53 protein-coding genes (1 of these 53 running past the window's edge) are annotated in these 57671 nt (G+C 63.2%); 39 read left to right on the forward strand and 14 right to left on the reverse strand.

Translation table 11 applies throughout. From position 1 onward, the window contains the following. The 6 genes from pcaF to AO692_RS19695 form a co-directional block, all read left to right on the forward strand. On the forward strand, window positions 1-1125 hold a 1125-nt coding region (gene pcaF / locus AO692_RS19670; RefSeq protein WP_054311748.1), incomplete at its 5' end, for a 3-oxoadipyl-CoA thiolase. 162 nt (window positions 1126-1287) lie between these two features. Further along, window positions 1288-2931: an ABC transporter substrate-binding protein gene (locus tag AO692_RS19675; RefSeq protein ID WP_054311749.1), complete on the forward strand. Its 1644-nt coding sequence runs from the start codon at window positions 1288-1290 to the stop codon at window positions 2929-2931. A gap of 75 nt (window positions 2932-3006) precedes the next feature. Further along, window positions 3007-4002, forward strand: coding sequence for an ABC transporter permease (locus tag AO692_RS19680; RefSeq protein ID WP_244483429.1), 996 nt, complete (start codon window positions 3007-3009; stop codon window positions 4000-4002). Continuing rightward, window positions 3999-4925 (forward strand): nickel transporter permease, encoded by a 927-nt coding sequence (gene nikC / locus AO692_RS19685; protein WP_054311751.1) that lies wholly within the window; start codon window positions 3999-4001, stop codon window positions 4923-4925. The genes AO692_RS19680 and nikC overlap by 4 nt, the downstream gene beginning before the upstream one ends. Continuing rightward, entirely contained in the window at window positions 4922-5764 is an 843-nt protein-coding gene (locus AO692_RS19690) for an ABC transporter ATP-binding protein (RefSeq protein WP_054311752.1), read from the forward strand. The genes nikC and AO692_RS19690 overlap by 4 nt, the downstream gene beginning before the upstream one ends. Further along, window positions 5761-6510 (forward strand): ABC transporter ATP-binding protein, encoded by a 750-nt coding sequence (locus tag AO692_RS19695; protein WP_054311953.1) that lies wholly within the window; start codon window positions 5761-5763, stop codon window positions 6508-6510. The genes AO692_RS19690 and AO692_RS19695 overlap by 4 nt, the downstream gene beginning before the upstream one ends. A gap of 23 nt (window positions 6511-6533) precedes the next feature. Here AO692_RS19695 and AO692_RS19700 read toward each other — a convergent pair whose 3' ends face one another. Next, complete coding sequence (locus tag AO692_RS19700; protein ID WP_054311753.1) at window positions 6534-8219, reverse strand: hydantoinase B/oxoprolinase family protein; 1686 nt, start codon at window positions 8217-8219, stop codon at window positions 6534-6536. After that, the gene (locus tag AO692_RS19705) at window positions 8216-10303 is read right to left on the reverse strand and encodes a hydantoinase/oxoprolinase family protein (protein WP_054311754.1); all 2088 of its coding nucleotides are present in this window, start codon (window positions 10301-10303) and stop codon (window positions 8216-8218) included. The genes AO692_RS19700 and AO692_RS19705 overlap by 4 nt, the downstream gene beginning before the upstream one ends. A gap of 199 nt (window positions 10304-10502) precedes the next feature. Between AO692_RS19705 and AO692_RS19710 the strand changes: the two genes are divergently transcribed. Beyond that, a complete protein-coding gene (locus AO692_RS19710) occupies window positions 10503-11330 on the forward strand; it encodes a ferredoxin--NADP reductase (RefSeq protein WP_054311755.1) in 828 nt (275 codons plus the stop codon). Window positions 11331-11379: 49 nt separating this feature from the next. Here the strand turns inward: AO692_RS19710 and AO692_RS19715 are convergent, their stop codons facing one another. The 6 genes from AO692_RS19715 to AO692_RS19740 all read right to left on the reverse strand — a co-directional run bounded on the left by AO692_RS19715 (window position 11380) and on the right by AO692_RS19740 (window position 17784). Then, window positions 11380-12378, reverse strand: coding sequence for an ABC transporter ATP-binding protein (locus AO692_RS19715; RefSeq protein WP_054311756.1), 999 nt, complete (start codon window positions 12376-12378; stop codon window positions 11380-11382). A gap of 20 nt (window positions 12379-12398) precedes the next feature. After that, on the reverse strand, window positions 12399-13460 hold the full coding sequence (locus tag AO692_RS19720) for a Gfo/Idh/MocA family oxidoreductase (protein ID WP_054311757.1): 1062 nt from the start codon (window positions 13458-13460) through the stop codon (window positions 12399-12401). Between the two features lie 43 nt (window positions 13461-13503). Then, the gene (locus AO692_RS19725; RefSeq protein ID WP_054311758.1) at window positions 13504-14343 is read right to left on the reverse strand and encodes a carbohydrate ABC transporter permease; all 840 of its coding nucleotides are present in this window, start codon (window positions 14341-14343) and stop codon (window positions 13504-13506) included. 9 nt (window positions 14344-14352) lie between these two features. Continuing rightward, entirely contained in the window at window positions 14353-15276 is a 924-nt protein-coding gene (locus AO692_RS19730; RefSeq protein ID WP_054311759.1) for a sugar ABC transporter permease, read from the reverse strand. Between the two features lie 285 nt (window positions 15277-15561). Beyond that, a complete protein-coding gene (locus AO692_RS19735; RefSeq protein WP_054311760.1) occupies window positions 15562-16821 on the reverse strand; it encodes an ABC transporter substrate-binding protein in 1260 nt (419 codons plus the stop codon). A gap of 24 nt (window positions 16822-16845) precedes the next feature. Beyond that, a complete protein-coding gene (locus AO692_RS19740) occupies window positions 16846-17784 on the reverse strand; it encodes an N-acetylmuramic acid 6-phosphate etherase (RefSeq protein ID WP_054311761.1) in 939 nt (312 codons plus the stop codon). A 199-nt stretch (window positions 17785-17983) separates the two neighbouring features. Between AO692_RS19740 and AO692_RS19745 the strand changes: the two genes are divergently transcribed. From AO692_RS19745 to nagA, 4 genes are read left to right on the forward strand one after another with little or no spacing between them, the layout of a single operon-like run. Continuing rightward, window positions 17984-18865 (forward strand): N-acetylglucosamine kinase, encoded by an 882-nt coding sequence (locus tag AO692_RS19745; RefSeq protein WP_054311762.1) that lies wholly within the window; start codon window positions 17984-17986, stop codon window positions 18863-18865. Continuing rightward, the gene (locus AO692_RS19750; RefSeq protein ID WP_054311763.1) at window positions 18862-19650 is read left to right on the forward strand and encodes a GntR family transcriptional regulator; all 789 of its coding nucleotides are present in this window, start codon (window positions 18862-18864) and stop codon (window positions 19648-19650) included. Before AO692_RS19745 ends, AO692_RS19750 begins: the two co-directional genes overlap by 4 nt. Beyond that, complete coding sequence (locus AO692_RS19755) at window positions 19647-20678, forward strand: SIS domain-containing protein (protein ID WP_054311764.1); 1032 nt, start codon at window positions 19647-19649, stop codon at window positions 20676-20678. Before AO692_RS19750 ends, AO692_RS19755 begins: the two co-directional genes overlap by 4 nt. Continuing rightward, window positions 20675-21832: an N-acetylglucosamine-6-phosphate deacetylase gene (nagA, locus tag AO692_RS19760; RefSeq protein WP_054311765.1), complete on the forward strand. Its 1158-nt coding sequence runs from the start codon at window positions 20675-20677 to the stop codon at window positions 21830-21832. The genes AO692_RS19755 and nagA overlap by 4 nt, the downstream gene beginning before the upstream one ends. Window positions 21833-21850: 18 nt before the next feature. On the opposite strand, the gene rpe is transcribed toward nagA, so the two are convergent. Beyond that, window positions 21851-22528: a ribulose-phosphate 3-epimerase gene (gene rpe, locus AO692_RS19765; protein WP_054311766.1), complete on the reverse strand. Its 678-nt coding sequence runs from the start codon at window positions 22526-22528 to the stop codon at window positions 21851-21853. Between the two features lie 168 nt (window positions 22529-22696). Here rpe and AO692_RS19770 point away from each other — a divergent pair, with 168 nt between their 5' ends. Continuing rightward, window positions 22697-24052: a glutamine synthetase family protein gene (locus AO692_RS19770; RefSeq protein ID WP_054311954.1), complete on the forward strand. Its 1356-nt coding sequence runs from the start codon at window positions 22697-22699 to the stop codon at window positions 24050-24052. A 53-nt stretch (window positions 24053-24105) separates the two neighbouring features. Here AO692_RS19770 and AO692_RS19775 read toward each other — a convergent pair whose 3' ends face one another. Beyond that, a complete protein-coding gene (locus AO692_RS19775) occupies window positions 24106-25056 on the reverse strand; it encodes a LysR family transcriptional regulator (protein WP_054311767.1) in 951 nt (316 codons plus the stop codon). Window positions 25057-25201: 145 nt separating this feature from the next. Here AO692_RS19775 and gstA point away from each other — a divergent pair, with 145 nt between their 5' ends. Both gstA and AO692_RS19785 read left to right on the forward strand, forming a co-directional pair. Beyond that, window positions 25202-25828, forward strand: coding sequence for a glutathione transferase GstA (gene gstA, locus AO692_RS19780; RefSeq protein WP_054311768.1), 627 nt, complete (start codon window positions 25202-25204; stop codon window positions 25826-25828). A 10-nt stretch (window positions 25829-25838) separates the two neighbouring features. Continuing rightward, entirely contained in the window at window positions 25839-26513 is a 675-nt protein-coding gene (locus AO692_RS19785) for a glutathione S-transferase family protein (protein WP_054311769.1), read from the forward strand. A gap of 304 nt (window positions 26514-26817) precedes the next feature. Here AO692_RS19785 and AO692_RS19790 read toward each other — a convergent pair whose 3' ends face one another. Further along, window positions 26818-29166: a heavy metal translocating P-type ATPase gene (locus tag AO692_RS19790; RefSeq protein ID WP_054311955.1), complete on the reverse strand. Its 2349-nt coding sequence runs from the start codon at window positions 29164-29166 to the stop codon at window positions 26818-26820. A gap of 67 nt (window positions 29167-29233) precedes the next feature. Here AO692_RS19790 and AO692_RS19795 point away from each other — a divergent pair, with 67 nt between their 5' ends. Then, window positions 29234-29659 (forward strand): helix-turn-helix domain-containing protein, encoded by a 426-nt coding sequence (locus AO692_RS19795; RefSeq protein ID WP_054311770.1) that lies wholly within the window; start codon window positions 29234-29236, stop codon window positions 29657-29659. Between the two features lie 35 nt (window positions 29660-29694). Here the strand turns inward: AO692_RS19795 and AO692_RS19800 are convergent, their stop codons facing one another. Further along, complete coding sequence (locus tag AO692_RS19800) at window positions 29695-30453, reverse strand: SDR family oxidoreductase (protein WP_054311771.1); 759 nt, start codon at window positions 30451-30453, stop codon at window positions 29695-29697. Between the two features lie 150 nt (window positions 30454-30603). Here AO692_RS19800 and AO692_RS19805 point away from each other — a divergent pair, with 150 nt between their 5' ends. The 17 genes from AO692_RS19805 to AO692_RS19885 all read left to right on the forward strand — a co-directional run bounded on the left by AO692_RS19805 (window position 30604) and on the right by AO692_RS19885 (window position 49094). Further along, complete coding sequence (locus AO692_RS19805) at window positions 30604-32013, forward strand: aldehyde dehydrogenase family protein (RefSeq protein ID WP_054311772.1); 1410 nt, start codon at window positions 30604-30606, stop codon at window positions 32011-32013. 1 nt (window position 32014) lies between these two features. Next, on the forward strand, window positions 32015-32800 hold the full coding sequence (locus AO692_RS19810; RefSeq protein WP_054311773.1) for an N-formylglutamate amidohydrolase: 786 nt from the start codon (window positions 32015-32017) through the stop codon (window positions 32798-32800). Between the two features lie 176 nt (window positions 32801-32976). Beyond that, window positions 32977-33549 (forward strand): XRE family transcriptional regulator, encoded by a 573-nt coding sequence (locus tag AO692_RS19815; RefSeq protein ID WP_244483421.1) that lies wholly within the window; start codon window positions 32977-32979, stop codon window positions 33547-33549. 154 nt (window positions 33550-33703) lie between these two features. Beyond that, window positions 33704-34423, forward strand: a complete 720-nt coding sequence (locus AO692_RS19820) for an ABC transporter ATP-binding protein (RefSeq protein ID WP_054311775.1) — start codon at window positions 33704-33706, stop codon at window positions 34421-34423. Between the two features lie 42 nt (window positions 34424-34465). Next, window positions 34466-35620, forward strand: a complete 1155-nt coding sequence (locus AO692_RS19825) for an ABC transporter substrate-binding protein (RefSeq protein WP_054311776.1) — start codon at window positions 34466-34468, stop codon at window positions 35618-35620. Window positions 35621-35666: 46 nt separating this feature from the next. Beyond that, complete coding sequence (locus AO692_RS19830) at window positions 35667-36371, forward strand: ABC transporter ATP-binding protein (protein ID WP_054311777.1); 705 nt, start codon at window positions 35667-35669, stop codon at window positions 36369-36371. A 3-nt stretch (window positions 36372-36374) separates the two neighbouring features. Next, window positions 36375-37274, forward strand: coding sequence for a branched-chain amino acid ABC transporter permease (locus tag AO692_RS19835; protein WP_054311778.1), 900 nt, complete (start codon window positions 36375-36377; stop codon window positions 37272-37274). Between the two features lies 1 nt (window position 37275). Next, on the forward strand, window positions 37276-38367 hold the full coding sequence (locus AO692_RS19840) for a branched-chain amino acid ABC transporter permease (protein ID WP_244483422.1): 1092 nt from the start codon (window positions 37276-37278) through the stop codon (window positions 38365-38367). A 34-nt stretch (window positions 38368-38401) separates the two neighbouring features. Next, on the forward strand, window positions 38402-39796 hold the full coding sequence (locus AO692_RS19845; protein WP_054311779.1) for a glutamine synthetase family protein: 1395 nt from the start codon (window positions 38402-38404) through the stop codon (window positions 39794-39796). Window positions 39797-40279: 483 nt separating this feature from the next. Next, window positions 40280-41569, forward strand: coding sequence for an NCS2 family permease (locus AO692_RS19850; RefSeq protein ID WP_054311780.1), 1290 nt, complete (start codon window positions 40280-40282; stop codon window positions 41567-41569). A gap of 304 nt (window positions 41570-41873) precedes the next feature. Then, on the forward strand, window positions 41874-42614 hold the full coding sequence (locus AO692_RS19855) for a FadR/GntR family transcriptional regulator (RefSeq protein ID WP_054311781.1): 741 nt from the start codon (window positions 41874-41876) through the stop codon (window positions 42612-42614). Between the two features lie 58 nt (window positions 42615-42672). Beyond that, window positions 42673-43656 carry a D-erythronate dehydrogenase gene (denD, locus tag AO692_RS19860; RefSeq protein WP_054311782.1) on the forward strand — a complete coding sequence of 328 codons (984 nt, stop codon included), beginning with the start codon at window positions 42673-42675 and terminating at the stop codon, window positions 43654-43656. A 2-nt stretch (window positions 43657-43658) separates the two neighbouring features. Then, the gene (locus tag AO692_RS19865) at window positions 43659-44429 is read left to right on the forward strand and encodes an SDR family oxidoreductase (protein WP_054311783.1); all 771 of its coding nucleotides are present in this window, start codon (window positions 43659-43661) and stop codon (window positions 44427-44429) included. A gap of 91 nt (window positions 44430-44520) precedes the next feature. Continuing rightward, window positions 44521-45594, forward strand: a complete 1074-nt coding sequence (ugpC, locus tag AO692_RS19870) for a sn-glycerol-3-phosphate ABC transporter ATP-binding protein UgpC (protein WP_054311784.1) — start codon at window positions 44521-44523, stop codon at window positions 45592-45594. Between the two features lie 86 nt (window positions 45595-45680). Then, window positions 45681-46997 carry an ABC transporter substrate-binding protein gene (locus AO692_RS19875; RefSeq protein ID WP_054311785.1) on the forward strand — a complete coding sequence of 439 codons (1317 nt, stop codon included), beginning with the start codon at window positions 45681-45683 and terminating at the stop codon, window positions 46995-46997. A 170-nt stretch (window positions 46998-47167) separates the two neighbouring features. Then, complete coding sequence (locus AO692_RS19880) at window positions 47168-48094, forward strand: sugar ABC transporter permease (protein ID WP_054311786.1); 927 nt, start codon at window positions 47168-47170, stop codon at window positions 48092-48094. Window positions 48095-48200: 106 nt separating this feature from the next. Next, window positions 48201-49094 carry a carbohydrate ABC transporter permease gene (locus tag AO692_RS19885; RefSeq protein WP_054311787.1) on the forward strand — a complete coding sequence of 298 codons (894 nt, stop codon included), beginning with the start codon at window positions 48201-48203 and terminating at the stop codon, window positions 49092-49094. A gap of 1 nt (window position 49095) precedes the next feature. On the opposite strand, the gene AO692_RS19890 is transcribed toward AO692_RS19885, so the two are convergent. Continuing rightward, window positions 49096-50886, reverse strand: coding sequence for an ATP-binding protein (locus AO692_RS19890; RefSeq protein WP_054311788.1), 1791 nt, complete (start codon window positions 50884-50886; stop codon window positions 49096-49098). A gap of 129 nt (window positions 50887-51015) precedes the next feature. Here AO692_RS19890 and AO692_RS19895 point away from each other — a divergent pair, with 129 nt between their 5' ends. The 7 genes from AO692_RS19895 (at window position 51016) to AO692_RS19925 (ending at window position 57278) form a co-directional block, all read left to right on the forward strand. Next, entirely contained in the window at window positions 51016-51672 is a 657-nt protein-coding gene (locus AO692_RS19895) for a response regulator transcription factor (RefSeq protein ID WP_054311957.1), read from the forward strand. Window positions 51673-51857: 185 nt separating this feature from the next. Continuing rightward, window positions 51858-52475: a LysE family translocator gene (locus AO692_RS19900; RefSeq protein ID WP_054311789.1), complete on the forward strand. Its 618-nt coding sequence runs from the start codon at window positions 51858-51860 to the stop codon at window positions 52473-52475. Between the two features lie 225 nt (window positions 52476-52700). Then, window positions 52701-53903, forward strand: a complete 1203-nt coding sequence (locus AO692_RS19905) for an ABC transporter substrate-binding protein (RefSeq protein WP_054311958.1) — start codon at window positions 52701-52703, stop codon at window positions 53901-53903. Window positions 53904-53922: 19 nt separating this feature from the next. Then, complete coding sequence (locus tag AO692_RS19910) at window positions 53923-54711, forward strand: ABC transporter ATP-binding protein (RefSeq protein WP_054311790.1); 789 nt, start codon at window positions 53923-53925, stop codon at window positions 54709-54711. Next, a complete protein-coding gene (locus AO692_RS19915; protein ID WP_054311791.1) occupies window positions 54704-55414 on the forward strand; it encodes an ABC transporter ATP-binding protein in 711 nt (236 codons plus the stop codon). The genes AO692_RS19910 and AO692_RS19915 overlap by 8 nt, the downstream gene beginning before the upstream one ends. A 3-nt stretch (window positions 55415-55417) precedes the next feature. After that, a complete protein-coding gene (locus AO692_RS19920; protein WP_054311792.1) occupies window positions 55418-56299 on the forward strand; it encodes a branched-chain amino acid ABC transporter permease in 882 nt (293 codons plus the stop codon). Window position 56300: 1 nt separating this feature from the next. Next, complete coding sequence (locus tag AO692_RS19925; protein WP_054311793.1) at window positions 56301-57278, forward strand: branched-chain amino acid ABC transporter permease; 978 nt, start codon at window positions 56301-56303, stop codon at window positions 57276-57278. Window positions 57279-57401: 123 nt separating this feature from the next. Here AO692_RS19925 and AO692_RS19930 read toward each other — a convergent pair whose 3' ends face one another. Continuing rightward, window positions 57402-57671, reverse strand: the 3' end of a protein-coding gene (locus AO692_RS19930) for an ABC transporter substrate-binding protein (RefSeq protein ID WP_054311794.1). It continues 996 nt past the right edge of the window; 270 of the gene's 1266 nt are visible here — the last part of the coding sequence; the start codon falls outside the window, past its right edge — the gene reads right to left on this strand; the stop codon is at window positions 57402-57404.

A 57671-nucleotide genomic window follows, 5' to 3' on the forward strand; every position in this document is an offset into this window, starting at 1 on the left:
CTCGGCGCGGAGCCGATCAGGGCGCTGGTGGCCCGCAATGCCGGTGTCGACTGGGATGCGGTCGACGATGTCTATTATGGCTGCGCCAACCAGGCCGGCGAGGACAACCGCAATGTCGCCCGCATGGCGCTGCTTCTGGCCGGCCTGCCGGTCTCGGTGCCGGGCTCGACGATCAACCGGCTGTGCGGCTCGGGCATGGATGCGGTGGCCATTGCCGCGCGCGCCATCAAGGCCGGCGAAGCCGAACTGATGATTGCCGGCGGTGTGGAATCGATGAGCCGCGCCCCCTTCGTCATGCCCAAGGCCGAGACGGCCTTCTCGCGCCATGCCGAAATCCACGACACCACCATCGGCTGGCGTTTCGTCAATCCGCTGATGAAGAAGCAGTACGGCATCGATTCCATGCCGGAGACCGGCGAGAACGTCGCCGAACAGTTCGGCGTCAGCCGGGCCGACCAGGATGCCTTTGCGGTGCGCAGCCAGGAGAAGGCGGTTGCCGCACAGGCCAATGGCCGGCTGGCCAGGGAGATCGTCCCCGTCACCATCCCGCAGAGGAAGGGCGATGCGATCGTGGTCTCCAAGGACGAGCACCCACGTGCCGGCACCACGGTGGAGACGCTGGCGAAGCTCGGAACGCCGTTCCGCAAGGAGGGCGGCACGGTGACGGCGGGCAACGCGTCGGGCGTCAATGATGGCGCGGCGGCGCTGATCGTGGCGTCGGAAGCTGCTGTCGCCAAATACGGGCTGACCCCGATCGCGCGTGTCCTGGGTGCTGCCACGGCCGGTGTCGAGCCCCGCATCATGGGCATCGGTCCGGTGCCGGCCACCCAAAAGCTCTGCGCCCGGCTCAACCTGACGCCGCAGGACTTCGATGTCGTCGAACTCAACGAGGCGTTCGCCGCGCAAGGCATCGCCGTACTGCGCGAACTTGGCTTTGCCGAGGATGCCGCCCATATCAACCCGAATGGCGGCGCGATCGCGCTCGGTCATCCGCTCGGCATGTCAGGTGCCCGCATCACTGGCACGGCGGCACTGGAACTGAAGGAGCGCAACGCCCGCCTCGCACTCGCCACCATGTGCATCGGCGTCGGCCAGGGCATCGCCATCGCACTCGAAAGAGTGTGAGGAAAGGCGTTTTAACTCAATCGGCTTTTGTCACACAAATGCTCGTTGCCGGGTCGAAGGGCGCCGGATATGGTTGTTCGAGGCTTCAACAAACGGAGCCTATCCGACGCAACGACGTCGCGTCCCGAAGGGGAACATGGGGCGACGAAAACAGGGAAATCGATGATGATGCACAAGATCGCTCTCCGTTCGCGCACCTTTCTGACGGGTGCAGCGCTTGCCGCCCTGGTTTATGCCGGTTCGCCGGCGCTGGCCGACACGCCGCCCGATACGCTGGTCCAGGCCTGGGCGATCGATGACATCATCTCGCTCGATCCAGCCGAGGCTTTCGAGCTGTCGACCGGCGAAATCACCGGCAACACCTATGACATGCTGGTTCGCCTCGACGCCAACGATACCACCAAGGTGGTCGGCGGCATCGCTGAAAGCTGGACCGTCTCGGACGATGCGCTGACCTATACCTTCAAGCTCAAGCCGGACCTGAAATTCGCTTCCGGCAACCCGATCACCGCCGAAGACGTCGCCTGGTCGTTCGAGCGCGCGGTCAAGCTCAACAAGAGCCCAGCCTTCATCATCCAACAGTTCGGACTGACCGGCGACAACGTCGCCGAAAAGGCCAAGGCGGCGGACGCCTCCACCTTCGTGTTCACCGTCGATAAGGCCTATGCACCGAGCTTCGTGCTGAACTGCCTGACCGCTACCGTCGGCGCCATCGTCGACAGCAAGCTGGTCAAGGAACATGTCGCCGCTGCCACGCCGAGCGCCGACTACAAGTTCGACAATGATTTCGGCAATGCCTGGCTGAAGACCAATTATGCCGGTTCGGGTCCGTACAAGACGCGCGAGTGGCGGGCGAACGAAGTCGTGGTGCTGGAACGCAACGACAACTACTACGGCACCAAGGGCAATATGACGCGCGTCATCTATCGCCACGTCAAGGAAAGTGCCGCGCAGCGCCTGCTCCTGGAAAAGGGCGATATCGACATCGCGCGCAACCTGCAGCCGGGCGACTACGAGGCCGTCGGCAAGAATGCCGATCTCGCCACCGTCGCTGCGCCGAAGAGCACGGTCTATTACGTCAGCCTCAATCAGAAGAACCCCAATCTGGCGAAGCCGGAGGTGCGGGAAGCCTTCAAATATCTGATCGACTATGACGCGCTGGGCGATACGCTGCTCAAGGGCATCGGCGTGGTGCACCAGAACTTCCTGCCCAAGGGCATTCTGGGCGCCGTCGATGACAAGCCCTACAAATTCGATGTCGCCAAGGCGAAGGAGCTGCTTGCCAAGGCGGGCCTGGCGGACGGGTTCTCCGTCACCATGGATACGCGCAGCGGCCAGCCGGAATCCGGTGTCGCCGAATCGATCCAGCAGACGGCAGCGCAGGCCGGCATCAAGATCGAACTCGTGCCGGAAGACTTCAAACAGCTTCTGACCCGTTATCGTGCCCGTCAACACGACATCGCCATCCTGCAATGGGGCGTCGACTATTGGGATCCGAACTCCAACTCGGAGACCTTCGCCACCAATCCCAACAACGCCGACGATTCCATGAACAAGACGCTGGCCTGGCGCAATGCCTGGGATGTTCCGGCGGAAATCCAGAAGGAATCGGCTGCGGCATTGCTCGAGCGTGATGCCGCCAAGCGCACACAGATGTACCAGGACATCCAGAAGAAGATCCGCGAACAGGGTCCGTTCAACTTCATCTGGCAGCAGACCGAGGTTGCCGGCCTGCGCAAGAACGTGCAGGGCTTCAAGCTCGGCCCAACCTTCGACACCAATTTCGTGGCACCGGTGGCCAAGTAACGTACCTTGTCTGTCGCCCACACGACCAATGAGCCAGGGCGGAGGAGCAAAAAAGCCTCCGCCCTCGGGTTCGCGCTGCTGCGCTTTGTCTTCATCGCCGCGGTCACCTTCCTTGGGCTGATCGCGGTGACATTCTTCATCGGCCGCGTCATGCCGATCGACCCGGTGCTGGCGATCGTCGGCGACCGTGCGCCCGCCAGCGTGGTGGCAGCCGCGCGCCAGCAATACGGCTTCGACCTGCCCGTCTGGCAACAGTTCCTGCTTTACGTCCAGAAGGCGCTGCAAGGCGATTTCGGTACGTCCGTGCTGTCGACCTACCCGGTCATGCAGGATATCCGCCGCGTGTTCCCGGCGACGCTGGAACTGGCGACGGTCGGCACGCTGATCGGCCTGTTGTTCGGCATTCCGCTCGGCGTGCTGGCAGCGGTCAAGCGCGGCTCTTTCATCGACCAGGCGGTGCGCGTCATCGGCCTGATCGGCTATTCCATGCCGATTTTCTGGCTCGGGCTGCTGGGTCTTCTGGTCTTCTACGCCAGGCTCGGCTGGGTCGAAGGACCCGGGCGCATCGGCATCGCCTATGAATACACCTTCACGCCGGTCACCGGGCTCTATCTGCTCGACGCCATCATCCAGCGCGACTGGGGCGTGTTCCGCGATGTCTTCTCGCACATCATCCTGCCGGCTTCGCTGCTGGGCTATATCTCCATGGCCTATATCAGCCGCATGACGCGATCCTTCATGCTGAACGAACTTGCCCAGGAATATGTCGTGGCCGCACGCGCGAAAGGCCTGTCGGAGGCACGCATCATCTGGGGCCATGCGCTACGCAACGCGGCCGTGCCGCTGGTGACGGTGATCGCGTTGTCCTACGCCACCTTGCTCGAAGGCTCAGTGCTGACCGAGACCGTCTTCTCGTGGCCCGGCATCGGCCTTTATCTCACCAATTCGCTGCAGAATGCCGACATGAATGCGGTGCTCGGCGCCACGGTCGTCATCGGCGCGGTGTTCATTGCCCTGAACCTGTTGTCGGACCTGCTCTACCAACTTCTCGATCCGAGGACGCGGTCATGAGCGTAACCGACACCTCTGCGATGAGCTGGCGCGAATGGCTGCTTTCGGAGCGGCCACAATCGCGCTCTCAGGCGCGGCTCGGCCGTGCCTACATGACCTGGCGCCGTTTCACCGCCAACCAGCTGGCGGTGGTCGGCCTCTTCATCATCCTGGCGCTGGTGTTCGTCGCCATCTTCGCCGGCCTGCTGGCGCCCTATTCTCCGGTGGTCGGCGATCTGCGGGGTTCACGCCTGCTGCCACCCGATTGGGCGCATTGGATGGGAACCGACGACCAGGGCCGCGACATCCTTTCGCGCGTCATCTACGGCTCGCGGCTGACACTCTATGTCATCGTGCTGGTTGCGTTGATCGCCGCACCCATCGGCCTCGTCGTCGGGACTGTCGCGGGCTATGCCGGCGGCTGGACCGATGCGGTACTGATGCGCATCACCGACATCTTCCTCGCCTTCCCGAAGCTGATCCTGGCGCTGGCCTTCGTGGCGGCGCTCGGACCCGGCATCGAGAATGCCATCATCGCCATCGCCATCACCTCCTGGCCGCCTTATGCCCGCATCGCCCGCGCCGAAACGCTGATGGTGCGCAACTCCGATTACATCAAGGCAGTCGAGATCATGGGGGCATCGCCGGGGCGCATCATCCTGCGGCATATCATGCCGATGTGCATCTCGTCGCTGATCGTGCGTGTCACGCTCGATATGGCGGGCATCATCATCATCGCCGCCGGCCTCGGGTTCCTCGGTCTCGGCGCTCAACCACCCTTGCCGGAGTGGGGCGCGATGATAGCGTCGGGCCGCCGTTTCATCCTCGACCAATGGTGGGTGGCGGCCATGCCCGGCATGGCGATCCTGATCGTCAGCCTCGGCTTCAACCTTCTGGGTGACGGCCTGCGCGATGCGCTCGATCCAAGGAGCTCGGGCCAATGAGCGTGGATAAAAATCTGCTTGAGGTAGAGAATCTCAAAGTCCGCTTTCCCACCCGCACCGGTGTCATCGAGGCAGTGAGGGGCGTGTCCTTCTCGCTCGGCCGCGAACGGCTCGGCATCGTCGGTGAATCCGGCTCCGGCAAGTCGCAGACCGGCCGCGCGATCATGGGTCTCACCGATCCCCGCGCCGAGGTGACGGCGGACAGGCTGGAGTTCGACGGTATCGATCTCCGGTCGCTGCCGGCGCGCGAGCGCCGTGCCCTGCGTGGCAAGCGTGTCGCCATGATCCTGCAGGATCCGAAGTACTCGCTCGATCCCGTCATCAGCATCGGCCGCCAGATCGTCGAGACCCTGCGCACCCATGAGAAGGTCTCGAGGGCCGAAGCCCGCGAACGTGCGCTCGATATGCTGGCGGCAGTCCAGATCCGCGATCCGAAGCGTGTCTTCGATCTCTATCCGCATGAAGTGTCGGGCGGCATGGGCCAGCGCGCCATGATCGCCATGATGCTGGTTGCCGGCCCTGAGCTCCTGATCGCCGATGAGCCGACTTCAGCGCTCGACGTGACGGTGCAGCTCGATGTGCTCGCCATCCTCGACCGGCTGGTAGCGGACCGTGGCATGGGCCTGATCTTCATCTCGCACGATCTGAGGCTGGTCTCCTCCTTCTGCGACCGTGTCGTGGTCATGTATGCCGGCAAGGTGGTGGAACAGCTGCCGGCCTCGGAACTGGCCAACGCACAACATCCCTACACGCAAGGCCTGCTCGACTGCATGCCGAAGATCGGCGCCGACCGCCACCCGTTGCCGGTGCTGGCACGCAAGGCGGAGTGGGCGGCATGACGGCGGCACTTGTGGCAGACAGGGTCGAGGTCGTCTTCGACCAGTTCCGGGCACTGAAGGGCGTCAGCGTCGCGGTGCAGCCCGGCGAATCCTTCGGTTTGGTCGGCGAATCCGGTTCCGGCAAGTCGACGCTGCTGCGCGCCATTGCCGGTCTTGCCCCGGTGGCTTCGGGCAGCATCACCGTCAACGGCAAGCCGCTTGGCCGCCGTCGCGACAAGGCCTTCTACCGGCAGGTGCAGATGGTGTTCCAGGACCCCTATGGTTCGCTGCATCCACGCCAGACGGTGGACCGGTTGCTGCAGGAGCCGCTTGCCATCCATGGCATCGGCGACAGCGAGGTCCGCATCCGCCGCGCGCTGGAGGAAGTGGGTCTCGGCTCCGGCTTCCGCTTCCGCTATTCGCACCAGCTCTCCGGCGGCCAGCGCCAGCGTGTGGCGATCGCACGCGCGCTGATCCTGGAGCCTTCGATCCTGCTGCTCGACGAGCCGACCTCGGCGCTCGACGCCTCGGTGCAAGCGGAGGTGCTGAACCTGCTCGAGCAGGTGCGGCGTGACCGCAAGCTCACCTACCTCATGGTCAGCCACGATCTCGCAGTCATCAACCACATGTGCGAGCGTCTGATGGTCATGCAGAACGGCGTGGCGGTCGAACAGCTCGCCGCAGCCGACCTCGTCTCCCACAACGTCGCCCAGGACTACACAAAACGCCTGCTCAAGGCATCCGAAGGCTTCGTCAGGGCGGGGTGACGCCGCTTCTCACCGGCCGCCGGTTATCCGAACAGCCGGCTCGCCTCTTCGGGCGTGTAATACCCCATGACCACATCATGCCGGACGGCCTCGGTCGGGCGTTCGAGCGGGTTGCCATATCCACCACCGCCCGGCGTGCCGACACGCACCCGGTCGCCGGCCTTCAGCGGAATATCCTGCTCCTTGGAAAGGTGCGGCGGGACATGTTCCTTGCCATCGCGGATCACGGTCACGGTGTTGACGGCGCCGTCCTTGCCACCGAGCACACCTTGCGGACCGAAACGGCCGTGATCCATGACAAAAGAGGCACGGGCCTCGCCCCGCAGCAGTTCGACTTCATAGGCAAGGCCGAGACCGCCGCGGTGCCTGCCGGCACCGCCGGAACCTTCACGCAACGCATAGTGCCGGTAAAGCACCGGAAAAGCCTGTTCCATGATCTCGACCGGCGGCGACTTCGAGATGCCGATGGTCGAGCAGCCGTTGGACAGACCGTCGTGCCAGGCATTGCCGCCATAACCGCCGCCGGAGATCTGGTACATCACATAGTCACGGCCACGCGCCGGATCATGGCCGCCGAGCGCGAAATTGCCGCTGGAGCCGGCAGGCGCCGCGGTGACCTTGCCCGGCAACGCCTGCACCATGGCCGCGAACACCGCCTCGGCGATACGCTGCGACACCTCCGCCGCACAGCCCGAGACCGGGCGAGGGTATCTGGCATCCAAAAAGGTCCCCTCAGGGCTTTTCACGACAAGTGGCTCGAAGGCGCCGGCGCTGATCGGCACATCAGGGAAGATGTGGCGCATGGCGAGATAAACGGAAGACAGCGTTGTGGCCAGCACGCTGTTCATCGGCCCGGCGCAGGGCTTTGAAGAGCCCGCGAAGTCGAACGTCAGCGTCTCGTCCTTCTTCTCCACGGCGAGTGCTATGGTGAGCGGCTCATCGATTACGCCGTCGGAATCGACAAAGGCCTTAGAGCGATAGATCCCGTCGGGAATGGCCGCGATGTTGGCGCGCATCTGTTCGGCGGCACGCTCACGCAATTCCCGGATCGCCGCCGAAACGGTCTGGTCGCCATAACGATCGAGGATTTCGCCGAGCCTGTCCTGTCCGACAAGAAGAGCGGCGGCCTGTGCCTTGATGTCGCCGATGCGCTGGTCGGCCACACGGATGTTGGAGCAGATGATGGCGTAGATCTCGGGATCGAGCACGCCCTTCTTGAACAGCTTCACCGGCGGCAGACGCAGGCCCTCCTGCTCGACGGCGGTGGCCGACGCGGAGAAGCCTCCCGGCACGGCGCCGCCGATATCGGGCCAATGGCCGGTGTTGGACAGCCAGCAGAAGACGTTGCCATCGCGATAGACAGGCATGACGAAGCGCACATCCATCAGGTGCGTGCCGCCAAGATAGGGATCGTTGACGATGTAGATGTCGCCCGGCTGCGGCGGCAGGCAGCGCCCTGCCGCTATCATCTCGATCACGGTCCTGGTCGAATGCTGCATGACGCCGACAAAGACGGGCAGGCCCTGCGAGCCTTGCGCGATCAGCGAACCGTCGATAGCGGAGTAGATGCCGTCGGAGCGGTCGTTGGCCTCGGCGATGACCGGTGAAAAAGCGGCGCGCGAAAAGGTCAGATCCATCTCGTCGCACACCTGTTGCAACGCCGCCTGGATGACGGACAGCGTGATGGCATCGAGCGTGATGTGCGTCATCGGCTGCCAACCTCCACGATCAGGTTGCCGTCCGCATCGCTTTTAGCCCTGTCGCCCGGTTCGAGCACGGTGGTGGCGTCCATCTGCTCGATGATCGCAGGACCTTTGATCACAGCATCCAGCGGCAACCCGTCGCGTGCATAGACGGGGGTGTCATGCCAGGTGCCGTCGTACCAGACAGGGCGGATTTCCAGCCACGCTTTCTTCAGCGTGGAAGCGCGGCCAACCGGATCGATCAGTGTCGAAAGGTCGATCTGCGGGCGTACGCCGATGACGGACGTATTCAGATTGACGAGATTGGCGCGGATTTCAGGCAATTCGACCTTGAAACGCGCAAAATAGGCCTTCTCGAACAGGTCTTGCAGGGTGGCCCGGTCGACCTTGGACGACGGCAGCGGCACATTGATCAGGTGGGTCTGGCCGACGAACTGCATGTCGGCGGAATGGCTGATGCGGATCGCCTGCGGCTTCACCGCTTCCTTGGCAATCAGCGCCTCTCCTTCGGCACGATGACGTTCGAGGACATCGTGAACCTGTTGCTCGTCCAGGGTGGCGACCGGTTGATTCAGCGTGTTGACGAAATCGTGCCTGAGGTCGGCGACCACGCAGCCCAGCGCATTGGTGATGCCCGGCCGCGCCGGCACCAGGACACGCGGCAGGCCCAGTTCACGCGCTAGCGCGCTGGCATGCAGCGGGCCGGCACCACCAAAAGCGAACAGGGTGAAATCGCGCGGATCATGACCGCGGCCGACCGAGACCATGCGGATCGCGCCCGCCATCTTCATATTGGCGAGCTTCAGCACGGCGCCAGCGGCCTCGACACCGGAGAGGTTCGTGAACAGCCCGATCCTGTCTTCGAACACCCGGGCAACGCTCTCCACCGTCACCGGATTGTCGACGGCCAGCAGCTTGTTCGGGGAAAGGCGGCCGAGCACCAGATTGGCGTCGGTGATGGTCGGGTCGGTGCCGCCGCGGCCGTAGCAGATCGGACCTGGACTCGCGCCAGCGCTTTCCGGTCCGACGCGGATCAGGCCGGCGGCATCGACACGGGCGATCGACCCGCCACCCGCGCCGACGGTATGCACAGCCACCATCGGTACGTGGATCGGCATGGCGTATTCGAGTTCGATCTCGTTGGAGACCGCGGGCTCGGCATCGCGGATCAGCGCCACGTCAGTGGACGTGCCGCCCATGTCGTAGGTGACGAGGTTTCGATGACCGGATCGGCGGCCGGTATAGGCAGCGGCAATGACGCCAGAGGCCGGACCGGACATCACCGTCTTGGCAGCCTCTCGCGCCACGAAACGCGCCGAGATCATACCGCCATTGCCGTTCATGATCAGGAAGTCGCGTTCGTAGCCTTGAGCGGCCAACTCTTTACGCAGGCGGGCGACATAACGCTCCAGGATCGGTTGCACGGCAGCATTGACGGAAGCCGTCACGCCGCGCTCGAACTCACGCGCTTCCGACAAAAGCGTGTGGCCGGCAGTGATGTGGTCGTTCGGCCAAAGCTCCGCTGCGATCTCGGCTGCGCGGCGCTCATGCGTCGGATTGGCATAGGCGTGCAGGAAATGGACAACGAGGGATTCGCAGCCGGCTGCCAGCAGCGTTTGCACCGCTTGCCGTACAGCGCCTTCATCAAGCGGCACACGCACCGAACCGGATGCTTCCATGCGCTCGGCGACTTCCAGTCGCAGGTTGCGAGGTATGACCGGCACAAAGGTCCCGGTCATGCCATAAGCCTGCGGGCGCGTGCGGCGACCGAGTTCGATCACGTCGCGAAAACCCGCCGTGGTGATCATGCCGGTCCTGGCCAGCCTGCGTTCCAGCACCGCATTGGTCGTCGTCGTCGTGCCGTGAACGATGAGGTCGATGGCGGAAGCTGAGAAGCCGGTTGCTCCGAGTGCCGAAACAACGCCGAAAGCCTGGTTGTCGAGTGTCGTCGGCGTCTTGGCGATGCGGACCTTGCCGCCGTTGCGGCCGTCGATGAGGATCAGGTCGGTGAAGGTACCACCGACGTCGATGCCGGCCACGACGCTATCTGATCGCGCTGGGTTCGACTGCGCCGGAACTTTCTCATCCATTGCCAAAATCCGAAATGTCCCAACTGCGGATAGGGGCCAGTTTGGAAAGGCGTTCCGCGGCTCGATCTTGACGCTAAGTTCATTTGTATACTAATAGATTTCCGACACAAGAGCCTGCCCCCAGCAGAATGCCGAGGCATATCGGGACCCGCCAAACGGGCGTGCAGGACAGCTTAAGCATCAGGAAAAGGTTGGTTCGATGAGCACCGCTTCCGCCCCCAGCACGGACGCCGCCAAGCCGCTGGAATTTCCGATTCCGGCGAATGTCTATGCCGAGAAGGTCGTTTCGGTGAAACACTACACCGACCGCCTTTTCGCCTTCCGCATCACCCGGCCGCAGTCGCTGCGCTTCCGCTCCGGCGAATTCGTGATGATCGGACTGCCGAATGCCGAGAAGCCGGTGTTCCGCGCCTATTCGGTGGCAAGCCCGGCCTGGGACGAAGAGCTGGAGTTCTTCTCGATCAAGGTGCCCGACGGCCCGTTGACCCAGCACCTGCAGAAGATCCAGCCCGGCGACACCATCCTGATGCGCCAGAAGGCGACTGGCACCCTCGTGCTCGACGCGCTGACACCGGGCAAGCGCCTGTTCATGATCTCGACAGGCACCGGCATAGCGCCTTTCGCCAGCCTGCTGCGCGATCCCGACACCTATGAGAAGTTCGAGCACGTCTATCTCACCCACACCTGCCGCGACGTCGCCGAACTGGCCTACGGTCAGGAGCTGGTTGCGTCGCTGGCCGACGATCCGCTGATCGGCGAGTTCACCAACGGCCGTGTCACGCTCTACAATTCGACGACACGTGAAACATCGGAACGCATGGGCCGCATCACTGCGCTCGTGGGCTCCAGCAAGTTCTACACGGACCTCGGCATCGAGGCGCTGAACCCGGAAACCGACCGCATCATGATCTGCGGTTCGATGCATATGCTGAAAGACGTCAAGGAGATGGCGGAAAACCTCGGCTTCATCGAGGGTTCGCTGAGCGCCCCGGCGAGCTTTGTGGTGGAGCGCGCCTTCGTCGGCTGATTACCCGAATGCAGCACGTAAGAAAAATGGCGCCCGATGGCGCCATTTTTCATTTGATCGTCTTGCCATCCGCATCGAAGCGGTAGGTCTTGCCCGCATCCGGCGTCGCGTAAAGCGTCGAGCCCGGCTCGGCATCGTAGACGCCGAAGATGCGCACCGTGATCAGTCCGGCCTTCTCGCAGTCGAGATAGACATTGGTGTCGGCGCCGAGATGCTCGGTGTGCACCACCGTGCCCTTCCAGGTGCCAGCCTTCTTGTCGACCGTCAGATGCTCGGGGCGGACGCCGATCGTCTTGACGCTCTCGCCCAGTCTGGCACCGTCGATGAAATTCATCTTCGGCGACCCGATGAAGCCGGCAACGAATTCATTGGCCGGCGAATGATAGAGCTCCATCGGCGCTCCGATCTGCTCGATGCGGCCGGCGTTCAGCACCACGATCTTGTCGGCCAAGGTCATCGCCTCGACCTGGTCGTGGGTGACATAGATCATCGTCGCCTTGAGGCGGCGGTGGAGCTGCGCGATCTCCAGACGCGTGTTGACGCGCAGCGCGGCATCGAGGTTCGACAGCGGCTCATCGAACAGGAACAGCTTCGGCTCGCGCACCAGAGCGCGGCCGATGGCAACGCGCTGGCGCTGGCCGCCGGACAGTTCCGCCGGGCGGCGCTTGAGATAGGGCTCCAGCGACAGCATGGTGGAAGCGGCGGTGATACGCTTGTCGATCTCGGCGGCCGGCTCACCGGCCTGCTTCAGGCCGAGTGCCATGTTGTCGCGCACGCTGAGGTGTGGATAGAGCGCATAGGTCTGGAACACCATGGCGATGCCGCGCTTGGCCGGCGGCGTTGCCGTGACGTCCTGGCTGTCGATCAGCACGCGACCGGAAGTCGCGTCCTCCAGCCCGGCGATGACGCGCAGCAGGGTCGACTTGCCGCAGCCCGATGGGCCGACGAAGACGACGAATTCGCCATCCTTGACGTCGAGGTCGATGCCCTTCAGCACATCCACCGGACCGAAGGATTTCTTGACATTCTCGATCTTCAGAGAGCCCACGGCTGTTCCTCGCTCGATTGTTAGAGTTTGACGGGCTTGCCGGTGCGCACGCTTTCGTCGGCCGCGAGGCAGACGGCAAGCGAACGCACGGCATCGTCCATATGGCGGGTGAGGTCGATGTCCTCGCGGATGGCCTTCAAGACGAAGGCCTGTTCGAGATCGCAGAGCTCCTGGTGGCCTGGTTCGCCTTCCATGGAAAGCAGTTCGTCGGGTTTCAGGAACTTGCCGTCCGGGCCGGTCGCGGCCTGGTGCAGGCGGATGGTCGAGGTCTTGGTGTGGGTGTCGATGTCGTCCGACTTCACGCCCTCGGCCATGACGATCGACACGCAGCCCTTCGGCGACATCACGTCCTTCACGAAGAAGGCCGTCTCCGAGATCATCGGACCCCAGCCGGCTTCGTACCAGCCGACCGAGCCATCCTCGAACAGCACCTGCAGGTGTCCGTAATTGTACATGGAAGGCGCGACCTCGTCGGACAGGCGCACGCCCATGCCGCGCACCTCGACAGGCGCGGAATCGGTGATCTGCAGCATGACGTCGAGATAGTGCACGCCACAATCGACGATCGGCGACGTCGTCTGCATGAGCTGCTTGTGTGTCTGCCAGGTATGACCCGACGACTGCTGATTGAGGTTCATGCGGAAGACGTAAGGACCGCCCAGATTGCGGGCTTCGGCAATCAGCCGCATCCAGGACGGGTGGTGGCGCAGGATATAGCCGATCACCACCTTCTTGCCGTTGGCCTTGGCCGCATCGACGACCCGCTGAGCGTCAGCAACCGTCGTGGCCAGCGGCTTCTCGACAAAGACGTGACAGCCGGCCTCGAACGCCTTCACCGCATAGTCGGCATGGCTGTCGGAATAGGTGGCGATGCAGGCCAGCTCCGGCTTCTCGTCGCGCAGGGCGTCTTCGAAGGAACGGCGGATCTCATGGCCGGCCAGGCCACCCGGCAGCGGCACGTCCGAGCGGTTGACGAGCGCCGCGATCTCGAAGCCAGGGTTGTTGTAATAAGCCAGCGCATGGCTGCGGCCCATATTGCCCAGGCCGGCAACGACAACGCGTATGGGATTGGTCGAAGTCACTTTACAGTCCTGTTTCTTGTTTGCTTGCTTTCAAGGACGGGGCTCACTTCACCGCGCCCGAAGTGATGCCGCGGATAAGCTGCCGCGAGAAGATCAGGTAGAGAACCAGCACCGGCAGGATCGCGAGCGACAGTGCGGCCAGGATGGCGTTCCAGTTGGTGACGAACTGGCCGAGGAATATCTGGGCACCGAGCGTGACTGTCTTGGTCGCCTCCGATGGTGCCAGGATCAGCGGGAACCACAGATCGTTCCAGATCGGGATCATGGTGAAGACCGCGACGGTGGCCATGGCCGGACGCACCAGCGGCAACACCAGCCGGAAGAAGATGGTGTATTCCGAAAGTCCGTCGATGCGTCCGGCGTTCTTGAGGTCGTCCGACACGCCCTTCATGAATTCCGACAGGATGAAGATGGCGAGCGGCAAGCCTTGCGCGGTGTAGACCAGGATGAGTGCGGTCAAGGTGTTGACCAGCCCTGAAGCCACCATCAGCTGCAGGATGGCGACCGTGCCGAGGCGGATCGGGATCATGATGCCGAGCGCCAGATAGAGCCCCATCAGCGTGTTGCCGCGGAAGCGGTATTCCGACAGCGCGAAGGCTGCCATGGCACCGAACAGCAGCACGAAGAACAGTGACACCACGGTGACGATCAGGCTGTTCTGGAAATAGAGGAAGAAGTCGCCCTGGCCGAACACCGTGGTGTAGCCGATCAGGTCGAAGCTCTTGGGCGTCGGCGGTGCCAGCGGCTGCTGGAAGATCGCCTGGCGCGACTTGAACGAGTTGATGACGACGACGAAGACCGGGAACAACGCAATGATCGTGTAGGTCAGCAGGATCGCGTGCGCGCCGATGCTCCGCGGCAGGGAGGAGGTGGCCTTGCTCATCGTGACACCTCAGAACTGGTAGCGACGCAGGCGCCGCTGCACGAGGAAAAGATAGAAGCAGACGCCGACCAGGATAATCAGGAACATCATGGTGGCGATGGTGGCACCCATGTTGGGATCACCCACCTGCAGCTGGAAGCCGAAGAAGGCGCGATAGAGGAACGTGCCCAGGATATCAGTCGAATAATTCGGCCCGGCCAGGGCGCCCTGCGCGGTGTAGATCAGGTCGAAGGCGTTGAAGTTGCCGACAAAGGTCAGGATCGAGATGATGCCGATGGCAGGCAGGATCAGCGGCAGCTTGATCTTCCAGAATTGAGACCAGCCGGTGATGCCGTCGCATTCGGCGGCCTCGATCACCTCATCGGGAATGGACAGGAGTGCTGCATAGATCAGCATCATCGGGATGCCGACGAACTGCCAGACCGAGATCAGGCTGAGCGCGGTCAGCGCATATTCTTCCTTGCCGAGCCACGGCGTGAAAAAGCTCTTGAGGCCGACCAGCCCCATCAGGTTGGGAGCCACGCCCCAGATCGGCGACAGGATCAGCTTCCAGGCGAAGCCGACGATGACGAAGGACAGGATGGTCGGGATGAAGATCGCCGTGCGGTAGAAAGCGGTGAAACGCAGCTTCGGGCTGGACAGGAGTGCCGCCAGCATGACGCCGATCGGGTTCTGCACCACCATGTGGATGATGAAGAACCAGACGTTGTTCTTCAACGCGTTGCAGAAATTGAAGGACCAGTTGGGATCGGTGAACAGGGTGCGGAAATTGTCGAAACCGACAAAGGTCTGCACCTGTTCGACGGAACGGAACAGCGACAACTGCAGCGTGCCGAACAACGGCAGGATCATGATCGCCGTATAGACAAGCACCGCGGGCGCCAGGAAGACGCCGATGTGCCAAGGGAACGGTCTTTTCGATGCTGCAGCCATGAGCTCGGTCCTTGCCGCCTCCAGAGCGTTTCCGCTTCAAATTTTCGGAATGCCATCCCTCGCGCATCCGCCGCATCTTCCTCGATTTCGAGGAAACGGTGGACATGAAGCCGGCGCCCCTTCTCCAGTCTTCATCGCGCAATTCCAGGAAAAGTGTTTAGCGGTTTTCCGTCCGGAATTGCCTAAACAACAAAGAGCGTAAGGGCGAGGAACCGCGCCGACAATCGGAAATTAGTTAGGGACAGGCCGGGCCGCCGAGAAAGCGGCCCGGTCGTTTTCGCAGTCTTACTTCGCCGGCTTGTACCAGCTGTCGAGACCCTTCTGCAGCTTCTCGGCAGCAACTTCCGGCGTATCGGTGCCGTTGATGACGTTGGCCGATTCAACCCAGGTTTCGTTTTCCAGGTTCGGCGTGCCGCGCGACAGGACCTGATAGGTCGAGCGGATCGTCGGCTTGCACTTCTCGCGCCAGGAAACGAATTCCTGCGCCAGCGGATCTTCCATCTTCACCGCAGTGGAATTCAGGCTGAAGAAGCCCGGCAGCGCGTTGGCGTAGATGGTGGCGAATTCCGGCGAGGCGACCCAGGTCAGGAAGGTCTTGGCCGCATCGGCATTCTTGGAGGCCGCATTCAGGCCGATGCCGATATCGGTATGGTCGGAGATGTAGCAGGTGTCGCCAGCCTTGCCGACCGGCGGCGGGAAGGCACCCATCTTGAACTGGGCCTGCGTGTTGAACAGACCGATTTCCCACGAGCCGGCCGGATAGATGGCAGCGCGGCCGAGCGTGAACAGGTTCTGGCTGTCCGGGTAGGTCTGCGCCTCGAAGCCGTCACCGAGATAAGACTTCCACTTGGCAAGCTCTGCGTAGGGCTCGACCCAGTCCTTGTCGGTCAGCTTCTGCTCGCCCTTGATCAGCGCCAGGCGGCCTTCCTCACCCTTCCAGTAGTTCGGGCCGATGTTCTGGTAGCCCATGGTCGCGGCCTCCCAGAGATCCTTGGTGCCCATCGCCATCGGGATATAGGTGCCGTCGGCCTTGATCTTGTCGAGTGCGGCGAAGAACTCGTCGCGGGTCTCCGGGACCTTGAGGCCGAGCTTTTCGAAGGCTTCCTTGTTGTAGATGAAGCCGTGGATGACCGAGGCCATCGGCACGCAGAAGGTGGCCGAGCCGTCATCCGTGGTCCAGGCCGACTTGGCGACGTCGGAGAAATTCTCCATGCCGGAGAGCTTGGTCAGGTCGGCGAGATTGCCCTTCTTGTAGAGCTCCAGCGACTTGTCGAATGGACGGCAGGTGATCAGGTCGCCCGCCGAACCGGCGGCGAGCTTGGCGCCCAGTGCCGCATCATATTCGGTCGGAGACGATGGTCCGAACACCACCTTGATGCCTGGATTCTTCGCTTCGAAGGCCGGGATCAGCTTGTCCTTCCAGATGGCGAGGTCGTCGTTGCGCCAGCTTTCGACATTGAGCGTAACGTCGGCGGCGGAAGCGACACCGGCAAAGCCGAGTACACTGGAGCCTAAAAGTAGTGCCGTAAGAAATTTCGTCTTCATGCTCAGTCTCCCTATTGACCTTTTTCAGGTTCGGTTTTGACGAGACGGGAGGCTTTGAGCCCCCTGTTCTCCTCTGATGGCGGAAAGGGCCGGCCGCAGCTTCTGGCCGGTCTTCTCCAATATTTCCTCGGCCGCATCGATGCTCCCGGCACCGGCGGCGAGCAGAATGGCCGTCTTCACCGCACCACCGCTCTGCTCGAGCGAGCGGTCGGCGACATCGCGATCAAGCCCGGTGATGGCCGTGACAATGCGGGCGGCGCGATCGCGCAGCTTGGCATTGTCGGCGAAGAGATTGACCATATAACCGTCATGGACGTGGCCGAGATGGATGGCGGCCATGGTCGACAGCATGTTGAGCGCGATCTTCTGGGCGGTACCCGCACCCATGCGCGTCGAGCCGGCGATGACCTCCGGCGGGGTCTTCAACAGAATGGCGACATCGGCCGCGTTGAGCAGCGGCGTGTCGCCGTTGTTGGCGATCGCAATGGTCGCGGCGCCGCGCTGGCGCGCATCGCGCAAGGCGCGGACCGCATAGGGAGTCGAGCCGCTGGCCGACAGAGCAATGACACAGTCGGCGGAGGTAACGCCCGCGCCGGCGATGGCCGCGGCAGCCTCATCCTCGTCATCTTCGGGACCGCCGGCCAGATTGCGGAAAGCCTCTTCGCCGCCGGCGATGAGGATGACGATGCGATCACGCTCGATGCCGAATGTGCCGGGAAGTTCGAGAGCATCGGCGACGGCCATCAGGCCGGAACTGCCGGCGGCGGCATAGACAAGCCTGCCGCCAGCCTTGAGGCATTCGGAGATCAATGCGGATGCAGTGGCAATTGCAGGAATGGCTTCACGCACGGCGCCGGCGGCCTCAATCTGAGCCTCGGCCAGCGACTTCAGTACGGCCTCGGGCGCCTGGATGTCCAAGCCCTCGGCATCTCGATGCTGCGCTTCGGTGCGCTTCTGCGCCATTCCGGTTCCTCCACCTTCTCAGACAATACCAAAAAAATACCACTTGTCCACTGGCATTAGCAATTTCGTAACGACCTCCTTTTCGGATTTGGAAAATCTCTAATTATTTCAACGTGATCATGATTATTGAATCGAACCATAATTTTGTCCTTGGCTATTGGTATTTTATTGGTATTATTCGGCAAGAGGAGATTTCAGCGTGACTTTCGTGCTCGGCATCGACGGCGGCGGCACAAGCTGCAGGGCAGCGCTCGCAACAACGGGCGGTGAAATCCTCGGTCGCGCGAAATCGGGCGCCGCCAATATCCGCAGCGACCTGACAGGCGCGCGCACCAACATCGTAGACGCAGCCCGACAGGCATTTCTCGCGGCAGGCGAAGACCCCGAGCTGATCACGCAGACGCCGGCCATCCTGGGCCTCGCCGGCGCCAATGTCGGCACCTACAAGCAGCAGCTCGAAGCCATTTTACCGTTCAGCCGCGCAAGCGTGGAGACGGATTTCGAGATCGCGCTCGAAGGCGCGGTGGGCTCCGGCGATGGCGCCATCGCGATCCTCGGCACCGGCACCGCCTATATGGTGCGCAAGCAGGGCAAGTCGCGTTCGGTCGGCGCCTGGGGCTTCCAGGTCGGCGATCAGGGCAGCGGCGCGCGCATCGGGCGCGATCTGCTGGAACAGACCCTGCTTGCCTATGACGGCATCCGCGAAGCATCACCGCTTACCCGTGAGATGATGGGCGTCTTCCGCGACAACCCGCAGGATGTGGTCGAATTCACCACCCACGCCAAACCTGGCGATTTCGGCGGCTTCGCGCCGAAAGTGTTCGAGAATGCCGCCAAGGGCGACATCGTCGCGACATGGATCGTCGACAAGTCGGTTGCCGATGTCGAAGCCTCGCTCCGCGTGCTCGACCTCGAAGCAGGCGATCCGCTCTGCCTGCTCGGCGGCCTGGCCCCTCTTTATGCGCCGCGTCTCTCCGAACGTTTTCGGGCATTGCTGAAGACGCCACTCGACGATGCCTTGGGCGGCTCCGTGCGAATGGCGGTACGAAAATTCGCCGGCGCGACTGAGGCAGCACGATGAGCGAAGCGGCGGACGTCATCTTTGCCTCGCTCAAACAAGCCTCGCAAAGCGGTGCGCCGCTTTATCTTCAGCTTCGCCGCAGCATCGAGGATGCCGTCAACCGCGGCCTGATCGGGCCCGGCGACGCCTTGCCTTCGGAACGGGACATCGCCTCGATGGCCGATATCTCGCGCGTTACCGTGCGCAAGGCCGTGCAGGATCTGGTCAAGGGCGGCGTCCTGGTGCAGCGCCATGGTTCCGGCACCTTCGTGGCGCCAAGGATGGAGCGCGTCGAACAATCCTTGTCACGGCTCACCTCCTTTACCGAAGACATGGCACGGCGCGGCAAGACGGTTCGTTCCGCCTGGCTCGACCGCGGGCTTTATGCGCCCTCGCCCGAGGAAATGATGGTGCTGGGCCTTGCCGCAAGCGAAATGGTGGCCCGGGTGGCGCGACTGCGCATCGCCAACGAGACGCCTCTGGCGATCGAACGCGCGTCGCTGTCGGCCAGCGCGCTGCCCGACCCGAGCGTGGTCGGCTCTTCGCTCTACGCGGCTTTGGAAGAAACCGGCAACCGGCCGGTACGCGCGGTACAACGCATCTCCGCCGTCAACCTCAACGAAGCGGATGCCCGGCTGCTCGAAGCGCCGACCGGATCGGCCAGCCTGCGCATAGAGCGCATCTCCTATCTCGCCAGCGGCAAGGTGATCGAATTCACGCGCTCGGTCTATCGCGGCGATGCTTATGATTTTGTCGCCGAGCTGAGGCTTGGCGTGACCAGTGACGACAACGGAGTGCGGCAATGACAACAACAAAATCCCATATGCGCCGCGAGGTCGAAGAAATTCCCGAGGCAACCGCCCGTCTTCTGGATGGATCCGGCAAGGTGCTGGCTGACGCCGGGCGCGGCATCCGCGAGCGCGATCCAAACTTCATCGTCACTGTTGCACGCGGCTCTTCCGACCACGCCGCCACCTTCATGAAATATGCGGTGGAATTGACCGCCGGGCTTGCCGTCGCTTCCGTTGGCCCCTCGGTTGCCTCGATCTATGGCGCGAAGCTGCGGCTGAACGGCGCCGCCTGCCTTGCCATCTCGCAATCGGGCAAGAGCCCCGATATCGTCGCCATGGCGGAAAGCGCTCGTGCTCGCGGTGCGCTGACCATTGCGCTCACCAACACGGCCGACTCGCCGCTGGCGCGTGCCGCCGACTATGCCGTCGATATCCTGGCCGGGCCGGAACTCAGCGTCGCCGCCACCAAGACCTACGTCAATTCCGCAGTGGCCGGCCTCGCGCTGATGGCACACACCACCGGCGACGACGCGCTGATTGCCGCCTTGAAGCAGTTGCCGGAACACTTCAGCAAGGCTGTCACCTGCGATTGGAGCCCGCTCACCGCGGCACTCGACGGGCACAACTCGCTCTTCATCCTCGGCCGTGGCCCGTCCTTCGCCATCGCTTCCGAAGCCGCGCTGAAATTCAAGGAAACCTGCGCGGTGCACGCCGAAGCCTACAGTGGCGCCGAGGTCATGCACGGCCCGATGGCGCTGGTCGGCCCGAAATTCCCGGTGCTGGCGCTGGCCGCCCGCGATGCCTCGGAACCGTCGCTCGCTGCCGCGGCCGACACACTGGCTGCAAAGGGTGCCGCCACCTTCATCACCTCGACGCTGACCAAGAACGCCACGACGCTGCCGCATGTCGCGACCGGGCATCCGTTGACCGATCCGCTGACGCTGATCGTGTCGTTCTATGCCTTCGTGGAGTCCTTCGCCCGTCATCGCGGTCTCGACCCCGATGCCCCGCCGAACCTGCGCAAGGTGACGGAGACGGTATGAGCAAGCATCTCGCACTCATCGGCGCGCGTATCTTCGATGGCGCCGACTGGCATGACGATGCCGCCTTGATCGTCTCTGACGGGCTGGTCGAGGCGATCGCCAGGCGCGGCGCCGTCACGTCAGGAGTCGAAGTCGTCGATCTCGGCGGTGGCATCCTGGCGCCCGGTTTCATCGACCTGCAGGTCAATGGTGGCGGCGGCGTGATGCTGAACGATCATCCCGACCTCGCTTCCATCGAAACGATCTGCCGTGCGCATGCACCCTTCGGCACGACCGCGCTGCTGCCGACGCTGATCACCGACACGCCGGAAATCACCGCCGCGGCAATCGCCGCGGGCGCCGAGGCAGCGCAACGCAAGCTGCCCGGCTTTCTCGGCCTGCATCTGGAAGGCCCGCATCTGTCGCTGGCGCGCAAGGGAGCACACGACCCCAAGCTGATCCGGCCGATGAACGCAGCCGACGAGGCCGCGCTGATCGCAACACGGGCAAAGCTGCCGGTTCTGCAAACCACCGTCGCACCGGAATCGGTCACGGCAACCCAGGTTGCGGCACTGGCAAAAGCAGACATCGTCGTCAGCCTCGGCCATTCCGACACCGATTACGCAACCGCAACCGCCTATGCCGAAGCGGGCGCCTCCATGGCCACGCATCTGTTCAACGCCATGAGCCAGATCGGCAACCGCGAACCCGGCCTGGCAGGAGCTGCGATCGACAGCGGCACGATGTTTGCCGGCCTGATTGCCGACGGCATCCATGTGCATCCGGCAACCATCGAGATCGCACTGAAGTCCAAGCGAGGCCCGGCACGCATCTTCCTGGTCACCGACGCCATGGCGACGATCGGCACCGACATGACCGAGTTCACGCTCAACGGCCGCACCGTCTATCGCAAGGACGGCAGCCTGCGGCTGGAGGACGGCACGCTGGCCGGCGCCGACCTCGATATGATCTCGGCCGTTCGTTTCATGCACCAGGTCGTCGGCATCGATCTGTCCGAAGCTTTGCGCATGGCCTCGCTCTATGCGGCCGAAGCCGTCGGCCAGTCGCATCGGCTCGGGCGGTTCGCCAAGGGGACGGCGGCCGACATCGTCGCCTTGAGCAACGATCTTGCCATGAAGGGCACCTGGATCGGCGGCGAGCGGGTCTTCGGTTAAATTTGACGGCTTAAGATTTTAGACGGCCGCCTTGTCGGCGGCCGTTCGGATCGCGGCGATGTTGCTGCGATAGGCGTCGACCGTGCCGCCCTTGAACACGGCAGCGCCGGCAACCAGCACATTGGCGCCGGCAGCGGTGACCAGCGGCGCGGTTTCTGGTGAAACGCCGCCATCGATCTCGATGTGGATCGGCCGGTCGCCAATCAGCGCCTTGACCCGCTTCACCTTTTCGACGACCGCCGGGATGAAGGCCTGCCCGCCGAAGCCCGGATTGACCGTCATCAAAAGGACGAGGTCGAGGCGGTCGAGCACATACTCGATGACGCTTTCCGGCGTGCCGGGATTGAGCGACACGCCCGCCTTCTTGCCGAGATTGCGGATGGTCTGCAGCGAACGGTCGAGATGCGGACCGGCTTCGGCATGCACAGTGATGCCGTCGCAGCCGGCGTCGGCAAAAGCCGCCAGATAAGGATCGACCGGCGCGATCATCAGATGGCAGTCGAAATAGGCCTTGGTGCGGTTGCGGATCGCCTTGATGACCGGCGCCCCGAAGGTGATGTTGGGCACGAAATGCCCGTCCATGACGTCGAGATGGATCCAGTCGGCGCCGGCCTCGACGATCGCTTCGACCTCATCGCCGAGCCTGGAGAAATCGGATGACAGCACCGAAGGTGCGATAAGGGTTTTTCCGGTCATGGCCGCTCCCGCAACTTGTTTGCCACCGCCTAACCGCAGTAGCGCCGCTTGTCGACAGGAATCGCCGCCTGCCGATCCACAACTTCGGGTCAGCTTGACCGGCGCCGGGCGCAATGCCAGCTTCGCCGGGCAATGCGGCTCTCAACAAGAAAGGTATAGGTGCTCAAATTGAGCGAATCAGAACAGTTAAAGGCGTGGATTGAAAAAAACGGCCCGATCGAAAGCGTTCAGGCAGTGGTCTGCGACCTGAACGGCATCATGCGCGGCAAGCGCATCCCGGTCGAACAGGCATCCAAGGTTCTCGGTGGCGGCATCCGCATGCCGCTTTCCATCGTCGGCGTCGACGTCTGGGGCGAGGACATCATCGGCAGCACGCAGGTTTTCGCCACTGGTGACGGCGACGGCATCTGCGAAGCGACAGGACGCGGACCCCTGCCGGTCAGTTGGACCTCGCGGCCAAGCGCACTCATCCCGCTGCAATTGTCGCTGGAGGATGGCCGCCCCTTTCTGGCCGACCCACGACAGGCGCTGGCGGCGATCGTCGCACAATATCGCGAGCTGGGCCTGCGGCCGGTCGTGGCGACGGAAATGGAATTCTACCTGATCGACCCCGAGCCCGACAGCGCCATGCCTCCGATCTCGCCCTATACAGGGAAGCGGCTCGATTCCGACGCTATTCTTTCCATCGATGAACTGGACGATTTCGGCGAGTTCTTCTCGGACGTCTACAAGGAATGCGCTAGGCAGAACGTGCCGGCCGACGCCGCGATCGCTGAAAACGGCATCGGCCAGTTCGAGATCAACCTCCTGCATACCGATGACCCGCTGAAGGCGGCAGATGACAGTGTCTTCTTCAAGCGCATCGTCAAGGGCGTGGCGCGCAAGCATGGGCTGGCCGCCACCTTCATGGCCAAACCTTACGGTTTGCGTTCGGGCAACGGGATGCATGTGCATTTCTCCCTCCTCAACGAGAAGGGCGAAAACGTCTTCGACGACGGCACCGCCGAGGGCTCGCCAATCCTGAAGAACGCCGTCGCCGGCCTGCTGCGCGGCATGGCGGAAACAACACTGATGTTTGCGCCCCACTACAATTCGTACCGTCGCCTGCGGCCGGACACGCATGCACCGACATCGATCTCCTGGGGCTACGAGAACCGGACGGCGGCGATCCGTATTCCAGGCGGCAATCCGAAGGCACGGCGCATCGAACACCGTGTCGCCGGGGCTGATGCCAATCCCTATCTCGTTCTCACGGCGATCCTCGGTGCGGCCCTCGTCGGCATCCGAAACAGCTGGAAACCGACAGCACCACAGACGGGGCGGGCCTATTCGGCAAAGAAGCAGCGCAAGATCCCGGCGGAATGGGGTCAGGCGGTGGACGCGTTCGAGAACGGCCCGATCGCGGCCGAAATCTTCGCGCCGGTGCTCAGGCAGATGCTGGTCGCCTGCAAAAGGCAGGAGATCGCCGGCTTTGCCGAACAGGTGACGGACTACGAGTTCAGCGCCTATCTCGAAATCGTCTAGACTCCAGCTCTGGAGCGTTTTCGTTTTCACGGAAACGCTCCGTCTCTTTGTTTCTACGCAATTCCGGACACAAGACCGCTGCGCACTTTTGCTGGAATTGCTCTGGGCATCCGGCCTTCGAACAGGTCACGCTCGCGGGCCAGCCCGTCGCCGACCTGATCGAAGAAAGCGCGCACCCGTGCCGTCCGTTTCAGGTCGGCATGGGTGACGATCCAGAACTCACCCTCAAGGTCTGGCAAGGGCTCGGAACGCACGCGCACAAGGCCGGGATCGCTGTCGCCGAGGTAACAAGGCAGGAGCGCAAGGCCGATGCCTGCCTTGGCCGCCACCGACTGGTTGACCAGGCTGTTGGTGCGGTAGACGAAGGCGCTGTCCGGCGCAGCACGATCCAGCCATTCCGCTGCCTGGATGCCGGCGGCACCTTCCTCCCAGCCAATCAGATCCCGGCGATCGCCGATGTCCGCAACCGGGCCATCGAGCGCCTCCAGATAAGCGGGCGCTGCAAAGAAGGTCCAGGCCGCAGCGCAGAGCTTGCGTCCCCACAGGTCACCCTCCTTGGGACGCACCGGACGCAACGCAATGTCGGCTTCGCGCCGCGACAGGCTGAGCACACGATTGTCGATCAGCAGCTCGACCACGATGCCGGGATTCGTCCGGCGAAACGCAGCCAGGTGGCTGGGCAATCGACTGTAGGCCAGGGTTTCCGAGGAGGTGACACGCAACCGCCCCGACAGGCGATGGTCGGAACCGGCAATATCGCGGTCGAGCGCCAGCGTCTCGTCTTCGATGCGTTCGGCGGTCGCCGCCATGCGTTCGCCAGTGGCAGTTGCCTGATAAAGGCCGCCCGGCAAGCGCTCGAAGAGGTGTACGCCGAGACGTTTTTCCATCGCATTCAGCCGGCGAAAGGCCGTCGAGTGATCGACGTTCAGCGCTTTGGCGGCGCCGGTCAGGCTTGCTTCGCGTTGAACCGCCAGAACCAGCCGCAATTCATTCCAGTCATCCATGCCGGATACATAACACACTCGATGCTTGCAGTCATGCAAGTGCGGCAGGCGAAAACCCAACGAGAAATGCGTGAATGCCAGTCCTATTCTTCATGGCGGAAGAGGTCGCCAAACGCCGCGACACCAATCCTCGGAAGGATCCGCCATGAAACTCTACTACGCCACCGGTACCTGCTCGCTGTCGCCGCACATTGTCGCGCTGGAAGCGGGTATTGTCCTCGACCTTGAAAGGGTCAACCTCGCCAAAACGCCGCATCCGACGGAAACGGGCGTGGACTTCACCACCGTCAACCCGAATGGCTATGTGCCCGCACTTGAGCTGGACGATGGCTCGGTGCTGACCGAAGGCGCCGCCATCGTGCAGTATCTTGCCGATCTCCGGCCGGAATCCGGGCTGGTGCCGCGTTCTGGAACCACGGAACGCCATCATCAGCAGTCGTGGCTCAATTTCATCGCCAGCGAACTGCACAAGATGTACAGCCCCTGGCTGTTCCATCCTGAATACGGATCACAGGCTCAGGATGTCGCGCGCAGGAAGATCGCGGAACGGCTGGCCTTCGTCGAAAACCACCTGGCGAAATCAGGGGCCTATCTGACCGGCGAGCAGTTCACCGCCGCCGACGCCTATCTTTTCACCATCGTCGGCGGGTCGGCTTTCACCAAGGTCGACCTTGCAGCCTTCCCCCAGCTGCGCGCCTTTATGGATCGCGTCGCCGCGCGTCCGAAAGTGCGCGAGGCGATGCAGGCCGAAGGCATGAAGATCGCGGCTTGAGGAGGCTCCCATGCGGACGCTCACCCTCGTCAGCCATCATCTGTGCCCCTATGTTCAGCGTGCGGCGATCGCGCTTGCCGAAAAGGGCGTGCCCTTTGAAAAAGTGCTCATCGACCTTGCCGACAAGCCGGAATGGTTTATCGGCCTGTCGCCGCTCGGCAAGGTGCCGCTGCTGATCGTGCGGCAGCCCGATCGGCCACAGACCGTGCTGTTCGAAAGCTCGGTGATCTGCGAATACATCGAAGAGACACGGGCCGGCCCCAAGCTGCATCCGGCCGATCCTCTGATACGCGCCCAGCATCGCGCCTGGATGGAATACGGCTCGACCATCCTCTCCGACATCTGGGGGCTGGAGACGACGCAGGATCCGGCGATCTATGAGCAGAAACGTGCGACAATCGCGGAAAAGTTCGAGAGGCTGGAAGCGGTGCTCGGCAATGGACCCTATTTTGCCGGCAAGGATTTCAGCCTTGTCGACGCGGTCTTTGCGCCGGTGTTCCGCTATTTCGACCTGTTCGACACGATTGCCGAAACCGCCGTTTTCGCCAACACGCCACGCATTCGCGCCTGGCGTGCGGCACTGGCGGAACGGCCGAGCGTGAGACAGGCTGTCGGGACGGACTATCCGGACCGCCTGCATGCGTTCCTGCGGAGGCACGATGCCTATCTGCTGAAGGTGGCCTGATCTCCGATTGGTGAGCACATCTTAGCGGGAATGCTTTTGGCCAACCGTTGGCGCCGCCCCTCATCGCCCTGCCGGGCACTTCTCCCCGTGAACGGGGAGAAGGAGGCTGGCCGCAACGACAGTGCTTCTCCTGCAACGATGGCGATTAGCGAAATCGCCGGCGCGATCGTCCCTCTCCCCGTTGACGGGGAGAGGATGCCGGCAGGCAGGTGAGGGGCAGCGCCAAGGGTCACCATGCAGCTCTGCAGTCCGCAGGCTAACGAAGGAAGGCGCCAAGCAACCGCGCGCGCCTTCATTCCATCGATCAAGCCGTGACCTGTTTCGCCGCGCCAAGCAGGCGCAGCGCGTTGATCGTCACCAGAACGGTGGCACCTGTGTCGGCCAGGATCGCCGGCCACAGGCCCGTAACGCCGATCACCGTGGTGACCAGGAACACCGCCTTCAGGCCAAGCGCGATGGTGATGTTCTGGCCGATGTTGGACATGGTGCGCTTGGAAAGCGCGATCATTCCGGCGATGTCGCCGACACGTCCATGCAGCACCGCCGCATCCGCCGTCTCGAGCGCAACATCGGTGCCGCCACCCATGGCGATGCCGACATCGGCGGCAGCGAGCGCCGGCGCATCGTTGATGCCGTCGCCGACCTTGGCGACCGCATAGCCCTCCCGCTTCAACTCACCGACTATGCGCTGCTTGTCCTCAGGCAGCAGTTCGGCGCGCACCTCGATGCCGAGCTGCTTGCCGATGGCGGCGGCCGTGCGGGCATTGTCGCCGGTCAACATCACTGTCCTGATGCCGCGATCGGCAAGTGCCTGCAGGCCGGCCCGCGTGTCGGGACGCGGCTCGTCGCGCATCGCCAGGGCACCGGCAAGCTTGCCGCCGGCAAGCAGCAGCGAGACGGTCTTGCCCTCGTCATTCAGCGCAGCGATGCGACGCGACTGGTCGGCACTGAGCGGCACGCGTTCCGCCACGGCCTGCGGCGAACCGAGGAATATCTCGGTTCCGTCGACGATGCCCGAAACGCCCTTGCCACCAAGAGCCTTGGCGCCGGAAGCCTGCGGCACAGAGATACCGTCGGCCTCGGCACGCCCGAGGATGGCCTTGGCCAGCGGATGCGACGAACCCGTCTCCAGCGCGGCCGCCAGCCGCAGCACCTCGCCGGCCGGCATGCCGAAGCCGTCGATGTCGGTCACCTTTGGCTTGCCCTCGGTCAACGTGCCCGTCTTGTCGAAGGCGACGGCGGTCATCTTGCCGAGGTTTTCGAGCACCGTGCCGCCCTTCATGAGCAGGCCGCGCCGCGCGCCCGACGAAAGCGAGGCGGCAATCGCTGCCGGTGTCGAGATCACCAGCGCGCACGGACACCCGATCAGCAGGATGGCAAGGCCCTTGTAGATCCACTCATCCCAGGCGCCACCCATCGCCAGCGGCGGGATGACGGCGACGAGGGCCGCGAAGACGACCACGCCGGGCGTATAATATTTCGAGAAGCGGTCGATGAAACGCTCGGTCGGCGCTTTCGATTCCTGCGCCTCCTCGACGAGGCGCACGACGCGGGCAATGGTGTTGTCGGCTGCCGCCGCCGTCACCCGCACGCGCAGCACCGCATCACTGTTGACCGTGCCGGCATAGACCTTGGAATCGGGCTCCTTGCGCACCGGCACGCTTTCGCCGGTCACCGGCGCTTCGTCGACCGCGCTTTCACCCGAGACGACGATGCCATCCGCCGGGATGCGGTCACCCGGACGCACCATGATGATGGCGCCGACGGCGAGCGTTTCGGCCTGCACTTCGCTGATCTTGCCTTCGCGCTCCAGCAGTGCCGTCTTCGGCACCAGCGCGGTCAGCGACTGGATCGAGGCACGCGCCTTGCCGGCGGCGACACCTTCCAGCAGTTCGCCGATCAGGAACAGGAAGACGACTGCCGCGGCTTCTTCCGTGGCGCCGATGATGACCGCGCCGATGGCGGCGATGGTCATCAGCATCTCGATGGAGAACGGCGTGCCGACAAAGGCAGCCGCAATCGCACGACGCGCGATCGGCACGAGACCGACCAGCATGGCGACGGTGAAGATCCAAGTTTCGTAGCCGGGTACCAGCTTGCCGATACCGTAGGCAACAGCCAAGGCGAGACCCGCGGCAATGGTCAGCTTGCCTTTGCCTGACTTCCACCAGGGGCCGGAGCTTGGGCCATGATCATGACCGTGCAGGCCTTCGACGTTGGCATTGGCCACTACCGCTGACTTGGCCGTCCCGTGGGAAGCGTGATCGTGCCCGGAATGGTCATGGTCCGAATGGTCATGACCTGCATGATCATGATCGTGGTGTTCGTGATCATGACCTGAGTGGTCATGCCCGGCGTGATCGCTATGATCATGGCCGCAGCCACATGCATCGTCCTTGTTCGCGGCAACTGGAACGGAGCTGTTCGCCGGCATCAATGACAGCTTGTAACCAAGCCCGGTTACCCGCTTTTCGATGGCCGGCGCGAGTGCCGTATCGCCGTCAAACCTCACAGTCATCGTGCCTCGCGTCACCGAAACTGAGACGTCCTCGACGCCTTTCAGACGCCGCACGGCGGTGTCGATCTTCGAGGCGCAGGAGGCGCAATCCATACCGTCGACGCGGTAGCGCATCTGCTCTGATGCTCGTGCCATGATCATTCCCTTGATTATGTTCGAGCAGACGCTACATCCTCTAGCGACTAGAGGAGCAAGCGGAAAAATGAAGTCCGAATTGACGATCGGTGATGTGGCCCGAGAGAGTGGCGTGAAAGTGCCGACGATCCGCTATTATGAGCAGATCGGCCTGCTGCCCGAGCCGCCGCGAACCGACGGCAACCGTCGTTTCTACGATCAGAAGGGGCTACGCCGGCTCGCCTTCATCCGTCATGCCCGCGAACTTGGCTTCGAAGTGTCCGCCATCCGCACGCTGCTCGCCCTGCAGGACGATCCGACCCAACCCTGCGCGACAGCCGATGGTATCGCCAAGGCCCGGCTCATCGAGGTGGAACAGCGCATCGCCAGCCTGATGGCGCTGAAGGCAGAGCTGGAAGTGATGGTGGAGGAATGCCGGCACGGGCGCCTCGCCGAGTGCCGGGTCATCGAAGTGCTGGCCGATCACGGCAAGTGCATGCACGACCATCATTAAGATGGTGCTGCTGGCTGAAGCCGGCGGCTAGCCGACTACATGCGCATCAGGAGACCGCCATCGACGGCAAGCTCGATGCCGGTGATATAGCTGGCGGCGTCGGACAACAGGAACAAGGCGGCATTGGCCATGTCCTGCGGCGTGCCGATACGGCCGAGCGGTGCGTAGTTGGCGACAGCCTGGCGCTTTTCCGCTGTGTCCCAGCGCGCCTGCAGCGGCGTCAGCGCCATGCCCGGGCAGATGGCATTGGAGCGAATCCGTTCCGCGGCGAGCTGCATGGCGAGCGATTTCGAGAGCGCACATACGCCGGCCTTCGAAGCCTGATAGGCGTCCTGCGGGGCGGGATCGCCGCGATACCACTGGATGGTCGAGAAATGCACCATGGCGCCACCCCGGCCACCCGCACGCATGAAGGGCACCACGGCGCGCGCCGTATGGGCGAACGACTTGAGGTTGATGGCGAAGACCTGGTCCCAGACGTCGAGGTCCATCTCCAGCACCGACTTGTCGCGGCCGAACCACAACACGCCGGCGACATTGGCGAGATAGTCGACGCCGCCGCGCGCCTTCCCGGCATCGCCGACGACCCGTTGGACAAAAGCCTCATCGGTGAGGTCGCCTTGTTCGAAGGTGAGCCTGTCGCCGAAGGAAGATAGCGATGCCGGACGTTCCTTGACGTCGATCGCCGTCACCGCAGCGCCGGATTCGAGCAGGGCCAATGCGATTGCCTCACCCATGCCGCCACCGGCACCCGCGACGACCGCATGCCTGCCGCTGAAATCAAACTCGACCATCATACCCCTCCTCCGTTCAGCGTTTGCTGTTGGAGCGGACAATAGGGGCGCATCCACAATCCATCAAGCTATAATAGAAAAAATTTGCCAAAATGGAAAATCTGGATATCGTGCCGGAAATAACTCCAGCGAGCCGGCGGATATCACACCATGAACCTGCGCACCGACATTCGGTCCTTCCCTGTCACCTCTCCCATCGACGGCTCCATCTATGTGCGTCGTGACTACGCCGACGGTGCAGCCATCGATGCCGCGATGGCCAAGGCCCGTGCCGCGCTGAAACCCTGGCAGGCGACGCCGCTCGCCGAGCGGCTGGCGATCCTGCTGAAATTCGGCGAGGAGATGAAGGCACGTGCAGGCGAGCTCGCCGAGATGGTCGCATGGCAGATCGGGCGTCCGCTGTGGCAGGCCGACGAAACGCCACGCCTGGCCCTGGTCGGCGAGTTGCTGGCCGAAGCCGCCGAGGAGACGCTGGCAGACCTGCCCTATCCTTCGGAGGAGAACATCCGCCGCTATGTGCGCCCGACACCCGGCGGGCTGCATCTTTCGATCTGCGCCTGGAACTACCCGACGGCGATGCTCGGCTATCTGGTGACGGCGCCGCTGGCGGCCGGCAACGTGGTGATTTTCAAGCACTCGCCGCAGACGCCACTGATCGCGGAGGTGGCGGAAGAAGCCTTCCGTGCCGCCGGCGGTCCCGACGGCGTCTTCCAGAGCCTGCATCTCGACCACGCCGATGCCGAAAGGCTGATCGCCTCAGGCGCCTTCAACGCCGTCAATTTCATCGGTTCCGTCGATGGCGGCCGGCGTGTGCACGCAGCCGCGGCCGGCACCTTCACGCAGGTGCATCTCGAACTCGGCGGCAAGGATCCGACCTATGTGCGTGCCGATGCCGATCTCGATGCCACCGTGGCGCAGATCGCCGAAGGCACCTATTCCAACGCCGGCCAATCCTGCTGCTCGGTCGAACGCATCTATGTGGACCGCGGGCTCCACGACCGTTTCGTCGAGGCGCTGGTGGCGGAAACAGCGAAATGGACGATCGGTCACCCGATCGAGGAAAAGCCGATGGTCGGCCCGGCGGTGCGCGCAACGGCTGCCGAGACGATCCGTCGCCTGACGGAGCAAGCCGTTCGCGCCGGCGCCAGACGGCTGATGTCCGACACCGCCGCACAAAAGGCAGCAGGACTTGGCGCGGCCTATGTTGCGCCCGACGTGCTCGTCGGCGTCGATCATTCCATGCCGATCATGCGCGACGAACTGTTTGGGCCGATCGCCTGTGTGCAGGCGGTCGACAGCGACGAACAGGCCATCGCCCTGATGAACGACAGCGACTACGGCCTGAGCGCCAGCATCTGGACACAGGACATCGGCCACGGCACGGCGCTGCTGGACAAGGTCGAAGCCGGCACGGTCTACCTCAACCGCTGTGACCATGCCGACCTCTATCTGCCCTGGGGCGGGATCAAGAACTCGGGCATGGGCCGCACCAATGGCCGCTCGGGCCTGATCGAATCGACAGCGGCGAAGTCCTATCATGTCCGCTCCAGGATCGCCTGAGATGCGCCTGGACCCCGCCGAGACAGCAGCACTCGCGGCCGACGCCGTCGAATGCCTGCTGCCTGAAGCGGCGAGCCCCTATCTGCTGATTGCCGAGCATGCCGGCAACAAGGTACCGGCGCCGTGGCGCAATCTCGGTCTCGCGGAGCCCTATCTTGCAACGCATTTCGCCGTCGATCTCGGCGTCGACGCGCTGACGAGAAGGCTGTCGCAGCGCCTTCAGGCGCCAGCGGTGGTCGCGCATTATTCGCGGCTTTTCCTCGACTACAACCGTCCCGTCGAGGAATGGGACCATATGCGCCCCGACCTCGGTGGCATTCCGGTGCCGGGAAATCTCGACACGAGCGACAACGATCGCAGGCTGCGCCGAGAGGTCGGCTGGGCGCCGCTGGAACAGGCGATTGCGGATGGCGTGTCGGGACGAAAAGCGCTCGTCTCGATCCACTCCTTCACGCCCATCATGGGCGGCGTGCGGCGCAACGTCGATATCGGCATTCTGTGGCGAGAACCGTCGCCCTTCGTCTCCGCAGTTCTGCGGACGACACAAAACCATGGCAAGGCAGCCGGCCTGGTGGTTGGCGACAACGAACCCTATGATTGGCGCCAGGCCGTCGGCTACACGCTGAACCGGCACGGCCTGCAACTGGGCCTGCCCTCAATCTATCTCGAGGTCCGCAACGACCTGCTCACCGAGCCCGATCGTCTCGATCAAGTCAGCCGGATACTCGAGGACAGTCTTTCCGAGGTGGCGAAAACCCTATGGCCGGACCACGCGGTAGCCGTCTAAGGCGTTTCCGCTTTTCGCGGAAACGCTCCAGCTCTTTTGTTTGCGCAATTCCGGACGCAAAACCGCTGCGCACTTTTGCTGGAATTGCTTCAAGCGCTAGACGTCCGCAAGCGGCCTCGCTACAGCTTGCCGAAATGGAAACACGACAGCCAAGGGCGCGGACGATGCAGGGCAATGTGGGATCCAAGATCCGGGATGCGCGCAAGCAGCAGAACATCACGCTGCGCGAGCTCAGCGAGCGGTCCGGCCTTTCGGTTTCGCAGCTGTCGAAGCTGGAGAACGGCAAGGCCCGGCTGACCGTCGACGTCGCGCTCACCATCGCCGGCGTGCTGCACGTGCCGGTGGCATCCTTCCTGTTCAGCCCGAAACCCGGCATGCAGGCCAGGCGCTCGATCACCCGGGCCGGGAGCGGCGTGCTGCACGAAGGCAACGCCATGGTCTTCGAGGTGCTGTGCAGCGATTTCCGTGACAAAACCAACATCTTCTGGCGCGTCACGCTGCATGCGAAATCGTTCGACGAAAATGGCGGCTGGCGCAGCCATTCGGGCGAGGAATTCATCCACGTGCAAAGCGGCAGCCTTGAGTTGCACACCATCCACTATGATCCGGTGGTCCTGCAGCCGGGCGACAGCATATTGTTCGATGGCGAGATGCAACACGCCTACGTGTCGCTGGGTGACGAGCCGGCCATCATGCTGATGTCGAACACCGTTCCGCGTGACAGCGTTCCGAACGCCGCAGCCGGCTGAGCGACAACCATCCGTCGCCTCGTTCCATGGCGTAAAGCAATTACTTTTTCCAAAATGGAAAAAAATGCTTGTTATGGAAAAGCTCCGGGTCTAGCATCCTGAAAACCAGCCGAAGGGAGCAAACAGCCCACGGCCGGAATGGGAGGCGAAACCGATGTTGTCGGTGGAGGCAGTCAGCAAGACATTCGGCGGTGTGCAGGCGTTGCGCCAGGCCTCGCTGTCTTGCGCCACAGGCGAGATCCTCGGCCTGATCGGCCCCAACGGCGCCGGCAAATCCACCCTCGTCAATGCCATTTCCGGCGTGCTGCGGCCGGACACCGGCAGTGTCAAGCTGGCCGATCGCGACCTGACGGGGCGCGGCCCTGAAGAATGTGCCCGCGCCGGCATCGCCCGCACCTTCCAGAACATCCGCCTGTTCAAGGAACTGACGGTCCGCCAGAACGTCGAGGTCGCGCACATCACCTGCCGCGACGTGCGCCCCGACGCTGCCGACCGCATCGATATCGACAGGTTGCTCGCGCACTATGAGCTCGATGTGGCAGCCGATGTGCCGGCCGGTACGCTTTCCTATGGCAGCCAGCGTCGGCTGGAGATCGCTCGCGCACTCGCGCTCGGCCCCTCGCTGCTGCTGCTCGACGAACCGGCCGCCGGCCTCAACGAAACCGAATCCGAGACACTGGCCGAGGCGATCGAAGCCATCCGCCGCGATTTCGGCTGCGCCATCATCGTCATCGACCACGACCTGCGCTTCATCAACCGCCTCTGCGGCCGGCTCTGCGTCATGGACCAGGGCAAGGTCATCGCCTCGGGCGACACGGAGGAGGTCTGGCGCGATCCGCGCGTCATCGAGGTCTATGTCGGCCAGACTTCGTGATGGTGTCGGCATCCGCACAACAAGAACAAGGGAGGGTTCGAAATGGATAAACTGACTTTGGGAGCCGCCGTTCTGACGGCCGGGCTGCTGCAGGCAGCGCACGTGGGAGCGAGCGAGCTCAAGATCGGCCTGGCCGTCGCCATGACGGGCACATATGCGCCCTACAGCGAAGCGGAAGGCGCGCGCTGCATGGCCGACAAGCTAAACAAGGCCGCGGGCGCGAACGATCCGAAGATCGAACTGATGATCGAGGACAACCGCTCCGATCCGCAGCTCTCCGTTTCACTCGGCCAGAAGTTCCTCGACGCCGGCGCTCAGGTCATCACCGGCGTTCCTTTCCCGGATGCTTTGATCCCGACTGCCCAGATCGCCGAGCCCTATGGTGCGACCGTCTTCTCCGCACCCAACACGCAGCTCGAGATGCAGCAGGCCGGTCTCGACAACTTCATTGCCGGCGCCGTGCCGGATCCGATCAATGCCGCTGCGACCGCCAATGCCTTGTACGGCAAGGGCGCGCGGACGGTGGCGCTGCTGGTTTCGCCCGATGCCGGCTCCTATTCGGAGAAACTGCCCGGATGGTTCGGCGAGGTATTCGAGCATCTCGGCGGCAAGGTGGTCTCCAAGCTCAACTATTCCTGGGGCACCACCGACTGGTCACCGCAGATCGCCTCGATCAAGGCGCTGCCGCAGAAGCCGGACGCGATCCATATCTGCGGTGTGTTGCCGGACGTCGGCATCCTCATCAGGCAGTTGCGTGCCAACGGCTATGATGGCTGGGTCGCGGGTTGCGATGCCTTCGATGACAAGTCGCTGGAGGGAACCGTCGGCGATGTGGCGGCACTCGAGAAGGTGATGTTCACCACGCACGGCGCCACCGGCATCGACGGGCCGATCGACCACTTCCTCGCCCAGTGCAAGGCCGACGGCTACAAGGTGAACGGCATCTTCGATGCGCTCGGTGCCGATATGGTGCAGGTGAGCTACGAGGCCGCCAAGAAGGCCGGCACGACGGAGGCGGCAGCGCTGCGCGAAGCGATCCGTGCGCCCGGCGGCTATCCCGGCACCACGGCACCGACCATCTCCTTCGCCGAGAAGAAAGGCTATCCGGTCAAGGCCGTTCCGGTCATGGGTTTCGCCAATGGCAAACGCGTGCTGATCACCGATACGCCGCCGACCGACGTTCCGGCCCTGAAGTAACGGACCGCTTCGCCATGATGTCCCACGCGCAAACCCGGATGCCATCGTGCTGAAGGCCGAGAACCTGTCCGTCCGCTACGGAGCGGTCGTGGCCGTGCGCGACTTGTCGCTCGAGATCGGGCGGGGCGAACTCGTCGCCCTGCTCGGTCCGAACGGCGCCGGCAAGAGCTCGACCATCAACGCGCTGACCGGCCTGGTCACGCCAGTGGCGGGACGGATCGCCTTCGACGGCAAGGACATCTCGCGCACACGCACCGAGGATCGCATCCGGGGCGGCCTCACCTCGACACCGGAAGGCAGGCATATCTTCGCCAATCTGACCGTGGGCGAAAACCTGCGGCTCGGCGCGGCGACGCGCCGCGATCCAAAAGGCGTGCGCGAAGACATCGATCGGTTCCTGGCGCTGTTTCCTGTCCTGGGCGAACGCTACACCCAGGCGGCCGGCACGCTTTCCGGCGGCGAACAGCAGATGCTGGCCATCTCGCGTTCCTTGATGTCGCGGCCGAAACTGCTGCTGCTCGACGAGCCCTCGCTTGGGCTGGCACCTCGCATCGTCGCGCAGATCTTCGATTTCATCGGACAGCTGAAGAAAGAAGGGCTGACCCTGCTGGTGGTCGAGCAGAATGCCAAGCAGGCATTGCGCTTCGCCGACCGCGTCTATGTCGTGAGTTCGGGCGCGCTGCGCTATGACGGCCCGCCGGCACAGCTTGCCGACGAGCATGGCCTCCTCAACCTCTATCTCGGCGGGTAGGCCATGGATTACGCCCTGCAGCAATTGCTCAACGCGCTGGCCTTCGGTGCCGAATATTCGCTGGTGGCACTCGGCCTCGCCGTCGTCTTCTCGATCATGGGACTGGTCAATTTCGCTCATGGCGAGATCATCGGCGTGTCGGCCTACAGCGTCTTCCTGGCGGCGGCGCTCGGCCTGACCTCACCGATCGTCGCGGTATTGTTGGCGGTGGCCGCAGCCGCACTTGCCGCCGTGACATTCGAACGCGTCGCCTTCCGCCCCGTGCGCTACGCGCCGACCACGACGGGCCTGCTGACGGCCTTCGGCGTTTCGATCGTAGTGCAGAACCTGTTCATGCTGCTGATCTCGCCGAAGCCGCAATCGGTCTCGATCCTCAACGGCCTCAACCAGATGTGGTTCTTCGGACCGTTCGCGGTGTCGTCGCTGCAAGTCATGGAGCTGGTGGTTTCGGGTCTCACCATCCTTGCGCTGGTGCTCTTCCTCAACCGGTCCACGCTCGGCCTCGCCATCCGCGCCGCGTCACGCGACTTCGCCACGGTCCGGCTGATGGGTATCCGCGCCAATCGGGTGATCGCGACGGCGTTCGCCATTTCGGGCGCGCTCGCCGGCATTGCCGCCGTGTTCATCCTGGCCCGTCGCGGCTCGGTGTCGCCGGATCTCGGTTTCGGTCTCGTGCTCAAGGCCTTCGTGGCCTGTGTCATCGGCGGCTTCGGCTCGCTGGCCGGGGCGGCCGCCGGCGGCATGCTGCTCGGTTTCATCGAGGTCGGCCTGCTGGTGGCGCTGCCGCAGGAATACGGAGGCTTCAAGGATGCGCTCACCTACGTGATCATCGTCGCGCTTCTCGTCTACCGGCCGGAAGGCCTGCTCGGCCAGCGGGTCGAACTGGGCGACAAGGAGATCTGACGTGAGCGACAGCGCAGAGACCATCGCCGCCCGTCCGTCCAGTACCGCAACGCGGGCCGGCAATGGTCAATTCCGCCGCTCGCTGGTCGGCGGGCCGGTCACCGCGCTGCCGGCCGTCGTGATCGGCCTCGCCATCCTCGCCTTCGCGCCGGCCTACTACACGCATCTGGCGCTGGCGGCCTTCGTCAACCTGATCATCGTGGTCGGCCTCCAGGTGTTCATGGGCAACAGCAACATTGCCAATCTCGGCCACAGCGCCTTTGTCGGCATCGGCGCCTATGGCGTAGCGGTGCTGTCGACGCCACTCGCGATGAAGAAGCTGTCCATCCCCAACGCGCCGTTCGGGCTCGCCTTCGTCGAGCTGAACCCCTTCATCGCGGCTGTCTTGGCGCTGCTGGTCGTTGCCGTCCTCGCGGCGATCAGCGGCAAGATCATCAGCCGGCTTTCGGGCGTCGCCGCCACGATCGTCAGCCTGGCGCTGCTCATCATCGTGCATTCGGTGTTCCTGAACTGGACGGACCTGTTCAAGGGCAACCAGGCCTTCTTCGGCATCCCCAAGGTGATCAACCTGCCGGCGATGCTGGTAGCCTCAGTGGCGGTGATCGTCATCGCCCGCCTTTTCAAGGACAGCCGCTGGGGTCTGCAACTCCGCGCCAGCGCCCAGAGCCCGCAGGCGGCAGCGGCGTTCGGCATCGACGCGAAACGCTTGCGGCTGATGGCCTGGGTGCTGTCTGCGCTGATCTGCGGGCTGGCCGGCGTGCTCTTTGCCTATTTCGCCGGCACGATCAGCCCGAAGCTGTTCTACTTCCAGCAGATCTTCATCACGCTCGCCATGCTGATCCTGGGCGGCATGGCCACGGTGACGGGCGCCGTCACCGGCGTGATCGTGCTCTCGATCGGGCTCGAATTCATCCGCAGCATCGAGTCCGGCGTGACGATCGCCGGCATCCAGCTGCCGCAATTGCTCGGTCTTTCCGGCGTGGCGCTTGGTGTCGTCATCGTGCTCTGCATGGCCTTCAGGCCGGGCGGCATCAGTGGACGGCTCGAGCTCGACGAGCAGCTTTCCAGGCTTTTCCGGCGCAATGTCCGCTAGGCGGCGCCGACATTTTCTCAGGGTGGAGGACACAGTGGAGTTTCAGGACAAGGTCGCCGAGTACGCGCCGAAGCTGGAGGCATTGCAGCAGAAGCTGGCATTGGACGGGGTCGAATTCATTCAGGTGCACACGGTCGATACGTCGGGCGCGTTCCGTTCGAAGATCACCCCGCTGAAACTCTCGACCTACGGCGAAGCCATCAACGCCATCCTCTATTGCGTCGCGCATGGCGATGGCCAGCCGATGGGTGACGTCGCCTTCGCCTCGCCGACCGCGAACGAAGAAAACGGCTTTCCCAACATCAAGGGCATCATCGACCCCGGCACCGTCGTGCAGCACGGCTGGAAACCGGAATATGCCTCGGCGATCACCTTTTCCTATATGCTCGACGGTTCGCCTTGCCCTTATGACCCGCGCGGCGTTCTCGCCCGTGTCGAGCAGCGGGCGGCAGCTCTCGGCTATGAGCCGCGCTTCGCGCTCGAATACGAGTTCGGCATCTTCCATGCCGACCATGACTTGATGCGTGCCGGCCGCTACCGCGAGCTGAAGCCCTGGGGACATTCGCTGACCAATTACGATCTGGTGCGCAGCGGCGAATACCAGGATTTCGCCGCCGAACTGATCCGCCGCATGAAGAGCATCGGCATCGGCGTTGCCTCGCTGGTCACCGAATATGGCTTCGGCATGTATGAATATGCGCTGACGCCGAAGACGGCGCTGCAGGCGGCCGACGACGCCATGCGCGCCAAGCTGCACCTGCGCGAGCTGTGCGCGGAACGCGGGCTGGTTGCCACCTTCATGACCCGCTTCCAGCCGCCCGGCAAGGAAAGCGCCTGCGGCGCGCACCACCATGTCAGCCTCTGGAAAGACGGCAAGCCGGCCTTCGCCGCAGGCCCCAACAAATTGACGCCGGTGGCCGAGAAATTCCTGGCCGGCGTGCTCCACCGCATGCAGGAGACGCATCTCCTGTTCCGGCCGACGGTCAACTCATACCGCCGTTTCGACCGCGGAGCCTGGTCGCCGGAAGACGTTGCCTGGGGTTTCGAAAACCGGACGGCGCCGATCCGCGCCATCACCACGCCCAATGACGGCGCCTGCCGGTTCGAACACCGGGCGCCGGGTGCCGACATCAATCCCTACCTGTCGATCGCCGCGATCCTGGCCGCCGGCTGCGAAGGCATCGAGAAAGACCTGGCCTTGGAGGCACCCGTGAGCGGCGATCTTGCCGCGCTCGACAAACCCAAACTGCCGCACACTTTGAACGCCTCGATCGAAGCTTTCGCGAATTCCGATTTCTGCGCCGAGGCTTTCGGCGAAGCCTTCCGCAACAATTATGCGGAAAGCCGCCGTGCCGAACAGGCCGCCTTCGAAGCCTGGCAGGCTTCACACATCACCGACTTCGAGTGGCAGCGCTACTTCATCAACTGACCCGGCCGCACGGACGCTGGATAACGGCGTCCGTGCCTCCACCGCTGATTGTCCGGCGCTTCCACTGTTGACATTGTGCGATCCGGCAACAACATGTTGGCAGCCGTCCCGCTTGGTTTTCCTGTGCCAGTGCACTTCAAAACCATAGTCGACAGCTCAAGCCGAACCTCCCCACAGCTTTGGATATTCGCGAAAATCGCGAAACTGTTTGCGACAAAGCGGCCCGATTGGGCCCTTGCGCCAAGCAAATGAGCGGAAGTACTTCAGGATAACTTGAGCGGGCGAGTGCGCCTCATGTCTGCTTGTCGATCGCTCCTGGCGGAGAGATCGCCATCCTGCGCCGGCAAACCGGTGCATTCGGACTGTCAGCGTTCAACGAAGGTCAAGACCGCGTCCCGTGCCATGCACAGCGCGGCACCGTGTTCGACGGCAAGGGGGCCGTGCGGGGTCGGTGAGGAGGAAACGGGCAGCGGAGGAAAAGCTATGCTCGAGAAGTATTTCGAACTGAAGGAACTGGGGACGTCGGTGCGGATCGAAGTGATCGCCGGCATCACCACCTTCCTGACCATGTCCTACATCATCTTCGTCAACCCGGAGATCCTGTCGACGACGGGCATGGACAAGAGCTCGGTGTTCGTCGCCACCTGTCTGGCAGCGGCACTCGGCTCGCTGATCATGGCGCTGGTGGCCAAATGGCCGATCGGCATGGCGCCGGGCATGGGTCTCAATGCGTTCTTCGCTTTCGGCGTCGTCGGCGCCATGGGCTTCACCTGGCAGCAGGCACTGGGCGCCGTCTTCATTTCTGGTGTGATCTTCCTGATCCTGACCGTGACCGGCGTCCGCAGCTGGCTGATCGCCGGCATCCCGCACTCCATGCGCAGCGCCATCGCCGCCGGTATCGGCATGTTCCTGGCGATCACCGCGCTGAAAAGCTCGGGCATCGTCATCGCCAGTGAAGCCACTTTCGTGACGCTCGGCCATCTGACGACGACCGGCCCGTTGCTCGCCATCCTCGGCTTCTTCATCATCGCATCGCTGGATGGCCTCAAGGTCCCCGGCGCCATCCTGATCGGCATCCTGGCGATCACCATCCTGTCGTGGATACTCGGCGTCAGCCAGTTCCAGGGCATCGTCTCGATGCCGCCCTCGATCGCGCCGACCTTCCTGCAGCTCGACATCGTCGGCGCCATGCACACCGGCCTGGTGCATGTCATCCTGGTGTTCGTGCTGGTCGAAGTGTTCGACGCCACCGGCACGCTGATCGGCGTGGCCAAGCGCGCGCGCCTGATCGAAGAAGGCAAGCCGAACCGCCTCGGCCGCGCCCTGCTCGCAGACAGCAGCGCGATCGTCGCCGGCTCGCTGCTCGGCACCTCCTCGACCACAGCCTATGTCGAAAGCGCTTCCGGCGTGCAGGCCGGCGGCCGCAGCGGCCTGACCGCCCTGGTCATCGCCGTGCTGTTCCTGGCCGCGCTGTTCATCTCGCCGCTCGCCGCTTCGGTTCCGGTCTACGCAACCGCACCGGCGCTGCTCTATGTCGCCTGTCTGATGATGCGCGAACTGATCGAGGTCGACTGGACCGAGATCACGGAAGCAGCACCGGCCGCGCTGACGGCGCTGATGATGCCGTTCACCTACTCGATCGCCAACGGTCTCGCCTTCGGCTTCATCAGCTATGCCGTGCTGAAGACGGCAACCGGCAAGTTCCGCGACGTGCATGTGGCGACCTGGCTGGTGGCGATCCTGTTCGTCATTCGCTTCGCCTTCGTCGAATAGAGCAATTCCAGCAAAAGTGCGCAGCGGTTTTGCGTCCGGAATTGCGTAAAAAGAATCAGAGTGTTTCCGCGAAACGCGGAAACACTCTGGCCCCGACGAAGAGTGAAAAGCCGCGGCCGGATGTGAATCCGCCGCGGCTTTTTTGTTGGGTGTTTGCGATGGTGCAGCGGGGCCGCCACGGTCTTGGGAAGTTCTTCGACCCGCAGAACAACGCAGCGTTTGCACCGCGCGTTGACAGGCTTGTCCGCGTCTGCATAGATTACTTGTCTACTGGACCGACCAGTATATCAGCGGGTGAGTTTGAATGGTCGGCAACGACATCCTCTCGCAGGTTCCGGAACTCAGGCCCAGCCTGGCGCGCCGCACTGCGCGCGACGTGATCGCCGACAAATTGCTGTCGCTGATAGCCACGGGGGTTCTCGGTGCGGGCGACGAACTGCCCAGCGAACGCGAACTGGCGACGGCGCTGGATGTAAGCCGCGAGACGGTGAGGGGCGCTATCCAGGCGCTTTCGGCGCGCGGCATCGTGGAAGTGTCGCAAGGCAGCCGCACGCGGGTCACCAATGTCGACCTGACGCATATCCCGGTGACGATTGCAGCGCCCAGCGCGATCGACAGCTACGATCTCGACTCCGTCCACGCGGCGCGGCTTCTGATCGAACTGAAAGTCGTCGGCGACGCGGCCGAGCGCATCGGAGAGACGGAGCTGGCGCGGCTGGACAGTTCGCTTGCGGCACAGCAGGTGGCCAACACCGACCCCATCCGCTTCCTGATCTGCGACCGGGAATTCCATGTCACCATCTATCGCGCTTGCGGCAACCCGCTGCTCGCCGACTTCGTGACCGACCTCTACACCTACATGATGGAGCACCGCCGCTATGCGATGGCGCGGCCGGGCGCGATCGCGGCGAGCTATGCGGATCATGTCGCCATCGTCGAGGCGCTGCGGGCACGCGACCGTGCGGCGGTCGTGGCGTCTTTCAGGGCACATCTGGACCGCATCCACGACACGACCAGGGAAATGCTGGAGGGCCGCGGCGGCTGAAGCCGAAAGTCGGAGACAAATCTGGGGCAGCCGCCTTGCAAGGGAGGAATACAGGTAGATGCATGTGCTCATCATCGGCGCGGCCGGCATGGTCGGCCGCAAGCTGTTGGACCGCATTGCGGGCGAAGACGGTGTGCTCGGCGGCGAGGTGACCCGGCTGACGCTGGTTGACGTGGTCGAACCGACGGCTCCCGAGCCGCTTGCCGCCATCTCCCGATCCCTCGCGCTTGACCTTTCCGATGCAGGGGCTGCTGCGCGGCTGATCGCGGAGCGGCCCGATATCGTCTTCCATCTCGCGGCGATCGTTTCGGGCGAAGCGGAAGCCGACTTCGACAAGGGCTACCGCGTCAATCTCGACGGCACGCGCGCGCTTTTCGACGCCATTCGCGCCGAAGGCACAAAAGCGCCTTACAGGCCACGCGTCATCTTCGCATCGTCGGTGGCAGTGTTCGGCGCACCCTTCCCTGAAAAGATCGGCGACGAGTTCTTCACCACGCCACTCACCAGCTACGGCACGCAGAAGGCGATCGCCGAACTGCTGCTGGCCGACTACAGCCGGCGTGGCATCTTCGACGGCATCGGCATACGCCTGCCGACGATCTGCGTGCGCCCCGGCAAGCCGAACAAGGCCGCCTCGGGGTTCTTCTCCAACATATTGCGCGAGCCGCTTGTCGGGCAGGAGGCGGTGCTGCCCGTTGAAGACGATGTGCTGCACTGGTTTGCGAGCCCGCGTTCCGCCGCAGGCTTCTTCGTGCACGCCGCCACGCTCGATCTCGAAAAAGTGGGAGCCCGCCGCAACCTGACAATGCCCGGCCTTTCGGCAACGGTCGGCGAGGAGATCGCCGCGCTCGAGCGCGTTGCAGGCGCAAAGGCCGTCCGCCTCATCCGGCGCGAGCCGGACGAAACCATCCGCCGGATCGTCGCCGGCTGGCCACGTGATTTCGATGCGCGCCGTGCGGCCGAACTCGGCTTCAAGGCCGAAACCCGCTTCGACGACATCATCAAGGCGCATATCGAAGACGAGCTTGGAGGAAAGATCTGACCATGGCGAGCGAACCGGTAAAGACAAAGATCGCCCTGGTGACCGGCGGTGGCACCGGCGTCGGCAAGGCGATTGCCGAAGCCCTTCTCGGGGCCGGTTTCACGGTCGTGATTACCGGTCGAAGAAAAGAGGTTCTGGATGCGGCGGCAGGTGAGCTGACCAAAGCAACCGGCGGCAGGGTCCGGACGATACAGGCCGATGTCGGCGATCCGGGATCAGTCGCAGCCCTGTTCGATGCGATCAGATCCGAATTCGGCAGGCTCGACCTTCTGGTGAACAACGCGGGAATGGGCGCCCCGGCCGTGCCGATGGAGGAGATCACCTTCGAGCAGTGGAGCGCGGTCGTCGGCGCCAACCTCACCGGCGCGTTCCTCTGTACCCAGCAGGCGTTCAGGTTGATGAAAGCGCAGAGCCCTCGTGGGGGACGCATCATCAACAACGGCTCGATCTCGGCCCAGACGCCGCGGCCCAACTCCGCACCCTATACCGCGACCAAACACGCGATCACCGGGCTGACCAAGTCGACCGCGCTCGACGGCCGACCGTTCGACATCGCGTGCGGACAGATCGACATCGGCAATGCCGCGACCGAGATGACCTCAAGGATGGCCTCAGGCGTGATGCAGGCCAATGGCGAGATCGCCAGCGAGCCGACAATCCCCGCCAGCCACATCGGCGACGCGGTGGTCTACATGGCGAGCCTGCCGCTCGAGGCCAATGTCCTGACCATGACCGTCATGGCAACGACCATGCCTCTGGTGGGTCGCGGATAACAAAACACTGAACTGAGGGGCTTGGGGGAACGCACTACGGGAACAAATAACGACAGCCGAAACCCACAGGTGAATTCTGGGAGGAAAGATTGTGGCGTCAGTCGACTTCGTGAATGTCAGGAAATCGTTCGGAACCCATCCGGTGATAAAGGGTGTGGATGTCGAAATCGCCGACGGCGAATTCGTCATCCTGGTAGGACCGTCAGGCTGCGGGAAATCGACGCTGCTGCGCATGCTGGCGGGTCTGGAGAACATAACGGCCGGCGAAATCCGCATCGGCGAAAAGATCGTCAACCAGCTCGCGCCGAAGGAGCGGGACATCGCCATGGTGTTCCAGAACTACGCGCTCTACCCTCACATGACGGTGGCCGAGAACATGGCGTTCTCGCTCAAGCTGAAGGGCGCATCGAAGGCCGAGATCGAAATGCGGGTGAAGCCCGCGGCCGAAATACTTGGGCTGACAGCCTTGCTCGAACGCTATCCGCGCCAGCTTTCCGGCGGCCAGCGCCAGCGCGTGGCCATGGGCCGGGCCATCGTTCGCGATCCGCAGGTTTTCCTGTTCGACGAACCGCTGTCCAACCTCGATGCGAAGCTGCGCGTCGCCATGCGCGCCGAGATCAAGGAACTGCATCAACGACTGAAGACGACCACCGTCTACGTGACGCACGACCAGATCGAAGCCATGACCATGGCCGACAAGATCGTCGTCATGCATGACGGCATCGTCGAGCAGATCGGTGCGCCGCTCGAACTCTACGACAGTCCCGCCAATCTCTTCGTTGCCGGTTTCATCGGTTCGCCGGCCATGAACTTCATCAAGGGCCGGCTCGACCCGCAGGATGGGCGCCGGTTCATTGCCGAGGACGGCACCGTGCTGCCCACAAGCGCGGCACCCGAAGCCGCCAAGGGCAAGGAGCTCATCTACGGCCTGCGACCCGAAGGCATAAGGATCAACGGCAACGGTATTCCCATGACCGTCGTCGTGACCGAACCCACCGGGTCAGAGACCCAGATGACGGCCAAGCTTGCCGGCACGGATATCGCCTGCGTCTTCCATGAGCGCGTCTCGGTCAAGCCGGGCGAAACGATCACTGTCTCGATCGACACCCGCTCCACGCATCTGTTCGATGCCGAAAGCGGGCAGCGGATTCAGGCCGCTTCCTGAGCGACCGCATAACGGCGTCAGCTGCCTCGGGACAGCGCAACGCCGGCAGACAATGCAATCCCGCAAACCAGGATGGAGGAAAATCAATGACGATCAACAGACGTGATCTGCTTGCCGCTTCTGCCGGACTTGTTGCGACGACCGGCCTTGGAAAATTTGGAATGACGCCCGCCTTCGCGCAGGCAGCGGAGCCGAAATACACGCCGGAACAGGGTGCAAGCCTGCGTCTGCTGCGCTGGACGCCCTTCGTGAAGGGCGATGAGGACGCCTGGCTTGCCAACACCAAGAAATTCACGGAAGCGACGGGCGTCGAGGTCCGGGTAGACAAGGAGAGCTGGGAGGATATCCGCCCGAAGGCAGCCGTGGCGGCGAATGTCGGCTCCGGCCCGGACATGGTGATGTGCTGGTTCGACGATGCGCACCAATATCCGGACAAGCTGCTCGACCTGACCGAACTCGCCACCTATCTCGGCGACAAATATGGCGGCTGGTACGAGGGCATGCGCGGCTATGCGGTGCGCGACGACAAGTTCATAGCCCTGCCCCTGGCTGCTATCGGCAACGCCGTCGTCTATCGCGACAGCCATGTGAAGGCCGCCGGCTTCAGCGAATTCCCGAAGGACACTGCCGGTTTTCTCGAACTTTGCAAGGCCATGAAAGCCAAGGGCACGCCGGCCGGCTTCCCGCATGGCAAAGCGGTCGGCGATGGCAACAACTACGCCCACTGGCTGCTGTGGAGCCATGGCGGCAAGATGGTCGACGAGGGCGGCAAGGTCACGATCAACAGTCCGGAGACGATTGCGGCCATCAACTATGCCAAGGCGCTCTACGAGACGTTCATTCCCGGAACCGAAAGCTGGCAGGACATCAACAACAACCGCGCCTTCCTGGCCGGCCAGGTGTCGCTGATCGCCAACGGCGTCTCCGTCTACTACGCCGCCAAGAAGGATCCGGCGCTCGCGGAAATCGCCGCCGATATCCGTTCGACCAACTTCCCGATCGGCCCCGTCGGCAAGAGCGTCGAGCTCCACCAGACGAGTTCGCTGCTGCTGTTCAATCACACGAAATACCCTGAGGCCGCGAAAGCCTACATGAAGTTCATGCTGGAAGCGGAGCAGATGAATTCCTGGATCTCCGGCGCCAGCGCCTATTGCTGTCAACCGCTCAAGGCGTTCGCGAGCAATCCCGTCTGGACGGCCGACCCCATCCACGCGCCCTATGCGCGTGCCTCGGAGACCCTGCGTCCGAACGGCTATGCCGGCCCGCTCGGCAACGCCTCTGCCGGCGTGATGGCGGACTATGTGCTTGTCGACATGTTCGCCGGCGCCGTCACGGGACAGATGTCGCCCGAAGATGCGGTGGCGGAAGCCGAGCGCCGCGCCAGCCGCTACTACCGCGCCTGATCCGGCGCCGGGACGATCCTTGCGGGCGGCGCCTGGTGCCGTCGGCACCAGGGCACGATCCCCAAAAGTGGGAACCGGTTTTCGGAAAAGATCATGCTCGACAAAGAGCTAGATCGGGATGGCGGTTCGCCATCCTGATCTAGGAAAAAGGTTCAAGCGGGAGAAAATCGATGTCCACAGTGCCGTCCGGCAAGCCGCCATCCGCATCGATCATGCAGAACAACAATCTGCTCGGCTTCCTCTTCATGCTGCCGGCGGCGGTGTTTCTCGTCTGTTTTCTCACCTATCCGCTCGGCCTCGGTGTCTGGCTCGGCTTCACGGATACGCGCATCGGCCGGGACGGCATCTTCATCGGGCTCGAAAACTACGAGTTCCTGATCCGCGACAAGGTGTTCTGGCTCTCCGTTTTCAACACGCTGCTCTATACGCTGGTCGCCTCGATCCTGAAATTCGCGCTGGGGCTTTGGCTCGCCCTGCTTCTCAACGAGAACCTGCCCTTCAAGTCTTTCTTCCGCGCCATCGTGCTCTTGCCTTGGGTGGTCCCGACAGTCCTTTCGGCGCTGGCGTTCTGGTGGATCTACGACAGCCAGTTCTCGATCCTGTCGTGGTCGCTGATGAAGCTGGGCATCATCGACGGCCCGATCAATTTCCTCGGCGATCCCAACAACGCGCGCGCTTCCGTCATCGCGGCGAATGTCTGGCGAGGCATTCCGTTCGTGGCGATCTCGCTGCTCGCCGGGCTCCAGACCATACCGGCGTCACTGCAGGAAGCGGCTTCGCTCGACGGCGCGACGAGCTGGCAGCGCTTCCGCTATGTGACGCTGCCGATGCTGACGCCGATCATCGCCGTGGTGATGACGTTCTCCGTGCTTTTCACCTTCACCGATTTCCAGCTCATCTATGTGCTGACCAAGGGCGGACCGGTGAACGCGACACACCTGATGGCGACGCTCTCGTTCCAGCGGGGCATTCCGGGCGGACAGCTCGGCGAGGGAGCGGCGATCGCGGTCGCCATGATCCCGTTCCTGCTGGCGGCCATCATGTTCAGCTTTTTCGGATTGCAGCGCCGGAAGTGGCAGCAGGGCGGACAGGACTAGGGCGTTTCCGCGTTTCGCGGCCTCGCTCTAATTCTTTGTTTTTACGCAATTCCGGACGCAAAAACTGCTGTGCAGTTTTGCTGGAATTGCTCAGGGAGACACCGACATGTCAAGCAAGGTTCCAGCCGACGCCCTGACCGACAATGCCGAGGGCATGAGCTATCTCAACCGGCTGCCGCGCCGCATCTTGGTGCTGTATCTGCCGCTCGCCGTGTTCGTCTTCGTGCTGCTTTTCCCATTCTACTGGATGGCCATCACGGCGGTTAAGCCGAATTCCCAGCTCACCGACTACAACAACTACAGTCCGTTCTGGGTCGTCGGGGCGACGCTCGATCACATCAAATACCTGCTGTTTGAGACGTCCTATCCCGGCTGGCTGTGGAACACGATGCTTGTCGCGGTGTGCTCCACCATCCTGTCGCTGGCTGCCTCCGTCTTCGGAGCCTATGCGATCGAGCGCGTGCGCTTCACCGGCTCACGCTCCGTCGGGCTTCTCATCTTCCTCGCCTATCTGGTGCCGCCGTCGATCCTCTTCATCCCGCTGGCCTTCATCGTTTTCAAGCTCGGCATGTACGATTCGCGGCTTGCGCTCATCTTCACCTATCCGACCTTCCTCATCCCCTTCTGCACCTGGCTGCTGATGGGTTATTTCCGCTCCATCCCCTTCGAGCTGGAGGAGAGCGCACTGGTGGACGGGGCTTCGCGCTGGCAGATCCTAGTCAGGATCATCCTGCCGCTGGCGGTGCCGGGACTGATCTCCGCCGGCATCTTCGCTTTCACGCTGTCATGGAACGAATTCATCTATGCGCTGACTTTCATCCAGTCGTCGGAGAACAAGACCGTACCGGTGGGGGTCCTTACCGAGCTGGTGCGGGGCGACGTGTTCGAATGGGGATCGCTGATGGCAGGCGCCCTGTTCGGCTCGCTTCCGGTCGTGATCCTCTATTCTTTCTTCGTCGACTATTACGTGTCGTCGATGACCGGAGCGGTGAAGGAGTAAGCTATCCGGACTGCTCTCCTATCCCGCCAATTGCATCTCTCTCGCGTCGATCTGCCGCCAAAACCGCGGCGATCGCTTCCCTGAGACCATCGCCGCTGATCGGCTTGTGCAGGATGCGGAAGCCACTGGCCGTCGCTTCGCGGATACGGGAAGGCGAGGTATCGCCCGTCACGATGATGCCCGGCACGGTACGGCCAAGATAGGCGGACAACGTCTTGATCGCCTCGACGCCCGTCGCGTTGTCCTTCAGGCGATAGTCTGCCACGATCAGGTCGACCGGCGCCGAATCCTTCCTCGCAGCGGCGCTGTGAACGGCCTTCACTTCCGCGGCCGATTGCCCGGCATAGATCCGGTGGCCTTCCAGCGTCAGCAAACGGACCATGGCGTCGAGCACGTCCCGTTCGTCATCGACGACCATCAGACTTGCTGCGGTTTGACCCCGCGTCGCGTTGCTGGGCGGCAAGGCCGGCGCGATGACATGAATGGACGGCAGCGTCACGGAAAACATCGAGCCGCGATCCGGCACTGAAACCAGTTTCAGCGGATGCCCAAGGAGTTCGGCCGTTCTGCGCACTATAGCCAGGCCAAGTCCCAAGCCCTGTGCCTTGTCCCGCGCCGGATTGTGTAGTTGAACGAATTCCTCGAAGACAGCAGCCTTCTGCTCTTCCGGTATCCCGAAACCACTATCCCAGACCTGGATCTCCACCGCCATCCCACGCCGGCGGCAACCGAGGAGCACGCTGCCGGAATTCGTATAGCGGAACGCGTTGGTGAGAAGATTGTCGAGGATCCGCTTCAGCATCATCGGATCGGTGTCGACATGGGCAGATGTCTCCGCGACCCGCCAGCTCAACCCTTTCGCCCGAGCCGACGCGGCAAACTCGTCGTTCAGGTTGCGGAAGAGTTCGCCAAGATCGACATTCTCCCTGGCCACGGTGACGACGCCGGCATCGAGCTTCGAGATGTCGAGAAGCGCGTTGAGCAGACCGCTCAGATTGCCGACGATCGCCTTCGCAGAACTGGCGAGGCTGCGCGCTTCACCGGATGGGACATCGCCGCGGCGGCCGAGCACCGAGAGGGTCGAAATCAGCAGCCCAAGCGCGTGGATGGGCTGGCGCAGATCGTGCGATGCGGCCGCAAGGAACCGCGTCTTGGCGCGGTCCGCGGTCTGCGCCCGATCCCGCTCTTCCTGGAGATGGTCGATCAGCCCGACATTTTCCAGCCGCAAGCGGATCATCTCGTGCAGCATGCGGTAGGCGATGCGGCCATAGTAGATGTTGATGGCGATCAGGCAGGCGAGCAGGAACAGATAGGCGTCGCCGATGGCGCCCGGCATCGTCGTGAAGCGGGCTGCCACCGGTATCGTTGTCGCAAAGATCGAACCGATCAGCGCCGGTGGAAAGGCCGACAGGGACGGAATGGTGCCGCTGACCAGGCCGGCAAGGATTGCCACGATGAAGGCAAACAGATGCGGTTGGTCGGGCACGAAGCCGATCCATGTCAGCGAGCCCCAAAGCAGGCCCGATATCCACGAAAAGCCCGCGGCTGCCCACGCCCATCGGCGCAAGGAACCCGGCGTCCGCGGATGTTTCCAGAAATGTCGAGCGGCGAGGACCCGAGCCGCGATCAGCGTGTAGACGGCGATGGCCCAGGGCACGAGCCAGTTCGTCGGAACCGAACCATAAAGCACGTAGATTATGCCGAGCGAGATGGTGACGTTGGAGATCACGATGCCATAGGCATTGCGGTAGAGATGTTCGATCAGGGCTTCCTGGATCTTGTCTTCCTGCATCGACCCCCTCGCACCGTCAGCCAAGCTGGGCTGGCCTTTTCCCCGGCTGGCAGGTTGATCTATCGCCTGCATGTTTCCCATACGTTAGCAATCGCCGAACTAAGCTGCCGTCCCCAGGACAAAGACATCATGCATCGCCCGCTGACCGCCATCCTTGCCGACGACCACGCCATCATGCGCGAAGGCGTGAAGCTGCTCATCGGTGCGATGGAGAATGTGTCGGTGGTGGCGGAAGCGGCAGAGGGGGAGACGCTGCTCAAACTGGTGCGCGACACGAAGGCCGACCTGCTCGTTCTCGATCTCGGCATGCCCGGCGTGTCGGGCGTGCCGTTCATCGCCGAAATCAGGGAGCTGGCGCCACGGCTGAAGATCGTTGTGCTGACCGCCAATATCGAGCCTCGGACGGTCCGGCTGGCGCTGGAGTTCGGAGCGAACGCGTATCTCACCAAGGATGGCGACCCTGAAGAACTCGGTGCGGCGATCGAGGCGCTGCGGCAAGGCGGGACCTATCTTGCGCGAACGGTGCGTTTCGCAGTCAGCGAGCCGGACAGGAGCCGGATGCCGGACGCGCAGGAAATCATTTCGCCGGTGCCTTTGACCCAGCGGGAACGCCAGATCCTGCTTCTGGTGGCGCAAGGCATGACGGCGCGTGAAACCGCGGAGCGGCTCGGTATCAGCCAGGCGACCGCCCGCAAGCACCGTGAAAACCTGATGCGAAAGCTCGACCTCCACAGCACCGCGGAGCTGACCGCCTACGCGGTTCGGCTGGGGCTGCCCACAGGCTGAAGTTGCGGCTTCTGCTGCCATCATTCCGGTAACGCCCCCTTAACCAACATCACCGTAGCGCCGCCATGCGCATGCCGAAATACGGCATCTGCCGTATGTCTCCACTCCTCCCGCCCTTCTATCCCTCCGCAACGGCACTCGGACGTCCTGCACCGTGCAAGACGCAACAGGCCAGGGAGGATCGCATGTCATCGCTGGAACCGTGGATTCCGTTCGTTGTCGCGACGGTGGCTTTCGCCTGCATGCCCGGGCCAGCCATCCTCTACATGACCGCACAAACCGTGGCTCACGGCCGCCATGCCGGATTGATGGCCGCGCTTGGCATCCATCTCGGCTGCTATGTCCATATCGCCGCCGCTTCTATCGGCCTGGCTTCGCTGGTCGAGAGCGCGCCGACGATTTACGCCGCGATCCGTTTTGCCGGTGCGGCCTATCTGGTGTGGCTTGGCGTGACCATGTTCCTGGGCTGGAACCACGCAACCGAAAGCAGCGAAACGCGGCGACCGGATACGATGCGCGACAGCATCGTCGTGGAAGTGCTCAACCCCAAGACCGCGCTGTTCTTCCTGACCTTCCTGCCGCAATTCGTGGATACCGCTGCTGCGATTCCGCTCTGGCTGCAGTTCCTGATCCTCGGCATGGTGGTCAATCTGGTGTTCTCTGCCGCCGATGTCGCCGCCGTCGGTCTCGCCTCCGTCACGCTCGGGCGGCTGTCTTCAGGCACTTCCAGCTGGATTGTCCCGAAAGCGTGCGGTTCGATCCTGATCGGCCTCGGTGTCGCGCTCGTCACGCATCAGGTTTAGGGCCGGAAACCTGACGAGAGCATAAACATCTCATGTGGCGCACGCCCAACGGCTTGGGAGAGCCGTTGTCGGTCGTCATCCTCTACGCACATGGTCGTACTGGAATTCTTCGATGCGGCCGTGCCATGCTGACTTTACGCGCGCGTCCTTGCTAGACTGCATAAGGGTGAGGTTTGCATGCGGCGGCTGGAGGGCCGCAGTCCATTCGGGAGGAACCATATGGCAATGATCTCACGCGCGCTCGCAGTCGCGCTTCTGGCAAGCGTTTCGTTACCTGCGGCCGCACAGCAGTTTTCGGACAACAAGGTCAAGATCGGCATTCTGAACGATCAATCCGGCGTCTATGCCGACTTCGGCGGTAAGTGGTCCTATGAGGCGGCCAAGATGGCGGTGGAAGACTTCGGCGGCAAGGTGAAGGATATGCCGATCGAGGTGGTCACCGCCGATCATCAGAACAAGGCAGACATCGCCTCCAACATTGCGCGCCAATGGTACGATACCGAGCAGGTCGACGCGATCATGGAGCTCACCACCTCGTCCGTCGCGCTCGCAGTCCAGGGCATCTCGCAGGAAAAGAAAAAGATCGACATCGTCACGGGTGCGGCGACCTCCGAACTCACCGGCAAATCCTGCTCGCCCTACGGGTTCCATTGGGCTTACGACACGCACGCCCTGGCCGTCGGCACCGGCGGAGCGCTGGTGCAGCAGGGCGGCGACACCTGGTTCTTCCTGACCGCGGACTATGCCTTCGGCTACTCGCTGGAAGAGCAGACCTCGAAATTCGTGACCTCGAAGGGTGGCAAGGTGCTGGGCGCCGTGCGCCATCCGCTCGCCACCACGGACTATTCGTCCTTCCTGCTGCAGGCGCAGTCTTCCGGCGCCAAGGTCATCGGCCTTGCCAATGCCGGTCTGGACACCGCCAATGCGATCAAGCAGGCGGCGGAATTCGGCATCGTTTCCGGCGGCCAGCGCATGGCAGCACTTCTCTTCACCCTCGCCGAAGTGCATGGCCTGGGTCTGGAGGCGGCGCAGGGCCTGACGCTGACCGAAGGCTTCTACTGGGACCGCGACGATGAATCCCGCGCCTGGTCGAAGAAGTTCATGGACCGCACCGGCCGCATGCCGAACATGATCCAGGCCGGCACCTATTCGGCCGTGCTTCAATACCTCAAGGCTATCGACAAGGCCGGCACCGACGAAACCGAAGCGGTTTCGAAGAACCTGCACGAAATGCCTGTCGAAGACGTCTTTGCCCGTGGCGGCAAGGTCGGCCCCAACGGCCGCATGATCTACGACATGTATCTGATGGAGGTGAAGAAGCCGTCGGAGAGCAAAGGCCCGTGGGACTACTACAAGGTTCTCGCGACCATTCCCGGCGACGAAGCCTACACCAAGCCTGCGGAGTCCGGATGCCCGCTGGTGAAGTAGGCCGCTGCCGCGAACAGGGATGGGGGTATCGTTGAATACCGAATCCCAACCGAATTCAGGTTCTCCCGTCCTGTCCGCGCGCGGCTTGCGGCGTGATTTTGCCGGCTTCGTTGCCGTGAAGGATGTCGACCTCGACGTCCATCACGGCAAGATCCATGCCCTGATCGGCCCGAATGGGGCCGGCAAGACGACCGTGTTCAACCTTTTGACCAAGTTCCTGCAACCCACCGCAGGAACCATCACCCTGGACGGTCACGACATCACCAAGGCTGCGCCGGCCAAGGTGGCGCGCATGGGCGTCGTGCGCTCGTTCCAGATATCGGCGACCTTTCCGCACCTGACCGTGCTCGACAATGTGCGGGTGGCGCTGCAGCGGCCAAACGGTCTCGCCACCCAGTTCTGGCGTTCGCTTTCCGCGCTTGACCAATTGACGCCAAAGGCCATGGACCTTTTGCAGGCCGTTGGCCTGGACAATGCAAGGAACAGGTTGGCATCCGACCTTTCCTATGGCCGCAAGCGCGTGCTCGAGATCGCCACCACCCTGGCCCTCGACCCCAAGGTCCTGCTGCTCGACGAGCCGATGGCGGGCATGGGCCATGAGGATGTCGGCGCGATCTCCAAACTGGTACACACGATTGCCCGGGACCGCGCTGTGCTGATGGTCGAGCACAATCTTTCCGTCGTCGCCGATATCGCCGACTGGGTGACAGTGCTGCAGCGCGGCCAGATGCTGGCCGCCGGAGATTACGACACGGTGAGCAAGGACGAGCGCGTGCGGGTTGCCTATATGGGGACCGAACATGAATAGCGCCGCTCCCCTGCTCTCGGTCCGCGGCCTGAACGCCTGGTATGGCGAAAGCCATGCGCTGCACGGCGTCGACCTCGATATTCATCAGGGCGAGACGGTCACCCTGCTCGGACGCAACGGCGTCGGCAAGACGACGACATTGCGCGCGATCATGGGGCTGATCCGCAAGCGAACCGGCCAGGTGACGTTTGCCGGCAAGGACCTGATCAAGATGCCGTTGCACCACACGGCGCGCGCGGGCATCGCCTATGTGCCGGAAGAACGCGGCATCTTCGCCACGCTGACTGTCGACGAGAACCTGATGCTGCCGCCTGTGGTGGCGGAAGGCGGCATGGGCGTCGATGAGATTTTCGACCTGTTTCCGAACCTCAAGGAACGGCGCAACAGCCAGGGCACCAAGCTTTCCGGCGGAGAGCAGCAGATGCTGGCGATCGCGCGCATCCTGCGCACGGGCGCCAAGACGATCCTGCTCGATGAACCGACGGAAGGGCTGGCGCCGGTGATCGTGCAGCGCATCGGCGAACTGCTGGCGGAACTGAAGCGGCGCGGCATGACGATCCTGCTGGTCGAGCAGAATTTCCGCTTCGCCAGCCGCGTCGCGGACCGCTTCTATCTGATGGAGCATGGCAAGGTGCTGTCCGAGTTTCCGGTCGGCGAACTCGAGAGCCGAATGGATGAACTGCATGAAGTGCTGGGGGTCTGAACGGTGATTTTCGGCATCCCCATTCAGGCCTTTGCCGGACAGCTGCTGGTCGGACTGATCAACGGCTCCTTCTACGCCATGCTGTCGCTCGGCCTCGCCATCATCTTCGGCCTGCTGCGCGTCATCAACTTCGCGCATGGCGCGCAATACATGCTCGGTGCCTTCATCGGCTATCTCGTCCTCGCCAAGCTCGGCATCGGCTATTGGCCGGCGCTGATCCTGGTGCCGATCGTGGTCGGCCTGTTCGGCATCGTCGTCGAACGACTCGCCCTGTCGCGGCTCTACGAGGTGGATCCGCTCTACGGCCTGCTCTTCACCTTCGGGCTCGCCTTGGTGCTGGAAGGCGTTTTCCGCTATGTCTACGGCGTTTCCGGCAACCCCTATCCGGTGCCGACGGCTCTCGCCGGCGGCGTCAATCTCGGCTTCATGTTCCTGCCGATCTACCGCGGCTGGATCGTCGTGGCGTCGCTCATCGTCTGCCTGGGTGCCTGGCTTCTGGTCGAAAAGACCAAATTCGGTTCGTATCTGCGCGCCGCGACCGAGAACCCCAAGCTGGTGCAGTCCTTCGGGGTCAACGTGCCGATGCTGCTGACGCTGACCTACGGCCTCGGTGCCGGCCTTGCCGGGCTCGCCGGCATCATGGCCGCCCCAGTCTACCAGGTCAGTCCCTTGATGGGCTCCAACATGATCATCATCGTGTTCGCCGTGGTGGTGGTCGGCGGCATGGGCTCGATCCTGGGAGCGATCCTGACCGGCTATATGCTCGGTCTCGCAGAAGGCCTGACCAAGGTGTTCTACCCGGAAGCTTCGAGCATCGTCATCTTCGTGATCATGGCGATCGTCCTGCTGATCCGCCCCGCCGGCCTGTTCGGGAAGGACGCCTGATATGACCGACGCGACCGTCCAACCGGGCAAGACCGGAACCGCGAACCGCCTGGAGACCGTCCTGATCGGGCTCGGCGTGGTGGCGCTTCTGGCGCTGCCGTTCTTCGTCTACCCGATCTTCATCATGAAGATGATGTGCTTCGCGCTGTTCGCCTGCGCCTTCAATCTTCTGCTCGGCTATACGGGCCTGCTGTCCTTCGGACATGCCGCCTTCTTTGGAGGAGCCGCCTATTTCACGGCGCATGCTGTCAAGGTGTGGGGCGTTTCGCCTGAAATCGGCATTTTTATCGGCGTTGCCGGCGCGGCCTTGCTCGGCCTCGTCATCGGTTTCTTCGCCATTCGCCGCCAGGGCATCTATTTCGCCATGATCACGCTGGCGCTTTCGCAAATGTTCTTCTTCTTCTGCGTGCAGGCCGGGTTCACCGGCGGCGAGGACGGCATCCAGGGCGTGCCGCGCGGAACCTTCCTCGGCGTGTTCGACCTGCATGACGAGCATACGATGTATTATTTCGTCGCCGCCAATTTCCTGCTCGGCCTTTTCATCGTCTGGCGCATCGTCAATTCGCCCTTCGGCCTCATCCTGCGTTCGATCCGCGAGAACGAGAACCGCGCCATCTCGCTCGGCTATTCCGTGCAGAACTACAAGCTCGCCGCTTTCGTGATGTCGGCAGCACTCGCTGGGCTTGCCGGTGCGATCAAGGCGCTGGTCTTCCAGTTCGCCACGCTGACCGACGTCGCCTGGCAGATGTCGGGAGAAGTCATCCTGATGACGCTGCTGGGCGGCATCGGCACGATGGCCGGTCCGATCTTCGGCGCCGGCTTTGTCGTCGCCTTGCAGAACCTGCTCGCGACCTCGGACTTCCCGGTGACCATCGCCACGGGCCTGATCTTCATGGTCTGCGTTCTGATTTTCCGCAAAGGCATCGTCGGCGAGATCTATGCGTGGCTGGATCGCCGGCGTGGGGAAAAGCCGGAATAACGCACGCAGAAAATGGTGCGCTACGCTTGAGGGCTCAGCCTGGATCGGTCGATACAATCAGCATCGACCGATCCAGGGACGAGCGCGAAGCCTCGGCCGGCGATGGCATCCGCCTGAAGCCGGCTACTTCTGGATTTCGGCCTTGGTCTTGCTGACATCGTCGGCACTCATCTCTCCGACCGTCTCGACCTTGCCGTCCTTGACTTTCCACAGCCGGAACGGACCCGTGATGTCGCCATACTGGTCGAAGGAGACCGGGCCGATGACGCCTTCATATTTTACCGACTTGCCTTCCTTAATCAGCGCAAGCGCCTTGGCAAATTCCTCCTTACCGGCATGGATCGGCTCGCCTTTGTCGGAAACCACTTCCGGGATCGCCGCCTTGATCGCGGC

Origin of the sequence: Mesorhizobium sp. 1M-11, assembly GCF_001303895.1 — a bacterium.
Taxonomy (GTDB): domain Bacteria; phylum Pseudomonadota; class Alphaproteobacteria; order Rhizobiales; family Rhizobiaceae; genus Mesorhizobium.

Coding starts and splice junctions, on each gene's coding strand:
- AO692_RS19820 (WP_054311775.1), top strand. CDS start 33,704: ATGTTGTCGGTGGAGGCAGTCAGCAAGACATTCGGCGGTGTGCAGGCG.
- AO692_RS19740 (WP_054311761.1), bottom strand. CDS start 17,784: ATGGCGCAGAAGCGCACCGAAGCGCAGCATCGAGATGCCGAGGGCTTG.
- AO692_RS19890 (WP_054311788.1), bottom strand. CDS start 50,886: ATGCAGGAAGACAAGATCCAGGAAGCCCTGATCGAACATCTCTACCGC.
- AO692_RS19855 (WP_054311781.1), top strand. CDS start 41,874: ATGGTCGGCAACGACATCCTCTCGCAGGTTCCGGAACTCAGGCCCAGC.
- gstA (WP_054311768.1), top strand. CDS start 25,202: ATGAAACTCTACTACGCCACCGGTACCTGCTCGCTGTCGCCGCACATT.
- nagA (WP_054311765.1), top strand. CDS start 20,675: ATGAGCAAGCATCTCGCACTCATCGGCGCGCGTATCTTCGATGGCGCC.
- AO692_RS19810 (WP_054311773.1), top strand. CDS start 32,015: ATGCGCCTGGACCCCGCCGAGACAGCAGCACTCGCGGCCGACGCCGTC.
- AO692_RS19875 (WP_054311785.1), top strand. CDS start 45,681: ATGACGATCAACAGACGTGATCTGCTTGCCGCTTCTGCCGGACTTGTT.
- AO692_RS19910 (WP_054311790.1), top strand. CDS start 53,923: ATGGGGGTATCGTTGAATACCGAATCCCAACCGAATTCAGGTTCTCCC.
- AO692_RS19825 (WP_054311776.1), top strand. CDS start 34,466: ATGGATAAACTGACTTTGGGAGCCGCCGTTCTGACGGCCGGGCTGCTG.
- AO692_RS19925 (WP_054311793.1), top strand. CDS start 56,301: ATGACCGACGCGACCGTCCAACCGGGCAAGACCGGAACCGCGAACCGC.
- AO692_RS19695 (WP_054311953.1), top strand. CDS start 5,761: ATGACGGCGGCACTTGTGGCAGACAGGGTCGAGGTCGTCTTCGACCAG.
- AO692_RS19835 (WP_054311778.1), top strand. CDS start 36,375: ATGGATTACGCCCTGCAGCAATTGCTCAACGCGCTGGCCTTCGGTGCC.
- AO692_RS19885 (WP_054311787.1), top strand. CDS start 48,201: ATGTCAAGCAAGGTTCCAGCCGACGCCCTGACCGACAATGCCGAGGGC.
- AO692_RS19700 (WP_054311753.1), bottom strand. CDS start 8,219: ATGACGCACATCACGCTCGATGCCATCACGCTGTCCGTCATCCAGGCG.
- AO692_RS19795 (WP_054311770.1), top strand. CDS start 29,234: ATGAAGTCCGAATTGACGATCGGTGATGTGGCCCGAGAGAGTGGCGTG.
- AO692_RS19790 (WP_054311955.1), bottom strand. CDS start 29,166: ATGGCACGAGCATCAGAGCAGATGCGCTACCGCGTCGACGGTATGGAT.
- AO692_RS19675 (WP_054311749.1), top strand. CDS start 1,288: ATGATGATGCACAAGATCGCTCTCCGTTCGCGCACCTTTCTGACGGGT.
- AO692_RS19805 (WP_054311772.1), top strand. CDS start 30,604: ATGAACCTGCGCACCGACATTCGGTCCTTCCCTGTCACCTCTCCCATC.
- AO692_RS19905 (WP_054311958.1), top strand. CDS start 52,701: ATGATCTCACGCGCGCTCGCAGTCGCGCTTCTGGCAAGCGTTTCGTTA.
- AO692_RS19880 (WP_054311786.1), top strand. CDS start 47,168: ATGTCCACAGTGCCGTCCGGCAAGCCGCCATCCGCATCGATCATGCAG.
- AO692_RS19690 (WP_054311752.1), top strand. CDS start 4,922: ATGAGCGTGGATAAAAATCTGCTTGAGGTAGAGAATCTCAAAGTCCGC.
- AO692_RS19710 (WP_054311755.1), top strand. CDS start 10,503: ATGAGCACCGCTTCCGCCCCCAGCACGGACGCCGCCAAGCCGCTGGAA.
- AO692_RS19785 (WP_054311769.1), top strand. CDS start 25,839: ATGCGGACGCTCACCCTCGTCAGCCATCATCTGTGCCCCTATGTTCAG.
- AO692_RS19750 (WP_054311763.1), top strand. CDS start 18,862: ATGAGCGAAGCGGCGGACGTCATCTTTGCCTCGCTCAAACAAGCCTCG.
- AO692_RS19850 (WP_054311780.1), top strand. CDS start 40,280: ATGCTCGAGAAGTATTTCGAACTGAAGGAACTGGGGACGTCGGTGCGG.
- rpe (WP_054311766.1), bottom strand. CDS start 22,528: ATGACCGGAAAAACCCTTATCGCACCTTCGGTGCTGTCATCCGATTTC.
- AO692_RS19730 (WP_054311759.1), bottom strand. CDS start 15,276: ATGGCTGCAGCATCGAAAAGACCGTTCCCTTGGCACATCGGCGTCTTC.
- AO692_RS19865 (WP_054311783.1), top strand. CDS start 43,659: ATGGCGAGCGAACCGGTAAAGACAAAGATCGCCCTGGTGACCGGCGGT.
- denD (WP_054311782.1), top strand. CDS start 42,673: ATGCATGTGCTCATCATCGGCGCGGCCGGCATGGTCGGCCGCAAGCTG.
- nikC (WP_054311751.1), top strand. CDS start 3,999: ATGAGCGTAACCGACACCTCTGCGATGAGCTGGCGCGAATGGCTGCTT.
- AO692_RS19900 (WP_054311789.1), top strand. CDS start 51,858: ATGTCATCGCTGGAACCGTGGATTCCGTTCGTTGTCGCGACGGTGGCT.
- AO692_RS19755 (WP_054311764.1), top strand. CDS start 19,647: ATGACAACAACAAAATCCCATATGCGCCGCGAGGTCGAAGAAATTCCC.
- AO692_RS19775 (WP_054311767.1), bottom strand. CDS start 25,056: ATGGATGACTGGAATGAATTGCGGCTGGTTCTGGCGGTTCAACGCGAA.
- AO692_RS19895 (WP_054311957.1), top strand. CDS start 51,016: ATGCATCGCCCGCTGACCGCCATCCTTGCCGACGACCACGCCATCATG.
- AO692_RS19735 (WP_054311760.1), bottom strand. CDS start 16,821: ATGAAGACGAAATTTCTTACGGCACTACTTTTAGGCTCCAGTGTACTC.
- AO692_RS19725 (WP_054311758.1), bottom strand. CDS start 14,343: ATGAGCAAGGCCACCTCCTCCCTGCCGCGGAGCATCGGCGCGCACGCG.
- AO692_RS19705 (WP_054311754.1), bottom strand. CDS start 10,303: ATGGATGAGAAAGTTCCGGCGCAGTCGAACCCAGCGCGATCAGATAGC.
- AO692_RS19800 (WP_054311771.1), bottom strand. CDS start 30,453: ATGGTCGAGTTTGATTTCAGCGGCAGGCATGCGGTCGTCGCGGGTGCC.
- AO692_RS19915 (WP_054311791.1), top strand. CDS start 54,704: ATGAATAGCGCCGCTCCCCTGCTCTCGGTCCGCGGCCTGAACGCCTGG.